Genomic DNA, 44,203 nt, shown 5'->3' on the forward strand with positions numbered 1-44,203 from the left:
GGGCGACATCGCCCCGGCCTCTCGCCGTATCGCTGTACTCCCGGCTGCGTCCGCGACGTGCGGCCGGCCGGGACGGCCTCGTCAGCGCAACCGTAGTTCGGGCTGGAGCGGGACGTGCTTGAGTCCGCCCCATGCGAGCGCGACCGTCGTGTCGACGGCGTCGTCCTTCGGGATCGGCCGCGCGGCGTCGAGCCAGTAACGCGCCGTGAACTGGCTGGTGCCCACCAGTCCGACCGCGAGGATCCGCGCACGGTAGGGGTCGAGACCGGAATCGTGACTCACCAGATCGAACACGGCGTCCACACACGCTTCCGTGGCCTGCTCCACGCGGCGCGACACTTCCGGCTCACCCATCAGGTCCGATTCGAAAACCAGCCGGAACCCCTGGCTGTCGTTGTCGACGAAGTCGAAGAACGCCTGGACGGCGGCGCGGACGCGCTGGCGGTTGTCGGTGGTGGACCGAAGTGCCTGCCGGACCCCGTTGATGAGGACGTCGACGTAGTTCTGGAGGACGGCGCAATACAGCTCGAGTTTCCCGGGGAAATGCTGGTACAGCACCGGCTTGCTCACCCCCGCGCACTCGGCGATCTCGTCCATGCCGGCGGAGTGGTAACCGCGTGTGACGAACACTTCACTCGCAGCCTCGAGCAGCTGGGCACGCCGTTCGTCCCTCGGCATCCGGGCACCACGCTTGTTGCCGTTGTTGCCGCGGCCGGATGCCCGGTCGGCCAGTTCGGTCATGCTTGCTCCAGTCTGCGCACTTTCGCCGACAGTGAGCAGCGCCACTTCGGCTTCGATCGTCCTTGCAGGTTACAGGCCGCCGCGCTTTTCTCCTGGTCGGCCCCACGCCCAGTATCCGCTTTTCCCCTCACCCTCCGCAGGACTGCCGGGACCGCCCGTCGGATTCTCGTGGATGTGACATTCTGTCAACCGTGATAGACCGAGGAGGAGCGCGACCGAGCCGGTCCGCGGAGGACTCCACCCGGACCCCGCCATCCGGTTTCCCGGCACAGCGACCGCCGTCCGGCTCCCGGCAACCTCCCGAACCGCGACACCCGTCCGAACCGCGCCGCACTTCCGGTGCGTCGCGGGTATCCAGGCGCGATGCGTACCAGCCGCTGCGAGCCCAGTGGGACCCGGTGGGTGGAGACGACCCGGCGCGGGAACCGCGCAGGCCCCGGCCCGTCCGAGAGGTCCGGAAGCAGAGCCGGCTCGGCAAGTTCGTCGCAACATACGGATGGCGCGCGTACGTGGTGCCCGTGCTCGTCGTGGTGACCGTCGTGGTGCTGTGGGATGCGTTCAGAGGAACCGGCGACGACGGCGCAGCCGAAGAACAGAGCATGGTGGACGCGGGCGAGATCGTCGCGGAAGCGCCGCGGGCGGACGGGCTGTTCCCGGCGGATCTCGCGTCCGGCACCCTTCCCGACGGCGGACCGTTCACCGAGCGGGGTGCGCAGAGGTGGCGTGTGCTGCCCGGCACGACCGCGCGAGTGGGCTCGGAGGCGGCACGCACCTTCACCTACACGGTCGAGGTCGAGGACGGGATCGACACCGCGGGTTACGGCGGTGACGACGCCTTCGGACTCCTGGTCGACCAGACGCTCGCCGACCCTCGGAGCTGGGTCGGTGATCCCCAGTTCGCTTTCCGCCGGATCGACGTCGGCACCCCCGACTTCCGTATCTCGCTCACCTCGCAGATGACCATCCGGGAGGGATGCGGGTACGACATCCGGCTCGAAGGGTCGTGCTTCAATCCGTCGCTCGGGCGGGTCCTGCTCAACGAAGCGCGCTGGGTTCGCGGAGCGGTCGCCTTCCAGGGCGACCTCGGCTCCTACCGCCAGTACCTGGTCAATCATGAGGTCGGGCACGCCATCGGCTTCGCTCAGCACGAGCGGTGCGGGGTGCAGGACGGTCTCGCGCCGATCATGATGCAGCAGACCTTCGGCACGAACAACGACGACATCGCCCGGCTCGATCCCGGCGGGGTGGTGCCGGCCGACGGGCTGCGGTGCCGCTTCAACCCGTGGCCGTACCCGAGGGCGTGACGCCGCCGCGACTGTGAGCGGTGGAACAATGGACCACGACCGTCCCGCCGGCCGAGGAGTATCCGTGACCGTAAAGACGCCCTCGGTGGATCCGAGCGCCTTGCAACCGCTGGTGGAACCGGCTGCCGACCTCGATCGTGACGAGGTCGCCCGATACAGCCGGCACCTGATCGTTCCGGACGTCGGTGTGACCGGACAGAAGCGGCTCAAGAACGCGAAGGTGCTGTGCATCGGTGCGGGCGGCCTCGGTTCACCGGTGTTGCTGTATCTGGCCGCGGCGGGTGTCGGCACCCTGGGCATCGTCGAGTTCGACGAAGTCGACATGTCGAATCTGCAGCGGCAGGTGATCCACGGCCGCTCCGATGTGGGCAGGGCGAAGGGCGAGAGTGCCCGCGACAGCATCAACGCCATCAACGAGCACGTCGACGTGCGGTTGCATCCGACCCGCCTCGATTCCGGCAACGCGGTGGCTCTGTTCGAGCAGTACGACCTGATCGTGGACGGCACCGACAATTTCGCGACCCGCTACCTCGTGAACGACGCCGCGGTGCTCGCCGGCAAGCCGTACGTGTGGGGATCGATCTTCCGTTTCGAAGGCCAGGTGTCCGTGTTCTGGGAGAACGCTCCCGGCGGGCGCGGCCTGAACTACCGCGATCTGTATCCCGAGGCGCCGCCGCCGGGCATGGTGCCGTCCTGCGCCGAAGGCGGTGTCCTCGGTGTCCTGCCCGGCACCGTCGGCACGATCATGGCGACCGAGGCCATCAAGCTGATCACCGGGATCGGTGAGCCGCTGCTGGGACGGCTGATGATCTACGACGCACTCGCGATGTCGTTCCGCACCGTGACGTTGCGCCGGGATCCCGGCCGCGTACCGGTCACCGAACTGATCGATTACGACGTGTTCTGCGGCGTCGTCCCGGACAACGCGGCGGCAGCCGCCGATGCGACGATCACGCCGGGCGAGTTGCGCAGGATGCTCGACGAGGGCCGCGACGTCGAAGTGATCGACGTCCGCGAACCGGTGGAGTGGGACATCGTCCGCATCGACGGTGCCCGGCTGGTTCCCAAGGGCCGCATCCTGTCGGGCGAGGCCCTGGCCGAACTGCCGCAGAACCGGCCGATCGTCCTCTACTGCAAGACGGGCGTGCGGTCGGCGGAGGCGCTCGCCGTGCTCACGCGCGCGGGGTTCTCCGATGCCACCCACCTTCGCGGCGGTGTACTCGCGTGGGCGCAGCAGATCGATCCCTCCCTGCCCGTCTACTGACCGCCGGCGCCGGGCCGTTGCCGCATCCTCCGGCCCGTTGTCGCCGAGCTGTGACCGGAAAACAGCGGAGTGCCTCCCGGGACCCGGCAGGGTACGCCGGTACCGTGTGGGCGTGAGCTCACTCGAACCACCGCAGCACGTGTGCTCTACGTTCGGCCTTCGCGACGTCGAGCCGGTCGCCCTCGGCGCCGACTGGGACGGCGGTTTCCGGTGTGGAGACGTGGTGCTGTCCCGGGTCGCCGACCACGCCCGCGCGGCGTGGTCCGCGAAGATCAGGGAGACGCTGACCGTCGACGGAGTACGGCTCGCCCGGCCCGTCCGCTCGACCGACGGGCGTTACGTGGTGTCCGGATGGCGCGCCGACACGTACATCGTCGGAACTTCCGAACCCCGGCACGACGAGGTGGTCTCGCTGTCGCTGCGGCTGCACGTCGCGACCTCACAACTCGAGCGCCCGCGCTTCCTCATGCAGCCACCGGTGGCACCGTGGCAGGACGTCGACGTGTTCGTCGCGGCCGACCGCGCGGCGTGGGAAACGGTGCCGCTGCGGACCGCGCGCGCTGCGGGTGCCCCCGAGACGGTCACCCCCGACGGACTCAAGAGCCTCGACCTCATCGGGCAGCTCGCCACGTTCCGGAAGCCGGTGCACCTGCCCGACCAACTCGTGCACGGCGATCTCTTCGGGACCGTCTTGTTCGCGGGACGAGCCGCGCCGGGCCTCACCGACATCACGCCCTACTGGCGTCCCGCGTCGTGGGCGGCCGCGGTGACCGTCGTCGACGCGTTGTCGTGGGGCGGCGCCGACGACGGTCTCATCGCACGGTGGGAAGACCTTCCGGAGTGGCCGCAGATGCTGTTGCGCGCCGTGATGTTCAGGCTCGCGGTCCATGCGCTGCACCCCCGATCCACCGAAGAAGCGTTCCCCGGGCTGGCGCACACCGCCGACCTGGTCCGATTCCTTCTCTGATATCGGTTACCGCCACCTCACACCGTCGCCCGTCACCGGGTGAGCATCTCTTGACGCGACGGTCATCGCGGGCAGCACCGCGGCAACACCCGTTGCCTACCTTGGGTTCATCACACACCTGAGAAGGGCGGCCGGCATGGCGGATTCGGTCCGGAACGAGACTCTCCGAGAGAGATTCGCGCGCAAGCACTACATCGAGAGCTGGGACGCCGAAGACGTCGAGGCGTGGGAGTCCGGCGGCAAGCAGATCGCCAAGAGAAACCTGATCTGGTCGGTCATCGCCGAACACGTCGGATTCTCGGTGTGGTCCGTGTGGTCGGTCATGGTGCTGTTCATGCCCACCGACATCTACGGCATCGACGCCGCGGGCAAGTTCTTCCTCGTCGCGGTGCCCACGCTCGTCGGTGCCGTGCTCCGCATTCCCTACACCGTGGCGACCGCACGATTCGGTGGCCGTAACTGGACCGTCTTCAGTGCGCTCGTGCTGTTCGTCCCGCTCATGGGCGCGCTGTATCTGATGCTGAACCCGGGGCACTCGTACAGCACGTTCATGCTGGTCGCGGCGCTTGCCGGCGTCGGCGGCGGTAACTTCGCCTCGTCGATGACGAACATCAACGCGTTCTACCCCCAGCGACTCAAGGGCTGGGCACTCGGGCTCAACGCGGGTGGCGGCAACATCGGGGTGCCGGCGATTCAGTTGATCGGCCTGCTGGTCATCGCGACCGTCGGCAATACCGAACCGTGGATCGTCTGCGCCGTCTACCTGGTGCTGTGCGGTGCGGCCGCGATCGGTGCGGCCCTGTTCATGGACAACCTCGGCGACCAGAAAGCGGACCTGCGTGCCATGGGCCGCGCGCTGAAGTTCAGTGACTCGTGGGTCATCTCCTTCCTGTACATCGGCACGTTCGGTTCCTTCATCGGCTTCAGTTTCGCGTTCGGCCAGGTGCTTCAGATCAACTTCCTCGCCGGCGGCGACACACCCGCCCAGGCTGCTCTGCACGCCGCCCAGATCGCCTTCATCGGCCCGTTGCTCGGCTCGCTCTCGCGTCCGATCGGCGGGAAACTGGCCGACCGTATCGGCGGCGGCCGCATCACGATGTACACATTCGTCGGTATGGCGCTCGCCGCCGCGGTACTGATCGTGGCGGGAACCCTCGACGACGCGAGCGCCGGCGCAGCGTCCGGCGGCGTCCTGACGGCCATGGTGCTCGGGTTCATCGCACTGTTCCTGTTGTCCGGCTTGGGCAACGGCTCGGTGTACAAGATGATCCCCTCGATCTTCGAAGCGAAGGCCCAGGGCCTTGCCGGTGCCGATCGTGCCGAGAAGGCGGCGTGGTCGCGCAGCATGTCCGGCGCCCTCATCGGATTCGCCGGTGCTATCGGCGGACTCGGCGGCGTCGGTATCAACCTCGTCTTCCGCGGTTCGTACGGCGGCGAGGCACAGTCCGCCACCATGGCGTTCTGGGTCTTCGCGATCTTCTACCTCGTCTGCATCGCGGTGACGTGGGTCGTCTTCCTTCGCCGCCCGCAGCAACCCGTCGAGTCGTCCGCACCCACATCGACCGCACCGGTGACCCCGGCGACGCGACTGTCCGACGCCACCGTCTGACACCGATCCGCCTGCACGAACAGAGAGAGACTTCCCATGAGCCGCAAGAACGTCGTCGTCGTCGGACACGGAATGGTCGGGCACCGCTTCGTGGAGGCATTGCGTTCCCGCGACGAGCACGACGCGTGGAAGATCACGGTCCTCTGCGAGGAACCGGACCCCGCCTACGATCGCGTCGGATTGTCCTCGTACGTCGGAACCTGGGATCGCAGAGAACTCGCGCTCGCCGGAAACGACTATGCGGCAGACCCTCTCGTCGATCTTCGGGTTTCTTCCCGCGTCGTGTCGGTCGATCGGGCGGCGCGTACGGTGACCACCGATGCCGGTGACGTGCTGGCCTACGACGCGCTCGTCCTCGCGACCGGTTCCTACCCGTTCGTGCCGCCGATCCCCGGCAACGCACTGCCGGGGTGTTTCGTCTACCGCACGCTCGACGATCTCGACGGCATCCGGGCGGCGGCCGACGCCGCGTCCGTGCACGGTGACGCCCCGGTCGGTGTGGTGGTCGGCGGCGGCCTGCTCGGGCTCGAGGCCGCGAACGCTCTCCGCCGGCTGGGAATGTCTCCGCACGTGGTGGAGTTCGCGCCGCGTCTGATGCCGCTGCAGGTCGACGAGGGCGGCGGACGGGTCCTCGAACGGCTCGTGACCGAGCTCGGGCTCACGGTGCACACCGGGGTGGGCACGGCCGGAATCACCGAGGGGCCTTCCGGTCTCGTCGTCGAACTGTCCGACGGATCGACGATCGACGCCGCGGTGCTGGTGTTCTCCGCCGGAGTGCGCCCGCAGGACGCGCTCGCTCGCGACGCCGGTCTCGACCTGGGCGCGCGCGGCGGTGTTCTCACCGACCTCGGGTGCCGCAGCACCACGGACGACGCGATCTATGCCATCGGAGAGTGCGCTGCCGTGGAGGGCACCTGTTACGGGCTCGTCGCTCCCGGGTACAGCACCGCAGAGGTGGTCGCCGACCGACTGCTCGGCGGCGCCGCCGAATTCCCCGGCGCGGATCTGTCGACCAAACTCAAGTTGCTCGGTGTGGACGTCGCCAGCTTCGGTGACGCCCACGGGGTCACGCCCGGTGCGCTCGAGGTGGTGCTGTCCGACTCGGCGAAGGGCACCTACGCGAAGCTGGTCGTGTCGGACGACGCGAAGACGTTGCTCGGCGGAATTCTCGTCGGCGACGCGTCGGCGTACGGCACGTTGCGTCCGCTCGTCGGCCGCGAGCTTCCGGGCGATCCGGCGGCGCTCATCTCCCCGGCAGGTGAAAAGCCCGGCGCCGGAGCGCTTCCCGACGATGCCGAGGTGTGTTCGTGCAACGGCGTCACCAAGGGTGCGATCTGCGGGGCGATCGCGGACGGGGCGTGCGACATCGCGCAGGTCAAAGCGTGTACGAACGCCGGCACCACGTGCGGCGGGTGCCTCCCGACCGTCAAACAACTTCTCAGCAGTTCCGGCGTGCCGATGTCGAAGGCACTGTGCGAGCACTTCGAGCAGTCGCGCGCCGAGCTGTTCGAGATCGTGCGAGCCACGCAGATTCGCACCTTCTCTGCACTGATCTCGCGCTACGGCACCGGACGGGGCTGCGACATCTGCAAGCCCGTCGTCGCGTCGATCCTCGCGTCCACCGACTCCGACCACATCCTGCATCGTCAGCAGGCGGGGCTCCAGGACACCAACGACCACTTCCTCGCCAACATCCAGAAGAACGGCACCTACTCGGTGGTGCCGCGGATGCCCGGTGGCGAGTGCACCCCCGAACAGCTCATCGTCATCGGGGAGGTCGCGCGGGACTTCGGGCTGTACGTCAAGATGACCGGCGGCCAGCGCATCGACATGTTCGGTGCCCGGGTGGAGCAACTGCCCGCGATCTGGAAACGGCTCGTCGACGCCGGGATGGAGTCCGGGCAGGCCTACGGTAAATCGCTGCGCACGGTGAAGAGCTGTGTCGGCTCGACCTGGTGCCGGTACGGCGTGCAGGATTCGGTGGGGATGGCGGTGGACCTCGAAATGCGATACCGCGGTTTGCGAGCGCCGCACAAGTTCAAGTTCGGCGTCTCCGGTTGCGCGCGCGAATGCGCCGAAGCGCGAGGCAAGGACGTCGGGGTGATCGCCACGGAAAACGGCTGGAACCTCTACGTGTGCGGTAACGGCGGGCAGTCCCCGAAGCACGCGCAGTTGCTCGCCGGTGGGCTCGACGACGAGACCCTGGTCCGGTACATCGACCGGTTCCTGATGTTCTACATCCGCACCGCCGACCGGTTGCAGCGCACGGCGCCCTGGCTCGACGCGCTCGACGGCGGGCTCGAGCACCTGAAGGACGTCGTGTGCGGCGACAGCCTCGGCATCGCCGCCGAACTCGAAGCCGCGATGGCAAAGCATGTCGCCGGGTACAAGGACGAATGGGCGGGAGTGCTCGAGGATCCCGAACTGCTGGCGCGTTTCGTCTCCTTCGTCAATGCCCCGGAGCAGCCGGACCCGACCATCCGATTCGACGACTCCGGCAAGCGGAAGGTACCCGTCCTGGTCGGCATGCCGAAGATCGGGCGGGATGCGTCCGCGTGACGTGCCTGCTTACGTGGAGGGAATCGGTGGGTAACGCGCGTGAAACACCGGGGCCACAGAATGCCAGGACGGAAGTTTCGAGGAGGGACCATCCCATGACCGTCATCGAGTCGCATACCGCTGGGGGTTCGACGCGTGAGAGCGTGTTCGACGGGCGCCTGGAATGGACGTCGGCCTGTCCGCTCAGCCACCTGATTCCCGGCCGCGGAGTGGCCGTCCTGCTGCGCGGGGGCGAACAGGTCGCGGTGTTCCTGCTCGACGACGGCACGCTGCGCGCGGTCGGGAACTTCGATCCGTTCGGCCGCGCCGCCGTGATGTCCCGTGGCATCGTCGGGGACCGCGCGGGCGAACCCACCCTTGCCTCACCCCTTCTCAAGCAGGTGTTCTCGCTCGACGACGGTCGCTGCCTCGACGACCCGTCGGTGCGGTTGCCGGTCTACGACGTGCGAGTGTGGGCGGGTGTCGTGCAGGTCCACAGCCACCTCACCAGCGCGCGCTCCGACGACGGTCCGGCGACCGGCGCCGAGCTTTCGTGAACCAGGACAACACGCCGCTGCGCGGTTTCACCGTCGGAGTCACGGCGGCGCGACGTGCGGACGAGTTCGCGACGTTGCTCACGCGGCGCGGCGCCGACGTGGTGCACGCACCGGCGATCCGCATCATCCCGCTCTCGGACGACACCGAACTCGAGCGGGTGACCCGCAGCATCGTCGCCGGCCCACCGGACATCACGGTCGCGACGACCGCGATCGGATTCCGCGGCTGGATGGGAGCAGCGGACGGGTGGGGGCTTTCCGACGATCTGGCGCGCTCTCTTGCGGGTAGCCGCATCCTGGCCCGGGGACCGAAAGTCACCGGGGCGATCCGCGCCGCGGAATTGCGCGAGGAATGGTCACCGGCGTCGGAGTCGTCCGCCGAGGTGCTCGAACACCTGCTCGCCGAAGGTGTCCGGGGCCGCCGGATCGCGGTCCAGCTGCACGGTGAGCGCACCGAGTGGGAGCCGGGAACGGATGTGTGCGAAGCGCTTCGGGCCGCGGGTGCGGATGTCGTCGCGGTCCCCGTCTACCGGTGGACTCCGCCCGACGATCCCGCGACGCTGGACCGCATGATCGAGCAGGTCGCCGATTACGGGCTCGACGCGGTGAGCTTCACGAGTGCACCGGCGGTGGCCTCGATGCTCATGCGCGCCAAGGACACCGGAATGCTCGAACTGATGTTGCGAGGGTTTCGCACCGGTGTCGCCGCGGTGTGCGTCGGCCCGGTCACCGCGGCGCCGTTCGTCGCTCTCGAGGTGCCGGTGACGATGCCCTCGCGTGCACGGCTCGGCTCGCTGGCGCGGCACCTCGCCGAGGAACTTCCGCGCCGCGCCGTGCGGATCGAAGCCGGAGGGCATGTCCTCGGAATGCGCGGGCGGTGCGTGATGGTCGACGACACCACCCGGTGTCTGGCCCCTGCGGGGATGGCGCTGATCCGGACGCTCGCGTCGCGGCCCGGACGCGTCGTCTCCCGCGAAGAACTGCTCGCCGCGCTTCCCGGAGGCGGCGGAGACACCCATGCGGTGGAGACGGCGGTCGCGAGGTTGCGGTCGGCCCTCGGAGCGCCGTCGATCGTTCAAACCGTGGTCAAGCGCGGCTACCGCTTGGCGGTCGATCCGGAAGGACCCTGAGCCATGACCGATCCCGCTCTGCTGCTCGTCGCCCACGGCACCCGCAACCCGCGCGGAGTCGAGATGATCGCCCGCCTCGCCGACGCGGTGTCCGGCCGGGTCGGCGCGACCCGGGTGGCGTTCGTCGACGTACTCGGTCCCTCGCCGTCCGAGGTGCTGCGCGAGATCGCGGGGCCGGTGGTGCTGGTGCCGGCATTCCTCGCCTCCGGATATCACGTGCACGCCGACGTGCCACGGGAGGTCGCCGACAGCGGTCACGGCAGAGTGCTGATCACTCCGGCTCTCGGCCCCGACCCGGCCCTGGCGCGTGTGCTCGTCCAGCGGTTGCGCGAGGCCGGGTGGCGTCCCGGGGATGCCGTGGTGCTCGCGGCGGCCGGGTCCTCCGACCCGAGGGCACTGCACGACGTGCACCGGGCAGCCGACATGCTGTCGGCTCTGACGCACCGGACCGTGTCCGTCGGCTACGTCGCGACCGGAGAACCGCGCGTGCCGCAGGTGGTCGAGGAGCTGCGCGAGCGAGGAGCCCGGCGGGTGTTCGTCGCGTCGTATCTGTTGGCCGAAGGACTGTTTCACTCCCGTCTGTCCGGCGCCGGCGCCGACGGGGTCACCGCCCCGCTCGGCGTGACGGCGCCTGTGGTCGATCTGGTCGCCCGCCGGTACTACGCCGCCGTTCCTGCGCTGAAGGCAAGCGCGGGGGTGCGCCCGGCGCGCTGACACGGCCGTACACCGGACGCGTCAGCGGGGGAGCGGCAGCAACTCCACGACATCTCCGTCGGAGCACCGGGGCGGCACCAGCGCTATCGCGGTGCGGCCGATCAGGCCGGCGAGGTGGGCGGTGCGGATCGCGTTGTCGCACAACCACTGTCCATCCTCACGCTGGCGAGCGGGTAACAGGCGTGTGCGATCGCCCTCCACCTCCGACGCGTTCGCCAGAGGGCCGACCAGGCGTGACGGCGGCGTGCGGCCGGTACGGCCGTCGACGACGGCCGGAAGCATCACCAGCAGCGTCGACAACGCCGCAACCGGGTTTCCCGGCAGGCCCAGCACCGCGCGGCCGTCGGGCAGCACGGCGGCGACCTGGGAACCGCCGGGCTTGCACCGCACACGTTCGACGACGATGTGCGCACCTGCCCGGTCCAGAGCGCCGCGCAGCTGATCCGCGGCGCCGCCGCCCGTAGCCCCCACGATCACGAGCACGTCGACGTCCTGTGTGCCTGCGAAGAGGGCCTCGAACCCGCCGGGGCTGTCGTGCAACAGCGTCTCACCGACCGGTTCGGCGCCACACCACCGGACGAAACGGGGGAGTACAGGGCCCAGAGAATCCCGGGTCCGGCCCTCGAGCAGCGGACCGTGGCGCACGATCTCGTCGCCACTGATGACGAGGTGCACCCGGAGCGGGCCCCGGACGTCGATCTCGGCGACCTCGCCGCTCAGTGCCGCGGACAGGACGGCGGGGGTGACGGTCTCGCCGCTTTCGGCGAGCACGAACCCGGGGTCCCAGTCTTCGCCCCGTCGGCGGGTGTCGTCACGCACCGGGCACTCCGGAAGCCGGTGCACCACACCGTTGTCCACGCGGACGAACTCGTCGCGGACGGCCGCGGTGGCACCGGCCGGGAGATGGGCGCCGGTCGCGATGCGGGCAGCCTCGCCGTCGGCGAGCGTGAACACCACGGGATCACCCGCGCGGCGGACCTCGGGCCGCAGTGCCCACGGTCCGTCACCTGCAACGGCGTAGCCGTCCATCGCGGACGTCGGCAGGGGAGGCAGGGCCGCTTCGGCGACGAGTGGGGCGGCGAGTGTCGCGCCCTCCGCCGCGGCGACGGGTATCCGCCGAGCGTCCAGCGGGAGCAAGGCCTGACGCACCAGCGATCGTGCGTCGTCCGGGCCGGATGCGACGCGTCCCGGGGCGTGGGCGACGCGCGCACGGTGCAGATCTGCCGGAGTGTCGCAGTCGGCGGTGCCCGTCACGGTGACCGAGGCGTACCGGTCGGGGAGCAGAGCCTTCATCGGCCGGTCGGCCACCTCCTCGCCGAGATGCGCGAGGCGTGCAGAGAGCGCGGGGCCTCGCCACACCGCGAGCAGGTACTGCGTCCTGCCCTCGTCGTCCACCGCAAAGGCGGCATCCGCGGACAGATCGGCGTCGAGGGCCGCGATCAGTGTTGCCACGGTGGCGGCGGTGACGAAGGGCAGGTCCGCCGCCAGCGTCACCACGACGTCGGCCACAGGGCTTGCGGCGGCGAGCGCCGCGACGGGCCCGGCGCCGGCCGGGTGTTCCTGGACCTGGATGATCGCGGGGTCGAGGTCGTCGCGCCGGGGGCCCACCACCGTGATCCGCGCACACCCGGTGACGGAGGCGAGGGCGGTGTCGAGGAGGCGCCGCCCCCCGACCGCCAGGGCGGGTTTGTCGACGCCTCCCATCCGGGTCGCGCGGCCGCCCGCGACGATCACTGCCTCCACGTCGGTCAGTGCACTCATATCCTCATGCTGCCCCATGACGCCGCAGTTTTCGCAGGGGCCGGTGTCCTGCCGAATGTCGATCAGTAGTTCTTGGGCATCGAGCCGAGCCGGGCGAGCAGAGGCGCGGCCTCGATCAGGGTGTGCGCTTCTTCGGGGCTCAGCGTGGTGAGCAGATCGCGTATGCCCCGTGCCCACATGGCGTCGATCAGCGCGTTGTTGCGCCGGGCCAGGTCGGTCTGGTGAATCCGGTGCGATCGCCCGTCGTTCGGATCGGCGCGTCGCTCGAGCAGTCCCCGATCGACGAGGCGGCTGACGGTGGTGCTGACGTTGCTGTTCTGCAGGTCGAGCGCGCGCGCGATCTCCGAAATCGAACTGCCCGGGCGCTCGGCAACCGCGCGCAGGACCTCGATCTCGGAGTTCGGCATGGCCGACAGGCCCGCCTCGCGCTCGCCGAATCTCCGGAGCGCCCACACCAGCGAACGAGAGGTCCGGGCGAGGCTGTCGACGTCGCTGTCGCTTACGTCCCGTGGATTCACCATGCTACGATACTAGCTCTTAAATGTATATATACATTTAAATATACATCGGCAATGAAAGGCACGTATGCCCCAGCATGACTCCGCGACCACCCAGGCGCCGGATCTCCCCGAGAGCACCGAGACCGGTGACGACACCGGCGGCACGCCGTTCTCGGCGAAGTTGATCGCGGTCCTGGCTCTCCTCGCGGCAGTGGCGCCGCTGGCGATCGACATGTACCTCCCGGCCTTTCCGGAAATGGCCGAGGAATTCGACACGAGCGCGTCGGCGATTCAGCTGACCCTCACGACATTCCTGCTCGGAATGGCCATCGGCCAGCTCGTCTTCGGCCCCTTGTCCGACCGGTTCGGCCGCCGCCCGCTCCTGCTCGTCGGCACCCTCGCGTGCGCGGTGTTCAGTGCCGCGAGTGCGCTCGCGCCCACCATCGAATTGCTCGCGGGCGCGCGGTTCGTGCAGGGCTTCGCCGGTGCGGCGGGCATCGTGCTCGGCCGCGCCGTCATCGCCGACCGGGCCGAGGGCGTCGCGGCTGCCAAGCTGTTCAGCCTGCTCGTCGTCATCAACGCGGTAGCTCCGATCATCGCGCCTCTCGTCGGCGGTGTGATCGTCACGAACGTCGGCTGGCGTGCCGTCTACTGGGTGCTCGCCGGCTTGTCCGTCCTCATGTTCCTGGCCGTGCTGCTTCTGGTGGCCGAGACCCATCCCGTCGAGCGCCGCACCCAAGGCGGCGCCACCGCGATGCTGCGGGATGCCCGGGAAGTACTCCGGAACCGCCGGTACGTCGGATACACACTCGCGTACGCCTTCGCCTTCGGTGTGATGTTCGCGTACATCTCCGCGTCGCCGTTCGTGCTGCAGAACGTCCACGGCATGTCCACCGGCTGGTACACGGTGGCGTTCACCGCCAACGCGATAGGTCTCGTGATCGGCAGTATCGCGAACGACAACATCGTCCGCCGGATCGGCTCCGGCCGAACGTTGCGGATCGGCCTCACGATCCTGGCGTCCATGTCTGTCCTGATGCTCATCAACAGCCTTGCCGGACCGGCGATGTGGGTGACGCTGATCCTGCTGTGGTGCACGATGAGCAGCCTCGGACTCATCATCGCGAACGCCACCACCTTGGCCCTGGGCCAGGCGCAGCGCGCGGCGGGCACCGGCTCGGCGTTGCTCGGTGCGCTCCAGTTCCTGCTCGCGGCAGCGATCGCCCCGCTCGTCGGAATCGGCGGAGAGGACACCGCGGTGCCCATGGCGGTGGCGATGGTCGTCAGCGGCGTCATCGCGTTGGGTGCGATGGCGTTGGCCAGGCCCGAACGCGCCTGAGCACCAGCGAATCACGCACCTCGCCGGTGGGTCCGGATGGCCGGACCGACCGGCGAGGTCGTTGTCACGGGGCGGGGAAGAGGTGGCGTGCCTGCGCCAGATCCACTCGGTCTCCGCGGATCGGTGTGCCTTCGAGCGCCAGCCGGGCCAGTTGCCGGTAGGCGAGGTGCGCGGCAGGTCTGCCGGACGCCGGCACCACGCGATGCCACGGCAGGTCGGCGGTATCGGTACGCATGATCCAGCCGACCGTACGCGGGCTGGAAAGCTCTGCGGCATCGGCGATGTCGCCGTAGGTGGCCACGCGCCCCTCCGGGATGGACGCGACGAGCGCGCGCACCTTTTCGATCTGGTCGTCGGTGGTCGCGGCCATCTACAGCACCCGGGAGATGAGGTCGGCGGTCTCGGCGGGGCGGGCCTGCTCGATCATGTGATCGCAGTCCACCTCCACCTCCGTCAGGTTCGATCCCAGCCGGTCGGCGAGTGCGGCGCGGAACTCGGGCGAGGTGTATCCGGGCTGGACCTTTCCGGCCCGCGCGAACACGGTCCGGATGTGAGCGGGGGGCAACACGTAGTCCCGGGCGAGTTCGCTCCACGACGTCACCGTCGCGGCCACGCACACCCGCCAGGCGACGCGCCCCGAATCGAGCGCCACCAGATGCTCTTCGACCTCCGCGTCGAGCAGTTCCGGATCGACTTCGGCCCAGTCGGCGCCGACTTTCTCGGCACGCGCCTCCGCCTCGTCGGTGTAGTCCGGGTAGCGGGCCGTCGAGTCGGCGACCTCGAGCATCCGCTCCGGTGGCAACGCGATCGCCGGATCGAGCAGGACGAGCGCTCGCACGCGTTCCGGTGCCGCGGCGGCGAGATGCAGCGCCAAAGCGCCCCCGAAGGAATGACCCACCACCGTCACCGGACCGGAGGCATGCGTGTCCAGCACGCGGAGCAGGTCGTCGACGTGGCGCTCGAACGTCCAGGGCGGTGTCCACGGCGATCGGCCGTGGCCGCGAAGGTCGGGTGCGAGGAACCGGGCGTGGGGGAGATGAGTCTCCGCGAGGTGCCGCCAGCGCCGGCCGTGACCCGTGAGCCCGTGCAGAGCAAGGATCTGCGGCCCGTCGGCGGGGCCGAACAGGTGGGTGCGGAGGGTCTCGGCAGCGTTCACGCGACCACTATCGCAGCCGGCTACCGGTAGTAGACGGCCAGCGGGCCGTTGGGGCCGTCCACGCAGGTCACCGGGGTGTCGAACACGCGGGTGAGCGTGTCGTCGACCACGATCTCCTGCGGGGTCCCGAACTCGACGACGCGCCCGTTCTTCACCGCGCAGATCCGGTCCGCGTAGTGCGCGGCAAAGTTGATGTCGTGCAGGACGATGACCACCGTCCTCCCGAGTTCGTCGGCGGCACGGCGCAGGTGCTGCATCATCAGGACCGAATGCCGCATGTCGAGATTGTTGAGCGGCTCGTCGAGAAGGACGTAGTCGGTGTCCTGGCACAGCACCATCGCGACATAGGCGCGCTGGCGCTGCCCGCCGGAGAGCTGATCGAGATAGCGGTTCTCGAGCGGGCCGAGGTCGAAGAACTCGATCGCGCGGCTGATGATCTCCTGATCCTGCCGGGTGATACGGCCCTTCGAATGCGGGAACCGGCCGAAGCCCACGAGCTGACGCACCGTCAGCCGGGTGACGAAGTGGTTCTCCTGACGCAGGATCGAGACGATCTTCGCGAGGTCTTTCGACGGGGTGCGCGCGATGTCGTATCCGGCGATCTCGATCGAACCGGAATCGGCACCGAGCAGCCGGCCGATGATCGTCAGCAGCGTCGACTTGCCGGCTCCGTTGGGCCCGACCAGCGCGGTGATACCGCCCGCCGGAATCTGGAGATCGACGGGGCCGATCGACACCCCGTCACCATAGTCCTTGCGGACGCCCTTGAGCTCGATCACAGTCTGCCCTTTCGGAGGAGGACGTAGAGGAACACCGAACCGCCGACGGCTTCGATGATGATCGACACCGCGCCCTCGGCGTAGAAGATGTTCTTGAGAACGAAGTAGGCCCCCGTGAGGATGACGAACCCGGTCAGCACCGCGACGGGAAACACGTATCGGTGGTCGTAGGTGTTCGCGAACTGGTACGCGAGGGTGGCCACGAGAAAGCCCAGGAACGTCATGGGTCCGATGAGGGCGGTGGAGACGGCCATCAGGACCGACACGAGGAACAGCACGATCATGATCTCGCGGCGGTGATTCAGGCCGAGGTTGGTGGTGATGTCGCGTCCCAGCGCCACCAGGTTGAGTTTCCGTGCACGCCACCACAGTGCGGCGGCAGCGGCTAGGCACAGGGGAATCGCGACGGGGAGGTAGGAGGCGTCCGCGTTGGACACGGACCCGAACAACCGCGCGGTGAGGATGTCGAATTCGCTCGGGGTGAGCAGTCGCTGCATGAAGGTCGAGACGGAGCCGAGCCCACCGCCGAGGATGATCCCGACGAGCAGCATCACCTGCAGGTTGCCGTACTTACCCGACAGCAACCACCCGTAGAGCACGAGCGAGAAGAAGACCATCAGCGCGATCTGCAGGAGGAACTGCGGAGTTCCTTGCAGTGCAACGACTCCGACGGCACCCAGAAAGTACACCGCGGCGGTGGAGATCGCGACGTACAGTGCCTCGAATCCCATGATCGACGGTGTGATGATCCGGTTGTTCGTCGCCGTCTGGAACGCGACGGTGGCGGTGGCCTGGCACACCACGACGATTGCGATGACGACAAGGCTGGTCGCCCGCATCTCCGTGATCCGCCAGAATCCGGAACTCCCGAACGGCATCGGGTTGTTCCACACCAGCGTTCCTACTGCGAAGAAGCACGCGAGCAGCGACAGGCCGGCGAGCAGAATCCAGTAGCGCCGGCGCGCCTTCGGGTTCGGAAAGACGTCCGATGTGGGAAGTTCCGCCGGCGGTGCCGCGACCGCCGGTTCCGCGCTGACGGGCATGGTTTCAGGCATGACGACGGCTCCGCAGCAGTAGAGCGATGAACACGACGGCGCCGACCACGCCGAGGATGAGCGAGACGGGGACCTCGAACGGGGCGATGATCGTCCGCCCGATGAGGTCGCACACCGTCACGATCGCGATGCCCAGCAAGCAGACCCAGGGCAGATTGCTGCGCAGGTCGTCGCCGCGGAACATGGAGACGATGTTCGGGACGATGAGGCCGATGAACGGCAGATTTCCCACGACGACGGTCACGACGCCGGTGGCCACAGCGATGAGGCCGGTGCCCAGGAAGATGATCCGGGTGTAGTTGAGCCCGACGTTCGTCGCCACGTCTTCGCCCAGGCCGGCCACCGTGAGGCGGTCCGCGACCAGGAACACCGCGACCGCAACCGCGGCGACGATCCAGAGCACCTCGTACTGTCCCCGCAGGACGGAGGTGAAGCTTCCGGCGAACCACACGCCCAAGCTCTGGAGCATGTCGGTGGCCAGGGCGAGGTACGTCGTGATCGAGCCGACGACGGCGCCGAGCATGATGCCGACGATCGGCACGATGAGGGACGAGGACAGCGAGACGCGGCGGAGGAACAGGAAGAAGATCATCGTGCCGACGAAGGCGGCGGCGATCGCCCCGATCATCCGCGGTACGAGTCCGGATCCGGGCAGGAGGATCATCATCAGGATGAGGCCGAGGCCCGCCCACTCCGTCGTGCCGGCGGTGGTCGGCTCGACGAACCGGTTCTGGGTGAGCAACTGCATCACCAGCCCCGACATCGCCATTGCCGCGCCCGCCAGAACCAGCGCGATCGTCCGGGGGATGCGGGTGATCTCGAACATCTCCCAGCCCTGTTCGCCGCCGAAGATGTCGTACACCCCGGTGAACAGCGACATGGTCAGCAGGACACAGACTCCGAGGATTCCCAGGAGGAGTTTCCAGTCGAACAACCGGCCCTTGCGGGTCGGGGAAACCGTCGTTGTGCTCATCGATGCTGCTGTCTTCCGTGAGGCATTCATGCCTGGGCCCGCGGGACGAACCCGCGGGCGCCAGGAGTGACGAAGATCAGGACTTCTGCTGCTCGAGCAGGTCCGCGAGGGAGTTGAAGAACTCCGTGTACGTCTGGATGCTCTCGTTGGTGTAGGTATCGGTCGGCAGGAAGATCACCTTGCCGTCCTTGACGGCGGTGACGGACTTCAGCGCTTCGGTGTTCTCGATGATGTTCGCCGCGGGGACGAATCCCTCGCCGCCACCGTTGGCGGTTCCCGCGTCACGGTCCATCACGATGATCAGGTCGGGGTTGGAGGCTGCGACGGCCTCGACCGAGATGTCGTCGCCCTGGTGGTTGTCCGAGCTCTCGGGCACCTCGAGCGACGGGGTGAAACCGAAGATGTCGAACATGGGGCCGATCGTGCGGCCGGTGCTCGGCGCGACGTAGCCGATTTCGCCGCCGGAGGTGATCAAGCCCATCACGGACGTGTCGGGGGAGTAGGCGGCTTTCACGCGCGCGATCGAGGCGTCGAACGCGTCGTTGAGGGCCTGGGCTTCGGCCTGCTTGCCGAAGATCTCGCCGAGAACGGTGGTGCCGCGCTTGAGCTCGGCGTCGAACGGCTGGTCGTCGCGCGGAGTGACCTCGACGATGGCGGCGTCGGGCGCGAGGCGCTCGAAGTCCCCGCGGAACTGCGCGAACCGGCCGCCGTTGATGATGAGGTCGGGCTCGGCCGCGACAACCGCCTCGAGGTTCGGCTCGCGGTGGGTGCCGAGGTCGACGACGTCGCTGTCCTGCTTGTACCCGATCGTGCTCGGCATCAGGCTCACGGCGCCGGCCGACAGGTCCACGCCCCACGAGTCGAGCGTCTCGAACGTGCTGTTGTCCGTCGCCACCACGGACTTCGGCGGAGTCGTCACGGTCTGCTCGCCGAAGTTGTCCTCGATCGCGACCGTCTGGGCTGCCGCGGTGGTGTCGGCGTCGTCGGTCGTGGAAGTGGAGCACCCGGCCAGGGCGATGACGGCCAGGGCGCCGATTGCGGCGCGCCGGTAGTTACGGATGGCGTTCATAGCTGTGATCCTCGTTCTGCGTCGACAGTCGGCGGCGTGGTGCCGCAGCCGAGGCAGAGCTTAACCTAGCCTTACCTACCCGTTGCTTCCGGGCGTTAACGATTCTTCGGGCAGGGAGACGGCAGATGCCACCGGCCGGTTGTCGGGGGGTTCTGGTGGGATGTCGATATGCCCGACCTCGACCTCCGTGCGCCCGACCGCTCGCGACGACCTGCCGCGCGACTGGTCCGGCGACCGGATGTCGCACCAGCCGCCAGGACGTGGCCCGACGATGTGCGGGCAGTGTTCGCCGACGCACCGCCCGCCCCGCGATGGCGCCCCTGGCAGGTGCTCGGCGGGCCCGGTACCGGCAAAACGTCGCTGCTGGTCGACGTGGTGGCACACCGCATCTCCTCCGGGGTCGACCCCGAGTCCGTCCTCGTACTCACCCACTCCCGTCGCGCCGCGACAGCGCTGCGCGAGGCGATCACCGCCGGGCTGCTGGGTGCCGGTGCACGCGCCACCCGGGAACCGCTGGTCCGCACCGTCCACTCGTACGCGTTCGCGGTATTGCGCTTACAGGCAACTGCGCACGGCAACCCGCCGCCGCGACTGATCACCGGCGCCGAACAGGACGCGGTCCTACGCGAACTGCTCCGTGGCGACATCGACGACGGTGCCACCGGGTGGCCCGAGCGACTCCGCCCCGCCCTCGGCATGACCGGATTCGCCGTCGAACTCCGCGATCTGATGCTGCGTGCCAGCGAGCGCGGGCTCGGTCCCGAAGACCTCGTCGCACTGGGCGAGCGGCGTGATCGCCCCGAGTGGGTCGCGGCCGGGCGATTCGCGCAGCGGTACGAGCAGGTCATGCTGCTGCGCGGCGCCGTCGGTCTCGAAGCACCCGAAGCGACCGCGCCCGCGCTCGACGCGGCAGAACTCGTCGGGGCGGCGCTTGCCGCGTTCGCGACCGACCCGGACCTGCTCGCGTCCGAGCGCAACCGGGTTCGTCACCTTCTCGTCGACGATGCGCAGCACCTCGACCCGCAGGCGGCTCACCTGGTGCGGGTGATCGGCACCGGTACCCGGACGAGCACCGTCGCGGGCGACCCCGACCAGAGCGTGTTCGGTTTCCGTGGCGCCGATCCCACCTTTCTCGAACGGTTGGCCGACGACGACCCGTCTCGCCGCATCGTGCTCGGTACCAATTACCGGGCCGCGCCCGCGGTAGCGGCGGTGTCCCACCGCATCGCGCGCAGAGTGCCCGGGCTGCCTCCGCATCGCGGCGCCGCCTCGCCCGATGGCACCTCGCCCGATGGCATCTCACCCGAGGCCGCAACCGAACCCGGCACGGTGCGGGTGGTGGTGCAGTCGTCGCAGGCGAAGGAAGCCGCGCTCGTCGCCGACACCCTGCGCCGCGCCCACCTCGTCGACGGAGTGCCCTGGTCCCGCATGGCGATCGTCGTCCGATCGGTGCCGCGAGTCCTCGCACCGCTGCGACGCGCGCTGCTCGCCGCCGGCGTCCCCATGACCACCGCGGCCTCCGAACTCCCTCTCGCCCGGCAGCACAGCGTGGCAGGTCTGCTGCTCGTGCTGCGGGCAGTGTCCGGTCGCCGGTTCGGCGGCGAGGAGGCGCTGGCGCTGCTGTCGGGTCCGGTCGGCGGTGCCGAACCCGTCGCCCTGCGTCGTCTGCGGCGAGGTCTGCGCCGCGTCGAATTGGCGTCCGGGCGCGACCGCGACTCTGCGGAACTGCTGCGTCTGCTGCTCACCGACGGCGACGGCGGTGACAAGGGCGGCGAGACCGCCCACCTCGTCCGCGGCCTGACCGAGGTGGAGTCCGCGCCGCTGCGAAAGGTTCTCGGCGTGCTGCGCAAAGCCCGCTCCGCGGCCCTGCGGGGCGGCGGACTCGAGGACGTGCTGTGGGAGGCCTGGCAAGCCACCGGTCTCGAACGACGCTGGGCCGCCGCGTCGGCCCGCGGCGGACCGGTCGGCGCGCAGGCCGACCGCGACCTCGACGCTGTCGTGGCATTGTTCGACGCCGCCGCCGACTACGTCGACCGCCTACCCCGCGCGCAGATCGCAGGATTCGTGGATTACCTGACCGAGCAGGAGATTCCCGGCACCGTGCGCACGCGGTTGGTCGCCGAGACCGAAGCGGTGACGGTGGTCAGCGCGCATTCCGCCGCCGGGCGCGAATGGGATGTCGTCGTGGTCGCCGGTGTGCAGGAAGGCTTGTGGCCGAGTCTGCGGGCGCGGGGCACGCTGCTCGGCATCGAATCGCTCATCGATGCGGTGTCGGGTGCCGACGGAGGCGAGCATGCGTCGGTGCGGTTGTCGCGCATGGCACCACTGCTCGCCGACGAGCGCAGGCTGTTCCTCGTCGCCTGCAGCCGAGCCCGCACACACCTGGTGGTCACCGCGGTCGATTCGGTGAGCGGCGATACCGAACTCGTACGTTCGCGGTTCGTCGACGAACTGCTCGGCGGCGACGATTCCGATGCGGTGCCCGACCCCGAGTTGCCCGAAGAGGTGCGCATCCGGGTGCTCGCGTTGCCCGCGCTCGTCGCCGAACTGCGCAGCGTGGTGTGCGATCCGCTGGTTGCCGAACACGAACCGGAGCGGCAGCGCACGGCGGCCGCGCAACTGGCCCGGCTCGCCCGCGCGGGCGTGCGCGGTGCCCACCCCGACGAGTGGTACGGCACTTCCGATCCCAGTACCGCGGCGCCGTTGTGGGATCCCGACGACGACGCGGTGCGGTTGTCGCCGTCCACCGTCGAACAACTCGTCACCTGCCCGCTGCGATGGATGTTCGAGCGGCACGGAGGTGCCGACGGCGAGAACAGTCACGCCGTCACCGGCACGCTCGTCCACACGCTCGTGCAGGCCCTCGCCGGCCGTATCCCGCCCGAGCGCATCGATCAGGCTCTCGAAAAGGCGTGGGATTCAGTCGATTTGGGGTCCGAGTGGTATGCGAAACGTGAACTCGAGCGCACCCGCCGCATGCTCGACACGTTCTCGACCTGGCTGCAGGGCACGCGCAACGACCTCACCGAGATCGGCGTCGAGGTCAGTGTCGACGGAATACTCGAACCCCCCTCCGACGACCTGCCGCGCGTGCGGCTGAAAGGCCGCATCGACCGGCTCGAACGCGACCCCGATGGGCGGCCCGTCGTCGTCGACGTCAAGACCGCGAAGAATCCCGTGTCCAAGGACGCCGCGCGCGACCACGCACAGCTCGCCGCGTACCAGGTGGCGGCTGCTGCCGGAGCGATCGAAGGGGAACCGGCGTCGTCGCCGGGTGGTGCCCGGCTGGTGTTCGTGGCCAAACCTCACAACAAGGAAGGCGCGACCCAGCGTTTACAGCCGCCCCTCGACGAAGAGGGCCTCGCCCACTGGCGCGAGGTGATCCACGAGGCGGCCGCGGCGACGCAGGGACCGCAGTTCCTCGCGCAGGTCAACGACGGCTGCCGGCATTGCCCGGTGCTCTCCAGTTGCCCTGCCCACGACGAAGGAAGGCAGGTGACGGACGGATGACCACCCCCGCAGTGAGTGCCGCCCGGCTGGCCGAGGCGCTCGGACAACATCCACCGACCGACGAGCAGGCCGCCGTCATCGAAGCGCCCATGGGGCCCGTGCTCGTCGTGGCGGGTGCCGGAGCAGGCAAGACGGAGACGATGGCCGCACGGGTGGTGTGGCTCGTCGCCAACGGGCTTGTCGAACCGGAACAGGTGCTGGGCCTCACCTTCACGCGCAAGGCCGCCCAACAGCTCACCGCCCGCATCCGAACCCGTCTCGCGAAACTCGCAGGCTCGGCCCTGATCCGGGATCTGGACCCGGAGGGAGGCCTGCGCGCCCGCATCCTCGCCGGTGAGCCCGAGGTGGGTACCTACCACGCGTACGCCGGCCGGTTGCTCGGCGAGCACGGCTTGCTGCTGCCGATCGAACCGACGGCAACGCTCCTGTCGGAAACGGAATTGTGGCAGGTCGCCCACCGGGTCGTCAGTGCGTGGGACGGCGAACTCGATACCGACCGCAGCCCGGCGTCGGTGACGGAGGCGGTGCTCGCGCTGTCCGGCCAGCTCGCCGAACATCTCGTCGAGCCGGAAGACCTTCGCGAGGCGCACACCGAACTCGACAAGCTGATCCATACGCTGCCGGCAGGGCCGGGCCAGCGCGGCGGACCGTCGAAAACGCTTCTCGGATACCTGGAGACACAGCACGACCGGTTGCAGTTGCTCCCGCTCGTCCAGCGACTGTCCGACACCCTCCGCAGGGAAGGCGCCCTGGACTTCGGCAGTCAGATGTCGCTCGCCGCGCGGGTCGCCCGCGATCATTACGAAGTGGGCGCCGGGGAACGCGAACGGTTCCGGGCCGTGCTGCTCGACGAATACCAGGACACCGGTCACTCGCAGCGCGTGCTGCTCGGATCGCTGTTCGGAGGTGCTCAGGACCCGAATCTCGCGGTCACCGCCGTGGGCGACCCGATGCAGTCGATCTACGGCTGGCGCGGCGCCTCGGCGGCGAACCTCCCGCGATTCGCCACCGACTTCGCGTTGCCGGGCGGGCGTCCCGCGCCCACCCTCGAACTGCTGACCAGCTGGCGCAATCCTCCCGAAGCCCTGGACCTCGCGAACGTCTCGTCCGAACCCCTGCGCGATCGTGGCGTGGCGGTCAGCCGCCTGCGGCCCCGGCCCGACGCCGTGCCCGGCGACGTGCGGTTGGCGCTGCACACCGACATCGACGCCGAGCGCAACTGGGTCGCCGACCGCATCGCCGCGGAGTACGCAGCCGCGCGCGAGGCCGGAAAACCACCGCCGAGTGCGGCGGTGCTGGTGCGGCGCAACGCCGACGCCGCCCCGATCGCCGAAGCCCTGCGTGCCCGCGACCTGCCGGTGGAGGTCGTCGGCATCGGGGGCTTGTTGCACACGCCCGAGGTCGCCGACCTGCTCGCCATGTTGCGGCTCGCGGCCGACCCGCTGGCCGGCAGTGCGGCCGTGCGTGTGCTGACCGGTGCCCGGTGGCAGATCGGCGCGGCCGATCTGAAGGCACTGTGGCGACGCGCCCAGACACTCGCCATCGCCGGTCGCTACGGAGTGGCCGGTGCCGTCACCGACCCCGATGCGCTCGACGAGGCACTCGATTCCTCGCTGCCCGGCGAATACGCCGACCAGGCGGGCCTGGCAGACGCCATCTCCGATCCGGGTGATCCGGGCCAGTACTCGGAATTCGGGTTCGCGCGCATCACCGCGCTGGCCCGCGAACTCGCCTCGCTGCGTGAGCGTCTCGGCCAGCCGCTCACCGAACTCGTTGCCGAGGTCGAACGGGTCCTCGGAATCGGTATCGAAGCGGAAGCGCGAGTCGGTGGTCGCGGCGGTATCGCCGGCCGTGAGCACCTCGACGCGTTCGCCGATGTGGTGGCGTCGTATGCGGCGCGCACACACGCGACCCTCGGTGGACTGCTCGGCTACCTCGCGGCCGCGGAGGAGATCGAAAAGGGGCTCGCGCCGGGTGAGGTCGAAGTCGACCCCGAACGGGTGCAGATACTCACCGTCCATTCGGCGAAGGGGCTCGAATGGGAGGTCGTGGCGGTTCCGCACGTCACCGCGGGCGTCTTTCCGTCCTCGTCTGCCGCCGCGACGTGGCTGGGGTCCGTCACCGAATTGCCCCCGCAGCTGCGTGGCGACCGCGCGATGCCGGGCGACGATCCGGGGTCGAGCACCGACGGGGTGCCGGTGCTCGAACTCGACGACATCTTCGATCGCAAGATGCTCGAGAACGCCATCGACCGCCACAAGGGTGCCCTCAAGAGTCGCAAGCTCGACGAGGATCGCCGGTTGTTCTATGTCGCGCTCACGCGCACCGAGCGTGCCCTGTTCGTGTCGGGTCACCACTGGGGCGATACGGGGGCCGAACCGAAGGGCCCGTCCGAGTTCCTCGAGGAGATGCACGAATTGGTCTCGGCGCGAAGCGAACTGGGGACGATCGAGGTGTGGGAGCCGGCACCGGAACCCGGTGCTCGCAACCCCATGACGGAGTCACCCCGCAGTGCCACCTGGCCTCGCGACCCGCTCGGTTCGCGTCGTGCCGACGTCCAGCGGGGAGCTGCGCTCGTGCTCTCGGCACTCGACGCCGGCGAACCGAATCCGCCCGGCAGCAGCGAGGACGATCCGGACGACTGGGCAGCCGACGTCGATGCGTTGCTCGCCGAACGGGAACAGCGGTTCGAACGGGCCGCCGAGGTGATGCTCCCGGCCCAGCTGTCGGTCAGCCAACTGGTCGACCTCGCGACCGACCCGGAGGCGCTGGCAGCACGTCTGCGTCGTCCGCTGCCGTTCCGGCCGAACCCACTGGCGCGCCGGGGTACCGCCTTCCACGCGTGGCTCGAACGCCGTTTCGGCGCAACGCGTCTGCTCGACCTCGACGAACTTCCCGGCGCCGACGACGAAGGCGGCGACGAATCCCACTTCGAGCGGCTGCAGGAGGCGTTCCTGCGGTCGCCGTGGGCTGCCCGCAACCCGGTCGAGGTGGAAGTCCCGTTCGAGACGTCGCTGGGCGGCACCGTCATCCGTGGTCGCATCGATGCGGTGTTCGAGGATCCCGACGGAGGCTGGACGGTCATCGACTGGAAGACCGGTGCCGAGCCCGACGCGGACGCACTGGCGTCGGTCGGTCTGCAGCTGGCCGCATATCGGCTGGCGTGGGCGCAGCTCATGGCGGCCCGCATCACACGCATCACCGGGCGACCGGCCGAGCCTCCATTGAACAAGGTGCGTGCGGCATTCCATTACGTCCGTACGGGCCGCACCGTCGCACCCGGAGATCTCCCCGGCGCGGCCGCGATGGAACAGCTCGTGCGGGGTGCCGGGGACGACTCTGCCCGGGACGATTCTGCCGGGGATGCCGGACAGCCGGGGGAGCCCGCCTCCTAGCCGGTGTGGGGCGGCGGCGCGCTGTCGGAAGGTGCAGCAGCGCCGGAGGAGGCCGCGGCGTGGTCGAGGAGGGACAGGTACGCGTCGAGTGTCCCCGCGCCGGCAAGGAGGTCCCGGCTGCGCACAGCCAGCCGCGCCTGCCAGGAGCCGAGGAACCGGCTCAGTGCGTCCGCACCGCCCGCGTCGCGCAGCGATGCGAGGAACCGGGCGACCTGGCGCAGCGGGTAGCCGCCCCGGCGCAACTGTCGTGCGATCTCGGCGTCGTGCACGGACTCGGCACCGAACATGCGGTAACCGGTCGCGCGATCACGTTCGGGCCGGAGGATTCCCTGGGACTCCCACGCCCGCAGCGTCGCCGCGTGAACTCCGAGCCTTCGTGCCAGTTCGCCCACCGTGAGGGGCCGGCCCGGGACGGAAGCAGGTGCCGTCGCGGTGAGACCACCGAGAACCGTCGCGACCTCTGTTCGGGTGTCGCGTTCGGCGAGCACCTCGACGTGTGTCGCGTCGATCAGCCGGTAGGCGGACTCGGTGTCGTGCCGATTGACCGCACGCATGATGTCCGTCGCTCGCCGGTGCCCGTGTCCGCGCCGCAACGTGAGGAAGGTCCGCAGAGCCTGCGCGTGAAGAGGGGTGTAATACCGGTAGCCGGCCTCGGTGCGCCCGGTCGGCGGGAAGATGCCCGCATCGTCGTAATTGCGGATCGCCTGTGCGGACAACCCGTGTTCGCGGGCGAGGTCGACGGGCCGCATCGTATTTCCTTTGTTTGAGGCTTGGATCTCCCTGTCGTGGGCCGATAGGAGACAACCTTCACCCGATTCTTCAACGATAGCTTCGAAGGCAGGTTTTCCCGGAAGGAGAATTCATGTCTACGACCACGTCGCCGACCGAGATCTGCCGGCAATTGGACACGCCCGGAGATCTGGGAAGCGCGTTCGACGAGTTGCTTGCCACGCGGCAGGAACCCCCGAGCCTGCTCGCCCTCGGCGAGCCGACCCACGGAATCGCTGCATTCCCGTTGCTGCGCAACGAACTTCTCTGTCACCTCGTCGAACGCGGATACCGCTCGATCGTGCTGGAGACCGATGTCCTCGCCGCTTCTGTCGTCGACAACTATGTCGGGGGCGGGGCAACGGAGATCGACGATGTCCTCGAGCGCGGTTTCAGTCATGGTTTCGGCCGCGTCCCCGGCAACCGCGAACTCGTCGAATGGCTCCGCGGTTACAACACCGGTCGTCCCGCGCGGGATCGGGTGCGCTTCTACGGATTCGACGCCCCGGTGGAATTCTCCGGCGCACCCAGTCCACGACACGCACTGTCCGTCGTTCTGGAGTACCTACCCGCTGCGCTGCATCCGGACTCGGCCGGGGACATCGACGGACTGCTCGGCGACGACACGGCCTGGACGAACCCGGACGCGATGCGCGACCCGGCCGCGTCCATCGGGGACTCCGAGCGTGCTCGCGCCCTGCGCCTGGTCGCGGACGACCTCGTCAGCGTGCTGCGCCGTGCAGCGCCCGTCCTCGCTCCCGCCGATCCGGTGGCGTACGACGATGCCCTCGCGTACGCGCACACCGCGCGAGGTCTGCTTCGCTACCACGCGGCCATGGCCCACACCGCATCGGACCGCATCGCCACCCTGCTCGGCCTGCGCGCCGCCATGATGGCCGAGAACCTTCTCGCGATCGTGTCCAAGGAGAAGGGCCGTGGGCCGAGCCTGGTGTTTGCGCACAACGCCCACCTCCAGCAGATGCAGTCGTCTATGCCGGACGGCGACGAGGGAGCGATATGGCCAAGTGCCGGTGCGCTCGTCGGCTTTGCTCTCGGAGAGCGCTACATGTTCGTTGCCGCGGACGCCGGGCCGCACCCCCGTCCAGGCACCCTTCAGGGCACACTCGCCGAGGCGACCGCACGGCGCGCCATGTTCCCTGCGAAGCCCTTGCACGCTGCCCTTCCGCGCTCGCTCGGCACGGGCGAACCCATTGTCCGAGGACATATTCCGCTGAGTCCGGCCGACGTGGAGCGCGCCGACGCGATCGTCTTCGTTGCCGACACCGACGGGCACCAGCACCAGTACTGGTAACGCGCCACATCGATGACGCGCAGACCAGAGGCACATCCGCGGGCTGCATCAGGTGGACACGAGGCTCAGGCCCGTGAAAACCCGCCGGCCTGTGAAAACCCGCCGGCCTGTGAAACCCGCTGTGCGGGGCCCCCGCGCGCCGTTACGCTCGTAGGCACCGTTCGACGGAAAGGGGCGGCCGTGTCGACCTTTGTGCTGTTGCCGGGAGCAGGGTCGGACTCCTGGTACTGGCACCGGGTGGTGCCGATGCTCGAGGGACGCGGGCACGACGCGCTCGCCGTCGATCTCCCGTACGCCGACGACAACGAGAACCAGGACTCGTACGCAGACTTCGTGGTTGCGGCGCTCGGCGATGCTCCCGGACCCCTCGTGGTGGTGGCCCAATCGATGTCGGCGTTCACCGCCGTTCGTATCGCAGAGCGGTGTGCTGTGGACGAACTCGTGCTGGTGGCACCGATGATCCCTGCGCCCGGCGAATCACCGGCGCAGTGGTGGGGCGACGTCGGGCACGAGGATGCTCAGCGGGAGCAGGCCGTCGCGGACGGACGGGACCCCGATGCACCGCTCGACATACGGGAGTTGTTCTTCCACGACATCCCGGACGCCGTCACCGAGGAAGCGTTCGCCCACGAGGAGACGCGCTTGTCGGACGCGGCGTTCGAACCCGCCTGGGATGCCGAGCGCTGGCCCGACGTTCCGGTGCGGGTTGTCGCAGGCCGGCGCGACCGGTTGTTCCCGCTCCCGTTCCTGACGGCACTGTCCCGTGCGCGCGTCGGTGTCGAGCCGGTGGTCGTCGACTCGGGACACCTTGTGGCACTTGCGCGCCCGTCCGAACTCGTCGACATTCTCCTCGGTGCGTAGACGCACGGGTCAGCGGCGGTGCGCCCCCGGGGCGAGGCGACGCACCTCGAGGGCCGCGGTGACGAGAGGGATCTGCAGCGGCAGCCGTGCCACCGCGACGGCCTTTGCCACCGGTGAGATCCGGTCGCTGCGCAGCCACGTGACGGCCATCTGCGCGTTCGCAGGGAACACCGCGAGAAACAGCGCAGCAGCCAGCGCGCCACCCGTCCGGCGGGTACGCGGCACCACGAGCGCGAGCCCGACCCCGAGCTCGGCGACTCCCGAGACGTAGGTGTAGGTGCGGGCGGAACCGGGCAGCGCGCGGGGGACGATGCCGTCGAAGGGTTGCGGTCGGACGAAGTGCATCGTGCCTGCGCCGAGGAGCAATGCGGCGAGCCGCAACGCCGGTCGTCGGGACGGTTGGGTGGACATGGGCGCCACAGTAGCGGGCGGCGCGTAGGCTGCGATCCGGAATCGATGGCCGTCCGGCATCGCTACGGTGTAAGTGAGGTCCCCCCTGGGGACCGAGACGAGGTGGAGTAGGCACGATGCCCGGTAGATTGCGTGCGAGGTTCAGTCGCTCCGATCAGCTCACCGAGCGTCCGGACTTCGCGTTGGTGGGCGTCCTCCGGGTGCCGGAAGAGCAGACGAGTCCCGGAATCGCGATTGCGCGTCGCATCGGTTACGCCTTCGCGGCGCTGCTGTTCGCGGTGGTGGTCGTCTACCTCGACCGCGACGGGTACCGCGACGCCCAAGGCAACGCGTTGTCGTTGCTGGACTGCCTCTATTACGCGACCGTGTCGCTGTCGACCACCGGGTACGGCGACATCACTCCCTTCACACCCGAAGCGCGCCTGATCAACGTTCTCGTGATCACCCCGCTGCGGGTGTTCTTCCTGATCGTGCTGGTCGGAACGACGTTGTCGGCTCTGACCGCGAGTTCACGACAAGCATTCAAGATCCAACGATGGAGGCGCCGCGTGCGTAATCACACCGTCGTCATCGGCTACGGCACCAAGGGCCGTACCGCCGTCGACGCCATGCTGGGCGACGGTGTCGCCCCATCCGACATCGTGGTGGTGGACACCGATCCCGTCGTCCTGGAATCCGCGGCCGGGCAGGGACTGGTGACGGTCCAGGGTTCGGCAACCAAGTCGGACGTTCTCCGCCTCGCGGGTGTGCAGCACGCCGCCGCTGTCATCGTCGCCGCGAACCGCGACGACACCGCGGTGCTGGTGACTCTGAGTGCCCGCGAGATCGCCCCCAAAGCCAAGATCGTCGCCGCGATCCGCGAGTCCGAGAACACGCACCTGCTGCGGCAGTCCGGTGCCGACTCGGTGGTCATCTCCTCCGAGACCGCGGGCCGCCTGCTGGGTATCGCTACGACGACACCCAACGTGGTCGAGATGATCGAGGACCTGCTCACCCCCGAAGCCGGATTCGCCATCGCCGAACGTGACGTGGAACCGTCGGAGATCGGCGGTTCGCCGCGACACCTCAAGGACATCGTCCTTGCCGTGGTGCGCGACGGCCGGATGTGGCGGATCGGCTCGCCCGAGGTGGATGCAGTGGAGGCCGGCGACAAGCTGCTCTACATCCGGCTCGTGGGCACGCAGCCGGGCGCGATGCGCGGCTAGTGTGCTCGAAGTGACCAGTTTCTCTCTGTCCGGTACCCCACTCCTGTCGCGCACCGTCGTCGAGCGCGCCGAAGAGCTTCGCTCCGACGAGGACGCGCTGCGGGCGGGGTGGGCGGACGCGAAACTCCTGAAGGTGGACCGACGGGGACAGGTGCCCGTGGCGGACGGGGCACTGGTGTTCCGTGCCGCCGCGGAACTCGGCCCCGAGCCGGCCCCCGGGGCGGTGTTTCTCGGTGTGCGCGACGAGCGGCACGTGTGGGCCGTCCGCGTACTCGCACAGACGGGAGAGGTTGCGGACCTGCGCAAGGTCGGCGACGCACTCGACGACGCGGACGCGGACCTGATGGTGAGTGCGGTGGCCTTGCTCAACTGGCACGACCGGGCAGGGTTCAGCGCGGTCGACGGTTCCCTCACCGAACCCACCATGTCCGGATGGTCGCGGATCAGTTCCGAGACCGGGCACGAGGAATTTCCGCGCACGGACCCGGCGGTCATCTGCCTGGTGCACGACGGGGGCGACAGGGTGCTGCTCGGGCGTCAACCCGTGTGGCCGGAGCGGCGCTTCTCCGTCCTGGCAGGATTCGTGGAGGCGGGCGAATCGCTGGAATCGTGTGTGGTGCGGGAGATCCGCGAAGAAGTCGGCGTCGACGTGCGTGACATCCGCTACCTCGGAAGCCAGCCATGGCCGTTTCCGCGGTCGTTGATGCTCGGGTTCGCGGCCGTCGCCGACCCCGCTCAGCCCCTGGAATTCCGGGACGGCGAGATCGGCGAGGCGCGATGGTTCACTCGCGACGAGGTGCGGAACGCACTCGAGGCCGGCGACTGGGCGTCGGCCGACGAGGTGCCTCTGCTGCTGCCGGGCTCGATCTCCATTGCCCGGGGCATGCTCGAAGGATGGGCCCGGGGCTGATCCGGGCTGTTACAGACCGAGCGCGCGCTTGACCGCCGACAGCGGCGGGTTGGTGGCGGTGGTGCCGTCTGCGTACTTGACGGTCGGCACGATGTGGTTGCCGTCGTTGACACTGCCGACGAATTCCGCTGCCGAGGGATCGGCCTCGATGTCGATCTCGGTGTAGGCGATGCCGTTCTCGTCGAGCTGCTTCTTCAGACGCTTGCAGTAGCCGCACCACGTGGTGGAGTAGACGGTCAAGGCGGGTGCATCGGTGGTGGTCATGACTTCGAGAACATCACAGCCGCCGCGATCTGTTCCGACCGGTCCCCGAATGTGGTCGCGGACACAGCGGATATGCCTGCACAGGATGTGCGGCGTCGCGTTGTCGGTTCGCACTGTCATGATGGAGGCCATGCGTGTGGATGCGGTTGCAGACGGCCTGGACCCTCAACAGGCGGCGGCTGTGCGGGCGCCGCGTGGCCCCGTGTGTGTGCTGGCCGGCGCCGGGACGGGCAAGACCCGCACCATCACCCGCCGCATCGCGCACCTCGTCTCCGACGGGCACGTCGCCGCCGGCCAGGTTCTGGCAGTCACCTTCACCGCGCGGGCTGCGGGGGAGATGCGCTCGCGGCTCCGTGAACTGGGGGTCGGTGCACCGGGACCGTCGGTGCAGGCCCGCACCTTCCACGCCGCGGCGCTGCGGCAGTTGCGGTATTTCTGGCCGCAGGTCGTCGGCGATACTCCGTGGCAGTTGCTCGATCGCAAGTTCTCCGTCGTCTCGCAGGCAGCACATCGGTGCGGCTTCCCGACCGACACCGACACCGTGCGAGACCTGCTCTCGGAGATCGAGTGGTCCAAGGGGTCGCTGATCGCGCCGGAAGACTATCCGGCCACGGTCGCGCGGGTCCGCCGCGAGCCGCCGGCCGCCGCCGAGCGCGTCGCAGCGGTGTACGAGATGTACGAATCGCTGAAGTTCCGCGGCGACGAAGGGTTCTACCTGGACTTCGACGATCTGTTGTTGCACACGGCCGCCGCGCTCGAGGACAACACCGCTGTCGCCGACGAGTTCCGCGACCGCTACCGCTGTTTCGTCGTCGACGAATACCAGGACGTGACGCCGCTGCAACAGCGCGTGCTCGACGCATGGCTCGGGGACCGCGACGATCTCACCGTGGTCGGCGACGCCAACCAGACCATCTACTCGTTCACGGGCGCGTCGCCCAAGTACCTGCTCGATTTCTCGCGCCGGTTCCCCGACGCCACCGTCGTCCGGCTCGAGCGCGACTACCGCTCGACCCCGCAGGTGGTGGAACTGGCCAACCGCGTCATCGGCGAAGCCCGCGGGCGGATCGCCGGCACCCGGCTGAAACTGATCGGGCAGCGGCCGCCCGGCCCGGAACCCACGTTCGCCGAGTACGACGACGAACCCGCGGAGGCGAAGGCGACCGCGAAGGCCATCGCAAAACTGCTGCGCGACGGCGTGCCGGCGTCGGAAATCGCGGTGCTGTACCGGATCAACGCGCAATCGGAAGTGTACGAGCAAGCCTTCACCGAGACCGGCATCCCGTATCAGGTGCGCGGCGGCGAGGGGTTCTTCAACCGCGCCGAGGTGCGGCAGGCGATCAACGCGCTTCGGCAGGTCGACGCGCGCAACGACCTGCCCGACGGAGCCGATCGCGGCAGCCATCTCGTCACGCTGGTCCGGGCCACGTTGGTGCCGCTCGGCCTGACCGACACCGAACCCACCGGTGCGCAGGCCCGGGAACGGTGGTCGTCGCTGGTGGCGCTGGTCCAGCTCACGGAAGAACTGCTCGAGCACGAACCCGAGCTGACCCTCACCGGTCTGCTGCGCGACCTCGCGGCCCGCGCCGAATCGCGGCAGCCCCCGACGGTGCAGGGCGTGACTCTGGCATCGCTGCACGCCGCGAAGGGCCTCGAGTGGGACGCGGTGTTCCTCGTCGGGCTCACCGACGGCACCCTGCCGATCACCCACGTCACCGGAGACAAGGACACCCCTCCGGACGAAGCGGGTATCGAGGAGGAACGCCGTCTGCTCTACGTCGGCGTCACCCGCGCCCGGGTGCACCTGTCGCTGTCGTGGGCGTTGGCGCGCACCGAAGGCGGGCGCCGCTCACGGCGGCGGTCCCGCTTCCTGAACGGGTTGATCCCCGACAGTTCTCCGGCGTCGAAGATCGTCGAGCCGGCCTCACCGAAGAAGAAGCGTCCGCAGTGCCGGATCTGCGGTAAGCCGCTCCTGGGCACCACCTCGACGATGCTCGGGCGTTGCGAGGGCTGTCCGTCCGACCTCGACGAGGAACTGCTCGTCGCGCTGAAGGAATGGCGCCGCGAGCGATCGAAGGAGCTCAAGGTCCCCGCCTACGTCGTGTTCAGCGACAACACCCTGGTGGCGATTGCGGAGCAACAGCCGCGCGACGACCGCGCGCTCGTCTCGATTCCAGGCATCGGCGCGAAGAAGCTCGAGCAGTACGGCGCCGACGTGCTCGCGCTCGTGCGGGGCGAACGTACTGCGGCAACGCTAGATATCTAGGCCCACCGGCTCCACACAGAGGCAGAAGTGGTGGCCTGCGGGATCGCGGTACACCCGGAAGTTCTTTGTGCTCGACGGATCGTCGACGCGGGTCGCGCCGAGGTCGAGCGCGAGACGTTCGGCGTGCTCGAATTCGGGGACGTAGAAGTCGAGGTGGACGTGCACACTTTCGGAAGGCCAGCGCGCGGGCGTGAAATCGGGTGCGCGTTGGAATGCGAGCGAATTCGCGTCGTCGCGCGCGAGTTCGACCCAATCGTCGTCGTCCCGCGCGGTGGTCCAGCCGAGCAGGTCCCGGTAGAAGCCCGCGAGCGCGCGGGGATCGGGACAATCGAGAACCGATACACATTTCGTTGTCGACAGTGGCATGGCCGGGACTCTAGTCCCGCGTGAGGGTGCGAGCGGCGAATCGAACCACGCTCGACAAAAATTGGACAAAACCGCAGGTAGAAAATAACTTGTGCTGATCGCACCAGCATTACTATTGTGTATTGCATTGCCACGGGAGAAGCCCGTGCGTGACGACGAAAGCGAGGTGGCCCGTGATGATCAGCATCAATTATGCGGCCGTCGCTCCCGTCGTGGCGCGCGCCGCATCCGCCGCCGCCCCGCGCACATGGCGTCGGCGCGCAGCAGCCTTCTCGTCCGTGGCCGGACGACTCGTCGGGACACCTACGCGGTAGTCCCTTCCGACTCCAGGCCACGGACAACCGCCCAGCGGACCGTGGCCTTTGTCTTTTCGGCCGGAGTTCGCATCGCATCTCTTTCGATCGAACCTCTAGGAGTCCTCGTGCCGAGCGAAAACCCTTCGACCGCATCAGGTGTCGGCGAAAACACCCTCCGTGCGGGCGATCCTCTGCCCTGTCACGGTGACGATCCCGATCTGTGGTTTGCCGAGGCCCCGGCAGATCTGGAACTGGCGAAATCGCTGTGCGCCGGATGCCCCGTACGCGCGCGCTGTCTCGCCGCAGCGCTCGACCGCGAAGAACCGTGGGGAGTGTGGGGCGGCGAAATCATCCACCAGGGCGCGGTGGTCGCCCGGAAACGCCCCCGCGGGCGACCCCGGAAGACGGTCGTCGCCGAACCGCGAAAAGAACTGGTGCACGCCTGAATCGGCTGCCCGGCCCCGACTACTCCTCGGTAAAGCCGGGCAGCCATTCGGAGAGAATCGCCATATAGGGAGCCTGCGCGTCGAGTTGCGCGCAGATACCCACCGACCCGAGCAGAACGCGGAAGATGCTTGCGTATTCCGGTGGCAGGTTCAACGTCCGTGCAGTCCGGAACTGTGCACTCGAGAAATCCGTCGCGGTGCCCGCCACCTTCTGCAGCCACGCCCGCGTAAAATGGAACGACTCGGTCTGAATCGGGTCGGTGAAGGGCCGTAGGTAGTCGGCGATCTCCTGATCGGTGACAGTGCGGCCGGGGAGTACGAACTTCTCGTCGTAGAGCAGGGCGGTCAGCTCGTCGAAACGTTCCTCGAGGGCGAGTCGCACCATGCGCCCGAGCACCGGGGGGAATCCGTCCGGCATCGCGGCGGTGGCACCGAAGTCGATCACGCCGAGTCGTCCGTCCTCGAGCAACATGAAGTTGCCGGGATGCGGATCACAGTGCAGCAGACCGGCTCTGGCCGGACTGCAGAAGTGGAATTCGGCGAGGAGCGCCCCCGCGCGGTCACGTTGCTCGCGGGTGCCCTCGTTGATGATCACCGACAGCGGCGTGGCGGAAAGCCATTCCGTCACCATCACTTTCGGCGCACTGGCCACCACGCGGGGGATGAGAAACTTCTCGTCGCCGTCGAAGGCCCGCGCGAATGCCCGCTGGCTGTCGGCTTCGGTGCGATAGTCGAGTTCTTCCTCGGTGCGGGCGGTCAGTTCGTCGAGGAGCGCCCTGACGTCCGCGCCCGGCATCATGGTCGCGAATACTCCCGCGAACCGCGACAACGTCCGCAAGTCCGCGCGCAGTGCTTCGTCGGCCCCGGGGTACTGCACCTTCACGGCGACGTCGCGTCCGTCGGACCACACCGCGCGGTGCACCTGCCCGATGCTCGCCGAGGCCGTGGGCACGTCATCGAAGGATTGGAATCGCTCGCGCCACTTCGTGCCGAGTTGCTGATCGAGCACACGGTGCACGGACTTGGCCGGAAGGGGAGGTGCTGCCGCCTGCAGCTTGGTCAGTGCCTCACGATACGGCTCCGCGAATTCCTCCGGGACAGCGGCCTCCATGACACTGAGAGCCTGCCCGAACTTCATGGCGCCGCCCTTGAGCTCACCGAGCACCGTGAACAACTGCTCGGCGGCCTTCGCAGTCATCTCGGCGTCGATCTCGCCGCGATCACCACCTGCGAGGCGCCGGCCGAAACCTACAGCGGCGCGTCCGGCGATGCCCAGCGGGATGCTCGCGAGTTTGGCGGTACGCGAAGAGCTTCTGCGAGGGATGTCTGACACGCTCCCCATCATGCCTGAACGGGGACGGGGATAGTCGGGCAGTCGCAGTCGGGATGGCGGTGCCACCTGCGGGTGATGAGTTGTGTCCTGCGGATATCCCACTCGATCGTGCGGTCGAGGGCGAGCGCACCGGCGCCCGCGATCCGCGCGGCCGACGCAGTGTCGGCGAAGAACAGATCGAGTTGCGCCAGCGCGGCCGCGACGGTGGCGCCGATCACGGAGCGCTCGGCTCGTCCCTCCCGCCCGGACAACTGTGCCGCGAGCCGCGGCCACGACGGGTCGGCGTCGGTGCGAGCCAGGTCCGCGCAGCGCAGGCAACTGGAACGGCCGGGAACAACGAACGGGCCGATGACGCCGCGCCCGTCACGTACGCGGACCGCCAGATGAGGGACCCGGCGGCGCATCAGGATCTGCACGAGACGCGGATCGGGCACCTGGGTGTCGGCGAGCACGACGCAGTCCGGTAACCGGGTGGTGAGACCGGCGTCGTCGGTACGCGGAACCGACCGGAACCACCTCGTGTCCCACAGCGACAGATGCGGGGCGAGCGCGTGTGCGAGGGGTCCCGCCCCGTACAACCGCACGCACGGCGGAGACGACGCGGCCGCGGTTGCGGGTCGCGCCGGCCGCACGGATCCGGCGCCGACCAGTTCGTCGAGGAGCGCCCGGACAGCGGGTGCCGGCAGGCCGCGCGTTGCGGCCGCCTCGACGAGAGCCTCGTACGGCAGGCTCCCGTCCAGCAGTACGAGCAGGGCGCGGACATCGAACGCGTCCATACCGTCGGGCGGCACGACGACTGCGGCAGTGTCGGGGCCCCACCCGAGCTGCACCGAACCGTCGGCTCGGTGCAGCACCAGCACATCGGGATCGAGGACGAGACCTGTGGCCGCCCGCACGGGGGATGTCATACGGGCAGCATCACAGGCATCAGGCCCGCCGCGGTCGCCCCCGACGCGGTTGTCCACAGGGCGATCGCGGCTTCTATCAGCGACGACGTGGTGTCAGGAGTTCTTTCCGGAATCGTCGTCCGGCTCGCGGTCGGCGGTGTCGTCCCCGCCGTCCTGATCCTTCTCGGCACGCTCGCGTTCCATCGTTTCGCGGAGCTGTGCGATCGGATCCTCGAAGGCACTGGTGCCTCCACCGATGACGCGGTCGACGAACGCGGCGGGATTGTCCAGATCCGACGAATCCGGCAACAGGTCCGGGTGCTCCCACACCTTGTCGCGCGCGTCCGCTCCGGCGTCGGTGGTGAGCCGACGCCACAGCGCGGCGGCTTCCCGCAGCTTGCGGGGACGGAGTTCGAGACCGACGAGGGTCGCGAAGGTCTGCTCGGCGGGTCCGCCGGTGGCCCTGCGGCGACGCAGCGTCTCGCTCAGCGCCGCCACACCGGGGAGCCGGTCGCCGAGGGCATCGATCACGACTGTCTCGACCCAGCCCTCGACCAGCGCGAGCATCGTCTCCAGTCGCTCGAGCGCTGCCAGTTGTTCGGGCGTGGTCTGCGGCTCGAAGGCACCCTGCTTGAGGATTTCCTCGATCTTGGACGGATCGCTCAGCGCGGACGGGTCGAGGCCTTGGGCCAGATCTTCGATCGACGACATGTCCATGCGAATTCCGCGGGCGTATTCCTCGACGATCGCGAGGAGCCGCTGGCGCAGCCACGGCACGTGGCTGTAGAGCCGCTGATGCGCGGCTTCCCGCGCGGCGATGAACACGAGGATTTCCTGGGCGGGTTGTTCGAGGCCCTCACCGAACTCCTCGATGGCGGCGGGCAGCAGGGCGGCGGTGCCGGCCGGGCCCAGCGGCAGGCCGATATCGGTGGAGGTCATGACCTCCTTGGACAGCTGGCCCAGTGCCTGACCGAGCTGGGAACCGAACGCGACCCCGCCCATCTGGGAGAACATGCCCATCATCGGTCCGGCCATCGCGCGGGCCTCCTCGGGCAGGCCCTGCAGCATCATGCCGTTGACCTGCTCGGCAATGGGATCGCACAGGCGCTTCCAGGTGTCGAGGGTGTTCTCGAGCCACTCGACGGGCGTCCAGGCGACGGTCTTGGTGGCGCCGGCGGGCAGCGTCGTCGCCGCGTCGAGCCACAATTCCGCGAGCCGCGACGCGTCGCGCACTGCGTCGGCCGTCCCCGCGGAGACGGGAGTGACCGATCCGATCTGCTGGCGCGCGAGCTTCGAGGCGATCTCGTAGTTCACGGGGCCGGCCCCGCCGGTGCCCATCGCGCTGCCCATCCCGGCGAGCATCTGGCCGAACTGGCTGAGCATCTGCCCGAACTGGGCGGGATCGAAGCCCTGCGCACCGAACGGGTTGTCGCCACCACCGCCGGGAAGGCCGAAGCCGAACGGCGACCCACCCCCGCTTCCTGAACCCTCGTCCTTTTTGCGGTCGGGGTCGTCGTCGGGATTCGAGAATCCGAAGGGCGTGTCACTCATGTTCTCAACGGTACAAGGCGCGCCGTCGGAGCACGGGCATCGTGGTCACGCTGACCGCGAACACGATCGGCCCGATACTCTGGCCGGGTGAATCGACGCTTCGTGATGCCTCTCGCCGTGCTGCTCCCGGTTCTCACCCTCGTCCTGATCGCATTCAATCTGACCGTTCCCTATGTCGCACTCGGTCCCGGGCCCACGTTCGACACACTCGGCGACGTGGACGACAAGCCGGTCATCGAGATCGAGGGCGTCGAGACGGACGAGACGACGGGCAGCCTGGTGATGACGACCGTCGGTGTCACCGACAATCTCAACCTCGCGCAGACGGTGACGGCGTGGCTCAGCGGCCGGTACGGACTGGCGCCACGTGAGCAGGTGTATCCGCCCAACCGCAGCAAGGACGAGGTGCGAGCAGTCGATCAAGCCCAGTTCGCGCAGTCGGAGCGCAGTGCCGAACTCGCTGCTCTGCACTACCTGGATCTGCCCGTCATACTCCGGGTGGCCGAGATCGCGGACGACGCCCCCGCGTCGGGACATCTGCAGGTGGACGACCGGATCGTGGCGATCGCGGGTGAACCGGTGGAAACGGCCGGACAGGTACAGCGCGCCGTCGGAGCGGTCACTCCCGGCGAGAGCGTCGCGATCACCGTCCTGCGCGGCGACGCCGAGGAAACGATCGACGTCGTGGTGGGGGAGCGACCCGGAGGGGAGGGCGCGGGATTCCTCGGTATCGCAACCGAGGAGATTCCCGACGTGCCGTTCGAGGTGGTCTTCAACCTCGCCGACATCGGCGGGCCGTCGGCCGGGTTGATGTTCAGTCTCGCACTCGTCGACAAGCTCAGTCCCGGCGAGATCAACGGCGGGCTGAACGTCGCGGGGACCGGAACCATCGACTCCGACGGCATCGTCGGCCCCATCGGCGGCATCACCCACAAGCTCACCGCTGCGGACGAGGAAGGTGCCGAGGTCTTCCTCGTGCCCGCCGACAACTGCGCCGAGGCGCTCACCAACGAGCCGGACGATGTCCGGCTCGTCAGGGTCGAGACGCTGGAGGGCGCGGCCGCCGCGCTGGAGTCGATCGCGGCAGGCGGCGACGCGCCCACCTGCTGAGTCCGTCAGTCGTCGTCTTCTTCTGCTTCCAGGGTCGCGTACAGCGCTCCGACCACCTCGGGAGCGAGGTTCTCGTAGGTCCGCAATTCCGCCCCGGCGAACGGATCGTCGTCGTCGAGGGGACGGAGTTGCAGCAACGTCATCGCCGGCCCGTCCCGCAGCACCGCGGCGATGAGCCGCGCTCGTCTGCTGTCGGGGTGCGCGTGCGCCGCGAAGCGGGCCGCCTCGTCCACCGAGTGCGAGTCGGTGACGAGCGGAACCACCGCGTCGTCGAGGTCGGCTTCGGCGTTGGGCGGCAGGACCACGATCTCCTGAACGAGTGCGCAGCCCGCGACCGAGGAAGGCCAGCTCGTGGTCGCGAGGAACTCGCCGAGGGCCGGGCTTCCGCCCTCCACGTCCTCGGGAAACGCTTCCTGCGCGATCGGCGTGTACTCATGTCCCTCGTCGAGCTGGTCGCCGAGGCTCGGCTCCGACGCCGCGAGCAGCACGGTCGGTACCAGCGCAAACATGACGGGCGGCTGGTCCCATCCCTCGGCGTCGACGTAGTCGATGATCTCGTGGACCGTACGCGACAGGGCGGCTTCGGAAGGAACGGGAAGGTGCTGATTCACACGCCTATCCTGTCATTGGTGGGCCGGATCGGTGTCGGCTGTGCGTCCGATGCCGCCGGCCACGGATCGAGGACCGCGTACCTGTCCTGCGACTAGTCCGTAGAGTGGGGCGAAACGGTCACGCGGTGTGACGCACGAGGTATACATTCGCGGCGTTCTTCTCGCCGCCGGACGATTGGGAGCGTGGCACGTGGGCATGAGGCCCCCGACCGGAGTACCGACGTTGTCGAGACGGAGCAAAGTGCTGCTGGTTCTCGCATTGGTGGCCGCTGTGCTGCTGTTGCTGGGGCCGCGCCTGGTGGATACCTACACCAACTGGCTCTGGTTCGGGGAAGTCGATTTCCGCGACGTCTACATCAAGGTTCTTCTGACCCGAGTCCTGCTGTTCTTCGCGGTGGGTCTCTTCGTCGGCGTCGCCGTATGGCTGGCGATGCTGCTCGCGTACCGGTCACGGCCGGTATTCGTCCCCACCACCGGACCCAACGATCCGGTGGCGCGCTACCGCACGAGCGTGCTGACCCGGATGCGTGCGTTCGGGCTCGGTATCCCGATCGTGCTGGGCGTGCTGTCCGGACTCGTCGCACAGGCGAGCTGGGTGACCGTGCAGATGTTCTTCAACGGCGGAGAGTTCGGCACCACCGACCCGCAGTTCGGGCTCGACGTCGGGTTCTACGCATTCGACCTCCCGTTCTACCGCTTCATCCTGAACTGGTTGTTCGTCGCGGTCGTGCTGGCGTTCTTCGCCAACCTCGTGACGCAGTACATCTTCGGCGGCATCCGCCTCGCCGGGCGTGGCGGCAGCATGTCCACCGCCGCGCGTGTCCAGCTCGCCGTGCTGGCCGGCGTCTTCGTCGCACTCAAGGCTGTCGCGTACTGGCTCGACCGGTACGAGCTGCTCTGGAGCGGACGCAAGGAGCCCACGTTCACCGGAATGGGCTTCACCGACACCAACGCCGTGCTCCCTGCGAAGCTGATCCTGCTCGCGATCGCCGTGATCTGCGCGCTCGCGTTCTTCGCCGCGATCTTCCTGCGCGACCTGCGCATTCCTGCGCTCGCGACGGCGTTGCTGGTGCTCTCGTCGATCCTGGTCGGCGCTGTCTACCCGCTGATGGTCGAGCAGTTCTCCGTCCGTCCGAACGCGGCAGACAAGGAGAGCGAGTACATCGAGCGGAATATCGCTGCCACGAGGGTGGCGTACGGGATCACCGACGACAAGGTCGAGTACAAGGACTACCCGGGGGTGGGCACCACATCCCCCGAGGACGTTCCGGCCGACATCACGACGATCGCGAACGCCCGCCTGCTCGATCCCAACGTCCTGCCCCGAACGTTCACGCAGCAGACTCAGCTGAAGAACTTCTACGGATACCCGGAGTCGCTCGACATCGACCGGTACGAGGTCGACGGCAAGGTCGAGGACTACATCGTTGCGGCTCGTGAGCTCTCGCCGACCAGCCTGACGGGCAACCAGACCGACTGGATCAACCGCCACACCGTGTACACCCACGGCAACGGCCTGGTCACCGCTCCGGCGAACCGGGTCAACGCTGCGGCGAGCACATCGGCGGAAGAAGCCGCGAACAGCAACAGCGGCTACCCGGTCTACCAGATCAGCGACCTCGCGTCGCTCGCCGCCGAGAACCAGGTGATCCCGGTCGAGCAGCCGCGTATCTACTTCGGTGAGGTCATCGCCGAGGCAGACCCGGACTACTCGATCGTGGGTAACAGCGCCGACGCGTCCGGCCCGCGTGAGTACGACACCGACACCGAGAAGTACACGTACACCGGCAGCGGTGGCGTCGGGATCGGCAACTGGTTCAACCGTCTCGCCTTCGCGGCGAAGTACGCCGAACGCAACATCCTCTTCTCGAGCGCCATCGGCGAAAACTCGAAGATCCTGTTCAACCGCGATCCGCGCGAGCGCGTCACCAAGGTCGCTCCGTGGCTCACCGCGGACGGCGACGCCTACCCGGCCGCTGTCGACGGTCGCATCGTGTGGATCGTCGACGCGTACACCACGCTCGACAACTACCCGTACGCGCAGCGCGCGTCGCTCGAGGGCCTGGTCGAGGACAGCATCGACCAGAACACCGGCCGGCTGATCCCGCGCAAGGAGGTCTCCTACATCCGCAACTCGGTGAAGGCGACCGTCGATGCCTACGACGGCACCGTCACCCTGTACCAGGTCGACGAGGAAGACCCCGTTCTGGATGCGTGGATGGGTGTGTTCCCGGATGCGGTGACCCCGCAGGATCAGATCTCCGACGAACTGCGCTCGCATTTCCGGTACCCGGAGGATCTGTTCAAGGTCCAGCGGGAGATGCTCGCGAAGTACCACGTGGACGACCCGCGTGAGTTCTTCACCAACAACGCGTTCTGGTCGGTGCCCGCGGATCCCACCGTGGACACCAGCGCCAACCAGCCGCCGTACTACCTGCTCACGGGTAACCAGGAGAATGCCGAGCCGGCATTCAGGTTGACGTCTGCGATGGTCGGCTACAACCGGCAGTTCCTCTCGGCGTACATCTCGGTGGAGGCCGACCCGGAGAACTACGGCAAGTTCACGATTCTGCAATTACCCACCGATACGCAGACTTTCGGTCCGGAACAAACGCAGAACGCGATGATCTCCGACACGCGTGTCGCCTCCGAACGCACGCTGCTCGAGAGATCGAACCGGATCCAGTACGGCAACTTGCTCACGTTGCCGATCGCCGAAGGCGGGATCCTCTACGTGCAGCCGATGTACACCGAACGCAACCCGACGGCGGGTAGTACCTCGACGTTCCCGCAGCTTTCGCGGGTGCTCGTGAGCTACCGGGAGCCGGGTACCGGTGGTGGCGTGCGGATCGGCTACGCGCCGACCCTCGCGGCAGCGCTCGACCAGGTGTTCGGTGCAGGCGTGGGCGATGCCGCCACCGCTCCGGGCGGGGTGGCTCTCCCGACCGCCGAAGTCGAGGACGAGGCGCGTGAGGAAGCCGTGCAAGGTGCTGCCGAGCCGGCGCCCGGCGACCAGCCGTCGCCGGCTGCGCCGATCCCGGCGGGCCGCGACGCCGCGGTTGCCGAACTGGATGCCGCACTCAGCGAGCTGGCCGAGGCGCAGAGCAGCGGTGACTTCGCCGCGTACGGCCGGGCGCTGGAACGGTTGCAGCGCGCGACGGACGCCTACGAGTCCAGCGGAGGCTGATCTCCGCGCCCGGTTGAACCGCCCGCCGAGTGAGTGCGGACGACGAACGAAGCGGGGC

At 68.6% G+C, this 44,203-nt stretch carries 37 protein-coding genes; 20 read left to right on the top strand and 17 right to left on the bottom strand.

What is annotated here, in order from left to right:
* Positions 1-81: 81 nt before the first annotated feature.
* Positions 82-741, bottom strand: coding sequence for a TetR/AcrR family transcriptional regulator (locus ACFWBU_RS17165; RefSeq protein ID WP_169619748.1), 660 nt, complete (start codon positions 739-741; stop codon positions 82-84).
* A 179-nt stretch (positions 742-920) separates the two neighbouring features.
* Between ACFWBU_RS17165 and ACFWBU_RS17170 the strand changes: the two genes are divergently transcribed.
* The 8 genes from ACFWBU_RS17170 to ACFWBU_RS17205 all read left to right on the top strand — a co-directional run bounded on the left by ACFWBU_RS17170 (position 921) and on the right by ACFWBU_RS17205 (position 10,824).
* Entirely contained in the window at positions 921-2,045 is a 1,125-nt protein-coding gene (locus ACFWBU_RS17170; RefSeq protein ID WP_169619992.1) for a DUF3152 domain-containing protein, read from the top strand.
* Between the two features lie 64 nt (positions 2,046-2,109).
* Positions 2,110-3,309 carry an adenylyltransferase/sulfurtransferase MoeZ gene (gene moeZ / locus ACFWBU_RS17175; RefSeq protein ID WP_378528808.1) on the top strand — a complete coding sequence of 400 codons (1,200 nt, stop codon included), beginning with the start codon at positions 2,110-2,112 and terminating at the stop codon, positions 3,307-3,309.
* A gap of 112 nt (positions 3,310-3,421) precedes the next feature.
* Positions 3,422-4,276 carry a TIGR02569 family protein gene (locus ACFWBU_RS17180; RefSeq protein ID WP_169619746.1) on the top strand — a complete coding sequence of 285 codons (855 nt, stop codon included), beginning with the start codon at positions 3,422-3,424 and terminating at the stop codon, positions 4,274-4,276.
* Positions 4,277-4,412: 136 nt separating this feature from the next.
* Positions 4,413-5,885, top strand: a complete 1,473-nt coding sequence (locus ACFWBU_RS17185; RefSeq protein ID WP_169651700.1) for a nitrate/nitrite transporter — start codon at positions 4,413-4,415, stop codon at positions 5,883-5,885.
* A gap of 36 nt (positions 5,886-5,921) precedes the next feature.
* Positions 5,922-8,444, top strand: a complete 2,523-nt coding sequence (gene nirB / locus ACFWBU_RS17190) for a nitrite reductase large subunit NirB (protein ID WP_378528809.1) — start codon at positions 5,922-5,924, stop codon at positions 8,442-8,444.
* 95 nt (positions 8,445-8,539) lie between these two features.
* Entirely contained in the window at positions 8,540-8,980 is a 441-nt protein-coding gene (gene nirD / locus ACFWBU_RS17195) for a nitrite reductase small subunit NirD (protein ID WP_169619743.1), read from the top strand.
* A complete protein-coding gene (locus ACFWBU_RS17200; RefSeq protein ID WP_169619742.1) occupies positions 8,977-10,110 on the top strand; it encodes a uroporphyrinogen-III synthase in 1,134 nt (377 codons plus the stop codon). The genes nirD and ACFWBU_RS17200 overlap by 4 nt, the downstream gene beginning before the upstream one ends.
* A gap of 3 nt (positions 10,111-10,113) precedes the next feature.
* Complete coding sequence (locus ACFWBU_RS17205) at positions 10,114-10,824, top strand: sirohydrochlorin chelatase (RefSeq protein ID WP_378528810.1); 711 nt, start codon at positions 10,114-10,116, stop codon at positions 10,822-10,824.
* Between the two features lie 21 nt (positions 10,825-10,845).
* On the opposite strand, the gene ACFWBU_RS17210 is transcribed toward ACFWBU_RS17205, so the two are convergent.
* On the bottom strand, positions 10,846-12,585 hold the full coding sequence (locus ACFWBU_RS17210) for an NTP transferase domain-containing protein (RefSeq protein ID WP_169651703.1): 1,740 nt from the start codon (positions 12,583-12,585) through the stop codon (positions 10,846-10,848).
* Positions 12,586-12,647: 62 nt separating this feature from the next.
* The gene (locus tag ACFWBU_RS17215; RefSeq protein WP_169619739.1) at positions 12,648-13,106 is read right to left on the bottom strand and encodes a MarR family winged helix-turn-helix transcriptional regulator; all 459 of its coding nucleotides are present in this window, start codon (positions 13,104-13,106) and stop codon (positions 12,648-12,650) included.
* A gap of 64 nt (positions 13,107-13,170) precedes the next feature.
* On the opposite strand from ACFWBU_RS17215, the gene ACFWBU_RS17220 reads away from it, so the two are divergent.
* Positions 13,171-14,424: a multidrug effflux MFS transporter gene (locus tag ACFWBU_RS17220; protein WP_169619738.1), complete on the top strand. Its 1,254-nt coding sequence runs from the start codon at positions 13,171-13,173 to the stop codon at positions 14,422-14,424.
* A 64-nt stretch (positions 14,425-14,488) separates the two neighbouring features.
* On the opposite strand, the gene ACFWBU_RS17225 is transcribed toward ACFWBU_RS17220, so the two are convergent.
* The 6 genes from ACFWBU_RS17225 to ACFWBU_RS17250 form a co-directional block, all read right to left on the bottom strand.
* Positions 14,489-14,794 carry an MGMT family protein gene (locus tag ACFWBU_RS17225; RefSeq protein ID WP_169619737.1) on the bottom strand — a complete coding sequence of 102 codons (306 nt, stop codon included), beginning with the start codon at positions 14,792-14,794 and terminating at the stop codon, positions 14,489-14,491.
* On the bottom strand, positions 14,795-15,580 hold the full coding sequence (locus tag ACFWBU_RS17230) for an alpha/beta fold hydrolase (RefSeq protein WP_169651705.1): 786 nt from the start codon (positions 15,578-15,580) through the stop codon (positions 14,795-14,797).
* 20 nt (positions 15,581-15,600) lie between these two features.
* Complete coding sequence (locus tag ACFWBU_RS17235; protein ID WP_169619735.1) at positions 15,601-16,359, bottom strand: ABC transporter ATP-binding protein; 759 nt, start codon at positions 16,357-16,359, stop codon at positions 15,601-15,603.
* Positions 16,356-17,414 carry an iron chelate uptake ABC transporter family permease subunit gene (locus ACFWBU_RS17240; RefSeq protein ID WP_378528812.1) on the bottom strand — a complete coding sequence of 353 codons (1,059 nt, stop codon included), beginning with the start codon at positions 17,412-17,414 and terminating at the stop codon, positions 16,356-16,358. The genes ACFWBU_RS17235 and ACFWBU_RS17240 overlap by 4 nt, the downstream gene beginning before the upstream one ends.
* On the bottom strand, positions 17,407-18,387 hold the full coding sequence (locus ACFWBU_RS17245) for an ABC transporter permease (protein WP_169619734.1): 981 nt from the start codon (positions 18,385-18,387) through the stop codon (positions 17,407-17,409). The genes ACFWBU_RS17240 and ACFWBU_RS17245 overlap by 8 nt, the downstream gene beginning before the upstream one ends.
* Positions 18,388-18,463: 76 nt before the next feature.
* A complete protein-coding gene (locus tag ACFWBU_RS17250) occupies positions 18,464-19,456 on the bottom strand; it encodes a siderophore ABC transporter substrate-binding protein (RefSeq protein ID WP_169619733.1) in 993 nt (330 codons plus the stop codon).
* A 168-nt stretch (positions 19,457-19,624) separates the two neighbouring features.
* Here ACFWBU_RS17250 and ACFWBU_RS17255 point away from each other — a divergent pair, with 168 nt between their 5' ends.
* Both ACFWBU_RS17255 and ACFWBU_RS17260 read left to right on the top strand, forming a co-directional pair.
* Complete coding sequence (locus ACFWBU_RS17255; protein ID WP_378528813.1) at positions 19,625-22,966, top strand: ATP-dependent helicase; 3,342 nt, start codon at positions 19,625-19,627, stop codon at positions 22,964-22,966.
* Positions 22,963-26,361 (top strand): ATP-dependent helicase, encoded by a 3,399-nt coding sequence (locus ACFWBU_RS17260; RefSeq protein ID WP_378528814.1) that lies wholly within the window; start codon positions 22,963-22,965, stop codon positions 26,359-26,361. Before ACFWBU_RS17255 ends, ACFWBU_RS17260 begins: the two co-directional genes overlap by 4 nt.
* Here ACFWBU_RS17260 and ACFWBU_RS17265 read toward each other — a convergent pair.
* Complete coding sequence (locus ACFWBU_RS17265) at positions 26,358-27,110, bottom strand: MerR family transcriptional regulator (protein ID WP_169651708.1); 753 nt, start codon at positions 27,108-27,110, stop codon at positions 26,358-26,360. The two genes, ACFWBU_RS17260 and ACFWBU_RS17265, sit on opposite strands and share 4 nt — an antisense overlap.
* Positions 27,111-27,223: 113 nt before the next feature.
* On the opposite strand from ACFWBU_RS17265, the gene ACFWBU_RS17270 reads away from it, so the two are divergent.
* A complete protein-coding gene (locus ACFWBU_RS17270) occupies positions 27,224-28,441 on the top strand; it encodes an erythromycin esterase family protein (RefSeq protein WP_378528815.1) in 1,218 nt (405 codons plus the stop codon).
* A 180-nt stretch (positions 28,442-28,621) separates the two neighbouring features.
* Positions 28,622-29,302: an alpha/beta fold hydrolase gene (locus ACFWBU_RS17275; RefSeq protein WP_346765050.1), complete on the top strand. Its 681-nt coding sequence runs from the start codon at positions 28,622-28,624 to the stop codon at positions 29,300-29,302.
* Between the two features lie 9 nt (positions 29,303-29,311).
* On the opposite strand, the gene ACFWBU_RS17280 is transcribed toward ACFWBU_RS17275, so the two are convergent.
* A complete protein-coding gene (locus ACFWBU_RS17280) occupies positions 29,312-29,713 on the bottom strand; it encodes a hypothetical protein (RefSeq protein WP_378528816.1) in 402 nt (133 codons plus the stop codon).
* 116 nt (positions 29,714-29,829) lie between these two features.
* Here ACFWBU_RS17280 and ACFWBU_RS17285 point away from each other — a divergent pair, with 116 nt between their 5' ends.
* Both ACFWBU_RS17285 and nudC read left to right on the top strand, forming a co-directional pair.
* Positions 29,830-30,918 carry a TrkA family potassium uptake protein gene (locus tag ACFWBU_RS17285; RefSeq protein ID WP_169619726.1) on the top strand — a complete coding sequence of 363 codons (1,089 nt, stop codon included), beginning with the start codon at positions 29,830-29,832 and terminating at the stop codon, positions 30,916-30,918.
* Positions 30,919-30,928: 10 nt separating this feature from the next.
* Positions 30,929-31,828 carry an NAD(+) diphosphatase gene (nudC, locus tag ACFWBU_RS17290; protein WP_378528817.1) on the top strand — a complete coding sequence of 300 codons (900 nt, stop codon included), beginning with the start codon at positions 30,929-30,931 and terminating at the stop codon, positions 31,826-31,828.
* A 9-nt stretch (positions 31,829-31,837) separates the two neighbouring features.
* On the opposite strand, the gene ACFWBU_RS17295 is transcribed toward nudC, so the two are convergent.
* Positions 31,838-32,092: a mycoredoxin gene (locus ACFWBU_RS17295; RefSeq protein WP_169619724.1), complete on the bottom strand. Its 255-nt coding sequence runs from the start codon at positions 32,090-32,092 to the stop codon at positions 31,838-31,840.
* Positions 32,093-32,222: 130 nt separating this feature from the next.
* Between ACFWBU_RS17295 and ACFWBU_RS17300 the strand changes: the two genes are divergently transcribed.
* On the top strand, positions 32,223-34,358 hold the full coding sequence (locus ACFWBU_RS17300; protein ID WP_169619723.1) for an ATP-dependent DNA helicase UvrD2: 2,136 nt from the start codon (positions 32,223-32,225) through the stop codon (positions 34,356-34,358).
* Here the strand turns inward: ACFWBU_RS17300 and ACFWBU_RS17305 are convergent.
* A complete protein-coding gene (locus ACFWBU_RS17305; protein ID WP_378528818.1) occupies positions 34,347-34,724 on the bottom strand; it encodes a VOC family protein in 378 nt (125 codons plus the stop codon). The two genes, ACFWBU_RS17300 and ACFWBU_RS17305, sit on opposite strands and share 12 nt — an antisense overlap.
* A gap of 176 nt (positions 34,725-34,900) precedes the next feature.
* Between ACFWBU_RS17305 and ACFWBU_RS17310 the strand changes: the two genes are divergently transcribed.
* Both ACFWBU_RS17310 and ACFWBU_RS17315 read left to right on the top strand, forming a co-directional pair.
* The gene (locus tag ACFWBU_RS17310) at positions 34,901-35,038 is read left to right on the top strand and encodes a hypothetical protein (RefSeq protein WP_296549960.1); all 138 of its coding nucleotides are present in this window, start codon (positions 34,901-34,903) and stop codon (positions 35,036-35,038) included.
* Positions 35,039-35,211: 173 nt separating this feature from the next.
* Positions 35,212-35,466 (top strand): WhiB family transcriptional regulator, encoded by a 255-nt coding sequence (locus tag ACFWBU_RS17315; RefSeq protein WP_378528820.1) that lies wholly within the window; start codon positions 35,212-35,214, stop codon positions 35,464-35,466.
* Between the two features lie 19 nt (positions 35,467-35,485).
* Here ACFWBU_RS17315 and ACFWBU_RS17320 read toward each other — a convergent pair whose 3' ends face one another.
* The 3 genes from ACFWBU_RS17320 to ACFWBU_RS17330 all read right to left on the bottom strand — a co-directional run bounded on the left by ACFWBU_RS17320 (position 35,486) and on the right by ACFWBU_RS17330 (position 39,237).
* Positions 35,486-36,811: an AarF/ABC1/UbiB kinase family protein gene (locus ACFWBU_RS17320; protein WP_169619720.1), complete on the bottom strand. Its 1,326-nt coding sequence runs from the start codon at positions 36,809-36,811 to the stop codon at positions 35,486-35,488.
* Entirely contained in the window at positions 36,808-37,707 is a 900-nt protein-coding gene (locus ACFWBU_RS17325; RefSeq protein ID WP_378528819.1) for a TOMM precursor leader peptide-binding protein, read from the bottom strand. Before ACFWBU_RS17325 ends, ACFWBU_RS17320 begins: the two co-directional genes overlap by 4 nt.
* A 93-nt stretch (positions 37,708-37,800) precedes the next feature.
* On the bottom strand, positions 37,801-39,237 hold the full coding sequence (locus tag ACFWBU_RS17330; protein ID WP_169651715.1) for a zinc-dependent metalloprotease: 1,437 nt from the start codon (positions 39,235-39,237) through the stop codon (positions 37,801-37,803).
* 87 nt (positions 39,238-39,324) lie between these two features.
* Here ACFWBU_RS17330 and ACFWBU_RS17335 point away from each other — a divergent pair, with 87 nt between their 5' ends.
* A complete protein-coding gene (locus ACFWBU_RS17335; RefSeq protein ID WP_169619717.1) occupies positions 39,325-40,347 on the top strand; it encodes a PDZ domain-containing protein in 1,023 nt (340 codons plus the stop codon).
* 5 nt (positions 40,348-40,352) lie between these two features.
* Here ACFWBU_RS17335 and ACFWBU_RS17340 read toward each other — a convergent pair whose 3' ends face one another.
* A complete protein-coding gene (locus tag ACFWBU_RS17340) occupies positions 40,353-40,958 on the bottom strand; it encodes a PPA1309 family protein (RefSeq protein WP_296549954.1) in 606 nt (201 codons plus the stop codon).
* 190 nt (positions 40,959-41,148) lie between these two features.
* Here ACFWBU_RS17340 and ACFWBU_RS17345 point away from each other — a divergent pair, with 190 nt between their 5' ends.
* Positions 41,149-44,145 carry a UPF0182 family protein gene (locus ACFWBU_RS17345; protein WP_296549982.1) on the top strand — a complete coding sequence of 999 codons (2,997 nt, stop codon included), beginning with the start codon at positions 41,149-41,151 and terminating at the stop codon, positions 44,143-44,145.
* Positions 44,146-44,203: the final 58 nt, after the last annotated feature.

This window comes from Rhodococcus sp. NPDC060084, assembly GCF_042730335.1.
Taxonomy (GTDB): Bacteria; Actinomycetota; Actinomycetes; order Mycobacteriales; family Mycobacteriaceae; genus Rhodococcus.

Excerpts from the sequence above, each read along its gene's own strand:
- ACFWBU_RS17165 (WP_169619748.1), bottom strand. The coding sequence starts at position 741 with ATGACCGAACTGGCCGACCGGGCATCCGGCCGCGGCAACAACGGCAAC.
- nirB (WP_378528809.1), top strand. The coding sequence starts at position 5,922 with ATGAGCCGCAAGAACGTCGTCGTCGTCGGACACGGAATGGTCGGGCAC.
- ACFWBU_RS17245 (WP_169619734.1), bottom strand. The coding sequence starts at position 18,387 with ATGAGCACAACGACGGTTTCCCCGACCCGCAAGGGCCGGTTGTTCGAC.
- ACFWBU_RS17325 (WP_378528819.1), bottom strand. The coding sequence starts at position 37,707 with ATGACATCCCCCGTGCGGGCGGCCACAGGTCTCGTCCTCGATCCCGAT.
- ACFWBU_RS17225 (WP_169619737.1), bottom strand. The coding sequence starts at position 14,794 with ATGGCCGCGACCACCGACGACCAGATCGAAAAGGTGCGCGCGCTCGTC.
- ACFWBU_RS17250 (WP_169619733.1), bottom strand. The coding sequence starts at position 19,456 with ATGAACGCCATCCGTAACTACCGGCGCGCCGCAATCGGCGCCCTGGCC.
- ACFWBU_RS17300 (WP_169619723.1), top strand. The coding sequence starts at position 32,223 with ATGCGTGTGGATGCGGTTGCAGACGGCCTGGACCCTCAACAGGCGGCG.
- ACFWBU_RS17265 (WP_169651708.1), bottom strand. The coding sequence starts at position 27,110 with ATGCGGCCCGTCGACCTCGCCCGCGAACACGGGTTGTCCGCACAGGCG.
- ACFWBU_RS17270 (WP_378528815.1), top strand. The coding sequence starts at position 27,224 with ATGTCTACGACCACGTCGCCGACCGAGATCTGCCGGCAATTGGACACG.
- ACFWBU_RS17260 (WP_378528814.1), top strand. The coding sequence starts at position 22,963 with ATGACCACCCCCGCAGTGAGTGCCGCCCGGCTGGCCGAGGCGCTCGGA.
- ACFWBU_RS17285 (WP_169619726.1), top strand. The coding sequence starts at position 29,830 with ATGCCCGGTAGATTGCGTGCGAGGTTCAGTCGCTCCGATCAGCTCACC.
- ACFWBU_RS17320 (WP_169619720.1), bottom strand. The coding sequence starts at position 36,811 with ATGATGGGGAGCGTGTCAGACATCCCTCGCAGAAGCTCTTCGCGTACC.
- ACFWBU_RS17185 (WP_169651700.1), top strand. The coding sequence starts at position 4,413 with ATGGCGGATTCGGTCCGGAACGAGACTCTCCGAGAGAGATTCGCGCGC.
- ACFWBU_RS17295 (WP_169619724.1), bottom strand. The coding sequence starts at position 32,092 with ATGACCACCACCGATGCACCCGCCTTGACCGTCTACTCCACCACGTGG.
- ACFWBU_RS17220 (WP_169619738.1), top strand. The coding sequence starts at position 13,171 with ATGCCCCAGCATGACTCCGCGACCACCCAGGCGCCGGATCTCCCCGAG.
- ACFWBU_RS17310 (WP_296549960.1), top strand. The coding sequence starts at position 34,901 with ATGATCAGCATCAATTATGCGGCCGTCGCTCCCGTCGTGGCGCGCGCC.
- ACFWBU_RS17240 (WP_378528812.1), bottom strand. The coding sequence starts at position 17,414 with ATGCCTGAAACCATGCCCGTCAGCGCGGAACCGGCGGTCGCGGCACCG.
- nirD (WP_169619743.1), top strand. The coding sequence starts at position 8,540 with ATGACCGTCATCGAGTCGCATACCGCTGGGGGTTCGACGCGTGAGAGC.
- ACFWBU_RS17330 (WP_169651715.1), bottom strand. The coding sequence starts at position 39,237 with ATGAGTGACACGCCCTTCGGATTCTCGAATCCCGACGACGACCCCGAC.
- ACFWBU_RS17215 (WP_169619739.1), bottom strand. The coding sequence starts at position 13,106 with ATGGTGAATCCACGGGACGTAAGCGACAGCGACGTCGACAGCCTCGCC.
- ACFWBU_RS17205 (WP_378528810.1), top strand. The coding sequence starts at position 10,114 with ATGACCGATCCCGCTCTGCTGCTCGTCGCCCACGGCACCCGCAACCCG.
- ACFWBU_RS17255 (WP_378528813.1), top strand. The coding sequence starts at position 19,625 with ATGCCCGACCTCGACCTCCGTGCGCCCGACCGCTCGCGACGACCTGCC.
- ACFWBU_RS17305 (WP_378528818.1), bottom strand. The coding sequence starts at position 34,724 with ATGCCACTGTCGACAACGAAATGTGTATCGGTTCTCGATTGTCCCGAT.
- ACFWBU_RS17210 (WP_169651703.1), bottom strand. The coding sequence starts at position 12,585 with ATGAGTGCACTGACCGACGTGGAGGCAGTGATCGTCGCGGGCGGCCGC.
- ACFWBU_RS17280 (WP_378528816.1), bottom strand. The coding sequence starts at position 29,713 with ATGTCCACCCAACCGTCCCGACGACCGGCGTTGCGGCTCGCCGCATTG.